The following is a 56650-nucleotide window of genomic DNA, read 5'->3' as shown; positions in this document are numbered from 1 at the left end:
CAGGTTCAGGAACGACAGCAGTTATGTTGGGCGCATTTTTGGTATTGGGCGTTCAGCCGGGTCCGCTTTTGATGACGGATCGACCTGAAATCTTCTGGGGAATTATTGCAAGTATGTACTTAGGGAATATTTTTCTGTTGGTCTTGAACTTGCCTCTTATTCCGTACCTGGCTAAAATTTTGAGCATTCCGAGGCCGCTATTGATTTCACTGGTCATCATGTTCAGTTTGATCGGTGTTTACTCAATCAGCTTTAATGTGTTCGATCTTTATATGCTCCTTGTTTTTGGTGCCTTGGGATTTGCGATGCGGGTCTTTTCTTTCCCGGCTCCGCCATTTATCCTGGCATTCATCCTGGGCGGCATGATGGAGCAGGCATTCAGACAGTCGATGACGATTTCAAATGGCAGTTTAGCGATTTTTGTCAACAGTCCACTGCCTTTGTCTTTGATCCTCGTCGCCTTCTTGTCGCTTGTCATACCGGGTCTTCTTAAGTGGAGAAGCCGACGCAAGCTGGCTAAAATGTAAGGGAGGGAATCAGGTGAGTTTTTCTGGACTTCGGCCATGGCTAAGCCTGTTGCTGTTGGTTCTAGCTGCATTTGGCCTCTTTTATACAGATCTAGGCTCCGCCTATTCACTTCAACAGCAATCAACACTCCTGCTGCTCGGGATTGCCATCTATTTCTGGACACTCAGTCCACTGCCTGTTGCGGCATCAAGTTTAGTATTGATCGGATTGATGCTGCTGTTCGGTATTGTAGATGAGCCGGAAGAAGCCTTCAGAGGATTTCTATCGAATGCTCTCTACTTTATCTTAGTGCTGTCCCTCATTTCTGCCGCTTTAGTGAGGGCGGGAGTGGACCGTGTTTTTGCCCATATCATCATAAAATTCAGCAGAGGCGGAATCCGGGCAATTTTACTCGGTCTGCCTCTGCTGATTGTATTTATGCCTATCCTTCTGCCGTCGGCGGTCGCGCGGTTTCGTATACTCGAACCGATTATCGAGCAGGTGAATGATCGGTTTGGTTTTGGCCAGGAAAGCTTGTTCCGAAAATATTGCATGTATGCAATCGGTATGCTGAATCAGAATGCGACGATGATTGTCTTTACGGGCGGCGGATTTCCGATTTTGGCAGCACAATTGTTGAAGGATTTTGGCGACATCGAAATTTCGTGGCTTGGTTGGTTTTTGCGCATCGCTCCTCCTTTATGGCTGGCCATGCTGCTTGTAAGCTTCGGGGTCTGGTTTTACTTTAAGCGGAATAGCGCTCTTCTAGTTGCTGCTGATTCGAAAATTCCTCAAATGGAAGATGGGGCGCTTCCGCCGAGGTTCTGGTGGATTATGCTGCCTTTTGTCATCATGATCGTCAGTTGGATTGTTTTAGACCATCAGCAGGTGCCGTTGGTTTTGGCGCCGCTGCTATTGGTCGGCTACTATGCGATGCCGGTCAATGGGCTGATAACGAATAAAACAGTAAGGGATTATGATTGGGAAACTTTTTTGCTTCTGGGCTCATCATTTTCCTTAGGCTACATAATTGAAGAGAGCGGGACTGCCTTTGTACTGGCTGAGCAGTTGATGGGTCTGCTGCCGGATGGACTGGGTGACTTCGGGAATACTGTCTACATTGCCTGCTTTATCTTTATCCTGCGCTTCCTGTTTGTTGTTCCTTCCACTTCCATGATCATTATTTTTCCTATTATCATAAACTACGCAGGTATTCTGGATTTGTCTGTCATGTCTTCTGCTTTTTTAGTCATTATGATGATCGGTGGCGTTACCATTTTACCAATTCACTCACCCACGACGTTTCTTGCTTTTCAAAAAAATGCATTCTCCTTAAAGGAACAACTCATTATCGGGGGGTATTCGAGTTTTGTGGTTACTGCCATAGCGATTACTTGGGCAGTATTCTTTTGGCAATGAACCCATTCGCAGAAATCGAACTGCAGGAAGATATCAGAACGGAAAACTGAATGTCTTCAAAAACCTTCATCCGATCACTAGAGGATGAAGGTTTTTTGGTTAAGGCGCCTTCCTCTCGAATGTTTACCTTAAAATATACCGGGTAGGGTACTTATAAGACCAAAAATAAGAGGAGGAATATGAATATGTTTAATTACACAGTAGATACATCTAAAACGGTGAGTGAAGCCGTGCAAGCATTGGAAGAGAATTTAAAGGAAGAGAAATTCGGTGTCTTATGGAATTTCGACTTAACTGCAAAACTGCAGGAAAAAGGAGAAGACTTTGATACCCCCTACACTATTTTGGAAGTCTGCAACCCGAAAGAAGCGAACCGCGTATTATCGGAAAACTTGATGATCGGCTATTTCCTGCCATGTAAAATCGTTGTCTATAAGGAAAGCGATAGCGTGAAAATCGGCATGCCGAAGCCCACCGCTTTAATCAGCATGGTGGAAGACGAGAATATCAAATCGATTGCTGAAGATATTGAAGAGCGATTGATCAAGTGCATCGATCAATCTGCATAACTTGCTGCACGGTCTGCGGACAGTTGCTTTTGCCATGTTTCTTAGATCGATTTTATTGCGAGCCAATAGCTTGACTTAATACCCTTAGGGGTATAGTATGGGGGTTAGTTAAACATCCTTATATTATTTATAGGAGGCATAGTTAAGATGAAATACGACAAACTTGTTGAGAATCGATTGAAAAGAATAGAAGGCCAGCTTCGCGGTGTCATCAAAATGGTTGAAAATGATGGAGAATGCAGAGACGTAGTCATGCAGCTATCCGCGGTAAGAAGCGCAGTTGATCGCGCCATTGGTGTTATTGTCAGCGATAACCTGGAGACATGTGTACGCGAAAGCATCGAAAAAGGCGAAAGCACTGAAGGCATGGTAAAAGAAGCTGTCGACTTGCTAGTGAAAAGCAGATAAAAAAAGTTTTGTTTGACTTTCAGAAAGACATGCTTTATTATACCCTGTAGGGTATTTAAAAGTGCGGCGCCACTATAAAACGTCATTTTTTTTCGAAATAAAATATACCCCCACGGGTAATTAAAAATGGAGGCAATAAAATGGCACAAGAGCAAAAGAAGACGACGATCGTATTATTCAGCGGGGATTATGATAAGGCGATGGCAGCTTACATTATTGCCAATGGTGCTGCGGCATACGATCATGAAGTGACAATCTTCCATACATTTTGGGGATTGAATGCATTACGGAAAGAAAATCCGCCAGCGTTGAAAAAAGGACGCTTAGAAACGATGTTTGCGAAAATGATGCCAAGAGGTGCAGATAAACTTGGTTTATCGAATATGCAGTTCGGCGGAATGGGACCTAAAATGATCAAGCAAGTCATGAAAAAGCACAATGCACTGACCTTGCCCCAATTAATTGAAATGGCAGAAGAACAGGACGTAAAAATGATCGCTTGTACGATGACGATGGACCTTCTTGGTTTGCAGAAAGAAGAACTGTTGGACGGAGTCGAATATGCAGGAGTCGCTGCCTATCTTGGAGATGCCGAAGACGGCAACGTCAACCTATTCATCTAATCGCATTTATAGCAGAAGGGAAAGATGCAGCATGGAATGGATACTATGGGTTCTGATTGGAGTGGCAGCTCTTTGGGTAGCTTACCGGTTCACTTCACCGGCTAAAAGAATCGAATCGATTTCTACAGAAGAAATGAAAACGCAGCTCGGCAAGAAAGATAAGCAGTATATCGATGTTCGAACGCCGGGAGAGTTCAAAGGGAACCACATTAAGGGCTTTAAGAACATCCCATTAAATGAGTTGCCGAAGCGTATGAATGAATTGTCAAAAGAAAAAGAAGTACTGATCATTTGCCAAAGCGGTGTACGCAGCAGCAAAGCCAGCCAATTATTGAAGAAGAACGGATTCACCACCGTCACAAATATTAGAGGCGGTATGAGCAGCTACCGCGCATAAAGGAGAAATTATAATGAAAACAATGACAACTCAGCAAGTTCAGGAATTAGTGGAAAGCAAACAAGCAATCAATTTGATCGATGTTCGGGAAACCAATGAAGTTGCGGCAGGGAAAATTCCCGGCGCCACCAATATTCCTTTGGGCTTACTGGAATTTCGGATGAATGAACTCGATAAATCGAAAGAATATATCATGGTTTGCCGTTCAGGCGGACGAAGCGGACAAGCCACCAATTTCCTTGAAAACCATGGTTATAAAGTGACCAATATGGATGGCGGAATGCTGGATTGGAATGGCGAAACAAACTAAACGCCTGCTGAAGAACAGGCAAATTTCCAAGGAGGAATATAAATGGTACAAACTGACTTAACATTAGATGCAAAAGGGCTGGCATGCCCGATGCCAATCGTGAAAACAAAAAAGATGATGAAAACGATGGATTCAGGAAAAGTATTGGAAATCCTTGCAACAGATAAAGGTTCAACAGCTGATCTGCAGGCATGGGCAAAGAGTTCAGGCCATCAATATATCGGCACTGAAACTGAAGGGGACGTTTTACATCATTTCCTTCGCAAAGATGGAGCTGGAGCTCCTGAAGAAACCATCACCATTCCAGAAATTTCACTGGCTGATTTCACTCAAAAGGTGGAAGCTGACGAGCACATGACGATTCTGGATGTCCGTGAAAAAGATGAGTTTGAAGAAGCCCATATTCCGGGAGCAATCCACATTCCTTTAGGCGAAGTCGAAGCACGAATGGCTGAATTAGCCAAAGAAAATGCAATTTATATCATTTGCCATTCGGGAAGAAGAAGCGGCATTGCAGGAGATATGATGGCCAAAAATGGTTTTGGCACTTTATACAATGTAGTACCTGGCATGAGCAACTGGACAGGGAAGACAGAGTAAAAAAATTTAGAAAAATATATACCCCTGGAGGTAATTTAAGTATGACGGTAAAAGCGATGAAAGCAAGTGAAGTAGCAAAGAAAGTAGTGAACAATCAGCCATTGTTCATCCTGGATGTACGAAATGGAGATGCCTTTGCTGATTGGAAAATCGAAGGCGGGAATATCCAGTATATAAATACCCCTTATTTCGATTTATTGGACGGCGTCGAAGAAGTGGTTTCAGAATTGCCGACAGATAGAGACATCCTGGTAGTCTGTGCAAAAGAAGGCTCTTCCGTCATGGTGGCAGAAATGCTGTCAGAGGAAGGCGTTGACGTGGCCTATCTTGAAGGCGGCATGAAAGCTTGGAGTGAGCACCTGGAACCAGTGAAAGTCGGTGAATTGCAAGGCGGCGGCGAAATGTATCAATTTGTTCGTCTTGGCAAGGGATGCCTGTCGTACATGGCCATCTCTGAAGGGGAAGCCGCTGTTATTGATGCAACACGCATGACAGATATCTTCTTGGACTTCGCGCAAGAAAAAGGCGCAACCATCAAGCATGTATTCGATACGCATTTGCACGCTGACCATATTTCCGGGGGCCGTGCAATTGCAGAAGCAACAGGCGCAACTTATTACTTGCCGCCGGCTGACGCGGAAGAAGTGTTATTTGGCTATACGGCTTTGGAAAACGACTTGGAAGTGGCGATCGGCAACTCGAAAATCGACATTGAAGCTCTTTATTCACCGGGGCACACAATCGGTTCTACCTCATTCATCGTAGACCATAAATACTTGATGACAGGCGATATTCTATTCATCGACTCTATCGGACGGCCGGATCTTGCAGGCTTGGCTGATGACTGGGTTGGCGATTTAAGAGAATCCCTGTACACACGTTACAAGGAATTAGCCAATGAACTTGTGGTTCTGCCGGCTCATTTCATGATCATGGAAGAGTTGAACGAAGATGGCAGTGTCGCTAAAAAATTAGGTGATCTGTTCAAGAAAAACCATGGCCTGAATATTGCAGATGAGCAGGAGTTCCGTGATATGGTCACAAAAAACCTGCCGCCGCAGCCGAACGCTTATCAGGATATCCGCAAAACGAATATGGGCAAGATTACGCCTGATGAAGAAGTTCAGCGTGAAATGGAAATCGGACCAAACCGTTGTGCGGTTCGCTAAGCAACGATTTAGAGAAAAAAGTTAACAGTAAATAAAAACCAAAAGGAGAGATTTTGATGAACGCAGATAAAGTATTGGATGCAAAAGGGCTGGCATGCCCAATGCCGATCGTAAAAACAAGAAAAGAAATGAAAGAAATGGAAAGTGGACAGATTCTTGAAATTCTGGCAACCGATAATGGCGCGAAAGCGGATTTAGTTGCATGGGCAAAATCCGGCGGCCATGAGTTGCTGGATTCGCAAAAAAATGGAGATGTCTTTACATTCTGGATCAAGAAAGGCTAAGAACCGGATTAAAGGGCATCGCCATGATGCCCTTTTCCCTTTTAGAGAGGTGAAAAGAAATGAGTATGGACTTTATCATTGTCATTTTTCTGATCGGCTTTGTAGGTTCCTTCATTTCAGGAATGGTGGGAATCGGTGGTTCGATCATCAAGTATCCGATGCTGCTCTACATACCGGTGATGTTGGGGTACACGGCATTCAGCGCCCATGAAGTCTCGGGCATCAGTGCCATCCAGGTCTTTTTTGCGACGATTGCCGGTGTTTGGGCATACCGTGGCAGCGGCTATTTGAATAAAACCCTAATCGCTTATATGGGGGGCGCCATTTTAGTGGGGAGCTTCATCGGCGGCTACGGATCGACTTTGCTGTCTGAGCAGGCCATCAATATTGTCTACGCGGTACTGGCGACCATCGCGGTTGTCATGATGTTCATGCCGAAAAAAGGCGTGGATGATATCCCGCTGGATCAGGTTACTTTCAACAAATGGCTGGCAGCAGGATTGGCGTTTATCGTCGGGATCGCTGCCGGAATCGTTGGGGCAGCCGGTGCCTTTATCCTGGTGCCGATCATGTTGGTCGTATTGAAGATCCCGACCCGGATGACCATCGCGACTTCGCTTGCGATTACCTTTCTGTCCTCCATCGGTTCGACAGTCGGCAAAATCGTTACCGATCAGATTTTGTATGGCCCGGCAGCTGTTATGATTGTCGCAAGTATACTAGCAGCGCCTCTTGGAGCGAAGCTGGGGCAAAAAATGAATACCAAATACCTGCAATGGATATTGGCTCTACTGATTTTAGCTACAGCGATTAAAATCTGGACAGATATCCTTTAGTGCAAAAAGAGAGGGCGCCTTGTAACAGGCGCCCTCTCTTTTTATCAGTCAGCGCTTTGGGCGCTTATTTTTTCGATTCGGTTTGGTGGGTAAGTGTAGTTGCCAGTGCGCTCGATTTGAGCTACTTCATACATGGCGAGTGCGACATCTCTTGCTTCGACAGGCTTATACTTTTTCATTTTTCCCATCAGCAATTTGCTGATGGCCGGGCTAAGGATGGTGGCTGCTTTTTCACCCAATCGAAATTCCTGGCGATTGCCAAGCAGTAAAGAGGGCTGGAAAATATGAAGTGCCGTCAAGCCTATTTTCTTCAGGCGGACTTGCAGCTGCCCTTTGGTACGGCTGTAGAAGACTTTTGACTCAGCATCAGCACCCAAGGCAGTGATGATCAGAAAGTTCTTTGCCTGCTGCGACTTTGCCAATTCAGCCATCTTTAAGGGATACTCATAATCGACTTTTTTGAATGCATCCTGTGATCCGGCTTTTTTAATGGTGGTGCCGAGACAGCAATAGACATCATCTACATCAAAGTGCTTAGCATAATCGTCCAGTTTGTCGAAATCCGTGATTACTTGTTCCAGTTTTTCATGTGCCATGTCGAGTGGACGGCGCACCAAAATTTTCACCCCTTTGTAATGGGGGCTTTCTAGAAGGATATGGAGCAATTCGTTGCCGACCAGTCCGCTGGCACCTGCCAGTAAAGCGGTTTTGTTGTTCATTTTGAACGACTCCTTTTTCTGTGTCATCTATCTGTTAGAACTTACTATACCCCACTATACAGGGAATTGTCTTTTTTGCTTTGATTCTTTGGCTGAAGGGGTACAATAAGAGAAAGATCGATAGGAAAGGAAGAAGCGCATGAAACCAGTGATAGTCGCTGAAAAACCAAGCCAGGCAAAAGCCTATGCGGAAGCATTCAAGTCCGTGAAACGCGATGGCTATATTGAACTTGCACCCGATGCGATTTTTCCGGAGGGTGCCTATATCACATGGGGAATCGGACATCTTGTGGAACTAAAAGAACCGAAGGCCTATGACCCGAAATGGGGAAAATGGTCGCTGACTGCGCTGCCGATTTTGCCGGATACCTATCAGTTTCAGGTGGCAAGAGGCAAGGCACAGCAATTTGGCATCATCAAAAAATTGATTTTCCAGACCGATACGGTCATCAACGCCTGTGACGTTGACCGGGAAGGCTCCAATATATTCTATAGCATCTATTACCAGACAGGTGCCAAAAACAAGAAGATTCAGCGGTTATGGATCAATTCACTGGAAGCGGATGAAGTGAGGAAAGGCTTTCAGGAACTGCGGGACAATCGGCAGGACCTATTATTGTATCAGGAAGCCAAAGCGCGTCAAATCAGTGATTGGCTCGTCGGGATGAACGGATCCCGCCTATACTCCCTTTTGCTTCAGGAAAAAGGCATTCACGAAGTCTTTGCCATCGGACGTGTGCAGACACCAACCGTGTTCCTGATCTATCAGCGCGAAAAAGAAATTGAAGCGTTTGTACCAGAGCCTTTTTATGAAATTGAAGGTGTTTTTGACGCGGAAAAAGGGCGCTACAAGGGCAAAGCAAAGCTGAGGGCAAAAGAGCGGAAAGAAGCAGAAGAGCTTTTGGCCAAACATGCCATTACTGCCAAGGAAGAAGGCATTGTGACTCAGATGAAGACCACCGAAAAACGCACACCGCCGCCACAGCTTCATTCGTTATCGACCTTGCAGGCTGCAGCGAACCGGAAATGGAAATACAGTCCGGCTAAAGTGTTGTCTGTCATGCAGGGATTGTATGAAAAGAAACTTGTCAGCTATCCAAGGACCGATACCCAGCATATTACACCGGGTGAGTTCAGCTATTTGGCAGGACAAGTCGAAAAATATCAGCAGTTGATCGATGCACCATTCCCGGTTGCCTCCAAATCACCTAAAAAGCGATTTGTGGACAGCTCCAAAGTTCAGGAGCACTATGCCATCATTCCAACGAAAACCATTCCGACCGCAAGAAAACTGGAAGGGTTGGCAAGAGACGAACGAAATCTCTATGAAGAAGTTTTGCGCACAACTCTAGCGATGTTCCATAAAGATTACCGCTACGCCGAAACCAAAGTGACTACGGACGTCAAAGGACTGGCATTTTTCACAACTGGAAAAACCGAGCTTGAAAAAGGCTGGAGAGAGCTGTTTCCACCCGCGAAGGAAACCAAGCAGGAACCCTCTTTGCCGGAATTGCGGGAGCAGGAGCGGGTGAAGAGCAAGGTCGACATAAAAGAAAGTATGACGACACCGCCAAAACCCTATACGGAAGGCCAGTTGATCGCCATGATGAAGACCTGCGGGAAGTTTGTCGAGGATGTGGAAGACACCGAGATCCTAAAAGAAGTCGAAGGACTGGGAACAGAAGCGACAAGAAGCGGAATTATCGAGACGATCAAACGCCATCAATACATTTCAGTAACTAAAAACATCGTTTCAATCACTGATAAAGGACGCATCCTGTGCCAGTCCATCGAAGGGAACTTGCTTTCCAGCCCGTCGATGACCGCGAAATGGGAGACCTATCTGAAGAAAATCGGCAAGGGCGAAGGTTCGGCGGAGGTGTTTCTGGCGACGATCGGCAAATTCATCCAAAAGCTGCTCGATGAAGTACCTGGGCAAATGCAGAAGAACGGATTGCCGGCACAGATGGCGACGCCCAGCGCCAAAGATGAAATCGCTCCTTGTCCGAGATGCAAGACCGGTATGATCGTATCAAGGAGAGGCTCTTACAATTGCACCGAACACGCCAATGGCTGCAAGCAGTCATTTCCGGCAACCTTCCTGAAGAAGCGTTTAACTGCCAAGCAGATTGAATACTTGTGCACAAAAGGGAAGACGCCAGTCATTAAAGGCTTTGTTTCGAAAAACGGCAAGAAATTCAACGCCAAACTGGTGTTGGAAGAGGGCAAATTGAAGATGGAGTTTTAAAGGTTTTAAGTAAGGGCTGAGACTCAAAAGCTTGTTTGGTTGCAATGGCTCCAGTCTTTCTTTGATAATGAATAAAGAAGGCATAACCTAACAATTCACTGGAAAGGGAGTTTCGCATGAAATATAATTTTGATGAAATCGTCAACAGAAGAGGCACTTACTCCATGAAATGGGATGGAGGGGACCTGATCAAACAATTCGGTCTTACTGAACGATACGATGAGGACACGATTCCGCTGTTTACCGCCGATATGGATTTGCCGGTTCCTCAGCCTTTAGTTGAAGCTTTGCACAAAACAGTGGATCACCGGATTTACGGCTATTCCGTTTTTCCGGATGAATACTTTGAGGCCATCCAGTCCTGGATGCAGAAGCGGCATGGCTGGAAAGTCGAAAAAGAGCAGATTGTCTATAGCCCAGGCACGGTTCATGCATTGAATATTGCGGTTAAGGCATTTACGAATTTGGAAGATGGCATCATCATCCAACGTCCAGTTTATCCTCCTTTCACTTCCGTGATTGAAGGAAACGGCAGAAAAGTAGTGAACAACGCGCTGAAACAGGAGGCCGATGGTTATTATTCCATCGATTTCGAGGATTTCGAAGCCAAGGCAAAGGATGACCATACGACAATGTTCATTCTTTGTAATCCACATAACCCGACAGGCAGACTCTTCAATGAAGAAGAGTTGAAAAAGATGTCTGCCATCTGCCATGAACACAATGTCTTGATCGTGGCTGATGAAATCCATGGAGATTTGCTGCGCCGTGGAAAGGAATTTATTCCGATGGCTAAAGTAGCCGACCAAACCGACCATATCATCACCTGTACAGCCATCAACAAAACCTTTAATGTTGCGGGATTGCATTGCACCAATGTCATCATTTCGGATGAAGAGCTGCGCACTAAATTCGCCACTGAAATGGGTATGCAATTGGCCTCTCCATTTGCCATTGCTGCATTGATTGCCGTTTATAACGAAGGTGAGGATTGGCTTGAGCAGTTAAAGGATTACGTTGATGGCACAATGGTGTATATAAAGGAATTCTTAGCTGAAAAAATGCCTGAAGTGAAGGTAGCCATTCCGGAAGGCACATATATTATGTGGCTGGATTTCAGCGGCTACGGCATTTCAGCAAAAGATATCCACGACCGTATCTATAATAAAGCCAATGTCCTGCTGGAAGACGGCAGCATGTTCGGTGAAGAAGGGGAATTCTATCAAAGAATCTGTACACCTTCCCCACGGCCGCTCATTAAAGAAGCTTTAGAACGAATAGCCAAAGAATTCGAAGACATTTCCCATAAAAAGGATTTGAGAAAAGTAGAGGAACAATAAACTGTCTGATTTTACAGGCAATTGAATTTACTGTCACTTTACCTTTACTGCGAAATTTAGTATAATAAAAAGACTTGGAAAACGATAGCGTTTCCGACTTGGTATAAAATTCCATTCGTAATTGTGGCTACTGCCCATCTCACATCTAATTTTATATCTTGGTTAAATATTTCAGACGATAGAGCTGATATAAAAGCCGAAAAGATTGCCTTGAAACAGAGGTGATTCTTTTCGGCTTTTTCTATTTCTGAAAAAGAAAGGAAGCGAATTTCATGCATTACTTTGTGGATCACAAGAAAAAGAAAATCCATCAACGCCAATTTGCGGGAGACCGGTGCGGGTTTGTAGAAACGCCTGTGGAAAAAAGGGAATTTACAGATCGTGCTGATTATATCGAGCAGCTGGAGGAAGAAGATTCGTATGAGTTCTGTCCCCATTGCCAGACAGCCCAGACCATCAGCAGCTAAAAGAGATTTTATAGAAGGCGGAAGGCTCCAAGAAGTTATCAAATTGAAAAAAACCATGGACGAGTAGTTTGTCCATGGTTTCAGAAGTCAGCTAAAGCTGGCTTTTTCTTATTTGGCGTTTTCCAGCAACAACACAATATACCCTTTATCCGAAATGAAGTTCCAGTCGAGGAACACTTCCAAAATAGATTGCTCGAGAATAGCTTCGATGCGTGTCTGCAATAATAATCTTCGCTCCAAAGGACGCTTCACTAATTTCAATTCCTCGACAAAGCCACCACGGATCAACTCTTTTTCGATTTCAACAAAAATTCCGGACCGCTCGATCAATAGTGTCCGGTTGTTTAACCAGTACAGCTCTGTCGATTCAGGTGTTTTTTGTGCTTTTCGGCTGGCTTCATTCACTTCTTCACGGACACTTTCAATCTGAATAGCTGAATCCCATTCAATTTCTTTTGCTCCAGACTTATCCGCCATGATCGCCAATATCATCCCGGTTTGATCGTCTAAATTCCAGTCTGCATATACCTCTTCAACTTCCAGATTTCCAATCTTCCATAAATCCAATTTTATATCTGCTGCCAACTGGTTCATCAATAGGTCCCGCGTTTCCAACACCCTTCGATGCTCCTGCTGTTTCAGCAAAATTCTTTCAGTTGGAGCCAAAAATCCCCGAAGGTGTATAGAAATAAAAGGAGGTTTGACTGTCACGAATACTGAGGTAGGCCCTTTTCCAAAATGGTCACGCAATAAGGTGGAAATATAGCTGCCGACTTCAGTGTGCATTGTTTTTTCTTTGGACATGTTTAGCTCTCCTTTTATTGTGTGGCTGTAAAGTTCCGGCTGTTTGTTATTGCTCAATTGGCTTCATTATACGGGATTAGCACGGGCATTTAAAGAAATCGAAATGAGATATTGGGATTTTGACTTCTTAATTCTGTATTTTGGAAGAAAGGAGCGATTTTGTAAAAAAGTTTAGGATTTTTGAATCAGGAATAAGGTTTTTCATTTGTTTATTTGTTTGGTACCGGTAAAAAAAGGGTATTATTTGGAAAAAGCTGCCCGGGCATTTTTCTGCTCGCTTGACCAAGAAAGGAGGATTCCATGCCTTCATCTACAGTCAAAACCGTTGACTACACAAAAGAGAAAAACCGTAGAGTCCATGCCAAAAGAAACGTCTGGTCAGGACTTTTATTTGGTATCGGCTTAGTGGCGTTTATCGACGAAACTGTATTTCATCAATTGTTGCACTGGCATCATTTCTATGATCGATCCACAACGGATGCAGGACTAGTTTCAGATGGCTTATTTCATGCTTTCAGCTGGTTTGCGACTGTAGCTTCCCTGTTTCTTTTGGCTGATCTCCAACGGCGAAAAGCCTGGTGGCCTAAGAGATGGGCAGGTGGCATATTGGTTGGTGCCGGAGCCTTTCAACTTTACGATGGCATCATTCAACATAAGTTATTAGAGCTTCACCAAATTCGCTACGGCGTGGATTTGTTGCCGTATGATCTGGTTTGGAATATTACAGCGGTGATTTTGCTTTTAGCTGGAATAGTTCTGCTTTGGCAAACCCCGAACACGCCAATAAAGTCCAATGGAAATCGGTAGTGAACCTCGAATTCTCCAGTCTTTTATCAAAGTGTGTGCCTGCAATTATCATCACAAGAAAAATAGTGGCTTTACTTTTCGTACTTTCCTTTTAATGGAACGAATAGGACTTCATTTAAAATTGTGGTATGGGTTTTACCGTCTATATCCTTTTCAATCAAACGGAGTTCCTGGCTGAATGAGTTTCCAACCGGAATAACCATTTTTCCACCCCCATTTAATTGTTCGAGCAGTTCTCTCGGCACTTCGGAAGCCGCAGCGGTGACCATGATCCGGTCGAAGGGTGCGTGTTCTTCCCATCCTTCACTGCCATCACCCAATTTATAATGAATGTTTTGGAAACCCAATTGCTCTAGCCGCTCTTTTGCGCGCTTCTGCAATTCTTCAATTCTCTCGATGGTATAGACGGTTCCAGAAAAAGCGGCCAGCAAAGCGGTTTGAAAACCTGACCCTGTTCCGAGTTCGAGTACTTTCTGTTTTGGCTGAAGGTCAAGTGCTAAGGTCATTTCGAGAACCAAAGATGGTTGAGAGATGGTTTGTTCAAATCCAATCGGCAGGGCTTGGTCGAAAGAGGCCAGGTCCTTGTTGGTGTCCATAAAAAAGCTGCGGTCCATCTGTTTGAAATAGGAGATGATTTCTTTTCGTTGACTGTTCATTACTTCCACCTGCTTTCTTTTATTGGAGCTGCACCAAACGGAGTAGCTGAGCCATGCATTTTCTGAGCAGTCTTGTTACGTTAATTTTAAGGAAATCATTGCGAACTGTATAGTAATTGCTACGGAGATCGGTGTCTTCAAAGAAGGGGTGTTTATGATGGGATTTCAGCAAAAGACCATTAAAAAAATTGAAGAAGGACTCTATCAAAACGGTCGGCCACTGGAACTTGCTACATTCGGGATGGGGTGTTTCTGGGGACCGGAGGCGAGGTTCGGGAGCATCCCTGGAGTCGTCCGAACGCGTGTCGGTTTTGCGGGTGGAACGTTCCCGTCTCCTACTTACCGCAGCATGGGCGATCATACAGAAACAGTCCAAATTGAGTTTGATCCATTGATGATCAGCTATGCAGAGGTGCTTAGGGAATTTTGGCAGAATCATTACCCGAATCGCGATAATTATAAAGGGAGACAGTATATCTCTTTACTGCATTACCACACAGAGCAACAGCGGCGAACGATTGACGTAATCAAAGAAGAAATGGAGCTGCAGTTAGGGGAGCTGATTGAAACGGAAATTTCACCTTTCAGCCAATTCACTCCGGCCGAGGAACGTCATCAAAAATACTACCTGAAGCGTTATCCGAAAGCATTGGAACAGACCGCTGAACTTTACCCGAACCCGGCATTGCTGACGGACTCAACTTTCGCTGCCCGGTTAAACGGATTTGTGAAAGGCTTCGGTACAAAAGCTGGTATGCTGGAAGAAATGGCTCAGTGGAACATTGACGAACAAGAAAAGGCCTATTTGATTGATCTTTTTTCAAAGATGAAATGGTAGACCAAGTAAAAGGAGAAAAAACCGAACGAACGCAGTTTTCGGTTTTTTTTTTTTGCGTTTTTTAAAAAAAGGGAAAGACAGCGAAGGCAGAGAACATAGAACTGTACGGTTTTTTAAAATAATATTAAGAAGAGGTGACACCCAGTGGATCAAACAACTTTGATTTTGGCATTGTTGCCAATCCTCATCATCCAATTGGCTCTGATGATTTTTGCATTGGTAGACTTGATAAAAAACCCAAATCCAAACGGTCCGAAATGGATGTGGGGCATCTTTATTGTTGTCATTAACATTATTGGACCCATTCTATACTTTGTCATTGGGAGGAAAAATTATTGAACATCGTAGAAGTAGAAAGACTGACAAAACGTTATGGACAGGAAAATGCAGCTGAAGAACTCTCTTTTGCATTGGAAGAAGGCACGGCCACGGCTTTGATTGGTCCGAATGGAGCAGGGAAAACGACAACTTTATCGATGTTGGCTGATCTCCTGTCTCCGACCAGTGGGAAAGTCACGATGGCCAAAGGGCTGACAATCGGCTTTCTTCCCCAGTATCCGCAATTTTTTCCTTGGTTGACAGCTCTTGAATTTACAGAAATGGCTGCAAAACTAAGTGGTGTTGAAACAAAGAAAGCGAGATTACAGGCAACGCGCACATTGGAATTTGTAGGACTCGGAACTGCCTTGACTAAAAAAACCGGAGCTTTTTCAGGAGGGATGAAACAGCGTCTGGGTCTTGCGCAGGCCATTGTCCATCAGCCAAAACTGCTTCTTTTGGACGAACCGATTTCAGCTCTGGATCCTACCGGACGTCGGGAAATCATGGATTTGTTGAAATCTCTGCAACAGGATACGACGATCCTGTATTCGACCCACATTTTAAACGACGCGGAAGAAATGACAGACCAGTTGCTGTTTATGAAAGACGGGCGGCTGATTGAGCAAGGCTCGTTGAGTGAAGTCAGAGATCGGCATGCCAATCCCCGTATCCGAATCCGGTTTCAAAACTATGCCCAAGCGGTGGAGTTTGCTGAAGGACAGGCATGGGGTTCTGAAGTTAAAGAGAATTCCATCTTTCTTCCGGTTCAGAAAAGTGGTCCAACCATGCAGCAGGTACTTCAGGTTTTGGCTTCTAAAAAACAAGATGTTCTAGGCGTCGAGTTTCAAACAGCTTCATTGGAAGAAATCTTTTTAAAGGTGGTTGCTGGCAAATGAAGCATTTCGGCATTTTGATGCAAAAAGAGTGGCGGGAAAATATACGGAATTATAAAATTTACTGGATACCTGCTATTTTTATCCTTTTGGGAATTACAGAACCTGCAGTGAATTACTTTCTTCCGCAAATACTGGAAGCATCCGGCGGTTTGCCGGAAGGTGCGGTTTTTGAAATACCGACCCCGACACCGGAACAAATTTTAATGGCGGTCCTTCAACAATTTCAAACCATTGGTATGGCTGTGCTAATTCTCGCGTATATGGCAACCATAGCTGGGGAACGGAAAAGTGGAACTGCAACTTTATTGTATGTGCGCCCACTCTCTTTTTCCGCTTATTTCTTAAGTAAGTGGGTGGTGGCGGCTGCCATTTCCTTGGCCAGCGTTTGGCTCGGTTTCTTTTCGGGCTATTACTATACACGGTTATTTTTCGGAGAGGTAGAAATCATCAAGCTTCTTCAAATGATCGGCTTCTATAGTTTCTGGGTATTGCTCATCCTCACCATTGTTTTAGCTGCAAGTGCCGCTTTGCCAAATGGTGGACTTGCCGCCGCTGCCGCATTTGCTTTATATGTGCTTCTTCAATTAGCCGATGGTCTTTTGGGGGCGAATTGGTCTGTCTCACCAGTCAAAATCCCTCAGTATGCAGCAACTTGGCTGACAGGGAACCCGGATCTTCCCAGCCTCTGGGGAGCCGTCGGAATTACTGTTGTTATCATTTTGGTTTTATTCGGTTTCGGAAGCTGGATATCTCGGAAAAACAAAGCTAAAACAAAAGTCTAATAGGGAAATAAATCGGATAAAAAGCGGCAAGGGCTTTGCTGGGATATGTACTTTGGGGATAAAATCGGAAGTTTGGCGAAAAGGAGCTGGAGCAATTGCTGCATCATGTAGAACTTAATGTTTCAAATTTACCGGAAGCCAAATCGTTTTACAGTGAGCTGTTGCCGCCGCTCGGGTATGCCCTGTTTCAGGAATGGGAAAAAGGCTTCAGCTACAAGTCAGGTCCAACATATATCGTGTTTGTGCAAACGGAGGAGCAATTCATCCAGATTCCATATCACCGGAAACAAACGGGGTTGAACCATTTAGCCTTTCAGGCAGCTTCACGCGTGCAAGTGGACGTGATGACTCAAAAAATGAGACAATGGGGAGCGCAAGTCCTGTATGAAGATCTTCACCCTTATGCAGGTGGTCCAAATTATTATGCGGTTTTCCTTGAGGGGCCTGATCGCTTGAAAATTGAAATCACAGCACCAGGTGAAGGGAACGTCCATGTATAAGGAAAGCTTGGAACGTTTTTGGCTGCGTTGCCAAAAGAAAAGAAGGGGGTATGACAACCCCGTGGACTGAATCAGAATCGAATAGAGGTTAATTTTTATGAAGAAACTGGCAGTATTCTTACTGCTCGCGCTAGTGGTATGGGGTGGAATCTGGAGCAGCAATAAGTGGGTGCAAACCACTGAATATACAATAGCATCGGATAAGATGCCGGAAGCTTTCGATGGAGCAAGAATTGTTCAGGTATCCGATTTACATAACGCGACTTTTGGAAGAAATCAATCGTCGCTGATTGAAAAGGTGGAAGCGGCTGAACCTGATGCCATTTTTTTGACAGGAGATCTTGTGGACAGCAACCGCTATGATCTGGATGCCAGTTTGGTTTTGGTGGATGCCCTCGTAGAAATGAGTGAAGTATATTACGTGACTGGCAATCATGAAGTGGCTTCCAATAAGGTAGACGAAATTATGGAAGCATTGCAGGAACGAGGTGTCACGGTCCTGGCGGATGATTCTGTCGAATGGAGAAAAGATGAGGAAACAATCCAGATTGCAGGAATCGATGATCCGCTCATGGAACCTGATTTCCATGAGGAAGAAGTGACTCAGCATAGCCTCGATCAGGCACAGTTGACGGACGATTTTACATTGTTGCTGGCACATCGACCGGAATATTTTTCTATTTATGCGGGAAGAGGCGTAGATGTCGTCTTCTCTGGCCATGCTCATGGCGGACAAATCCGTATTCCTGGAATTGGTGGGTTGATTGCTCCGGGGCAAGGGTGGTTTCCTAAAGTGACGGAAGGAATCTTCGAAAAAGGTCAATCGAAAATGGTTGTCAGCCGCGGGCTTGGCAACAGTACTTTTCCTGTCCGTATTTTCAATTTGCCGGAAATTGTTGTTGTAACGCTGGAAAAAGGATAAGCGAATGATGGGTCGTGAATTATAGGCTGACTGATGTCTGTCCAACCACCAGCAGCTGATCAGGCTTGCCGGTTTCAAGCCGATCGCTGATTAGTGAATGCAAACAGGGAGGCTGCTAAGTGTGATCAAGAAAAAAGAAGTTTCATTGCACCGTTATTCCTCAAAAGTGTCAATTGACTATGATCTGCCATCAGATCAGCTGGAGTTTACACGATTGCCGAAAGAAATTGTGGAAAAAGATGCCAAAGATCCATTAAAGCATTTCATCATCATCAAAGCACGTGGAGAAGATGCCGGGTTTTTTGAATTGGATGAATCGGAAGACCGCAAGAAATACTCAGACAATCCGAAAGCTTTGTTGTTGAGGGGATTTTCTGTGAATCCGAAATTTCAGGGCAGAGGCATCGCGACCGGTTCAATCTATGCACTACCTGAATTCATGGAAACGGAATTCCCGGATTTTGATGAAGTGGTGCTGGGGGTCAATGCCCGCAATATACCAGCTCAGCGCCTGTATCAAAAGGCAGGATTTACAGACACAGGCAGACGGATTATGCGCTCTAAAGGCGAACAATATGTTATGTCCCTGTATACAAAAAAAGCCAAGTGACAGCAGAAATGCTGCCGCTTGGCTTTTTGCATTTATTCGAAATAAAGGTGCTTATGCAGACTGCAGCCTGGATTGAACGGTGAAGAACAGCTTGGGCAAGTAGATGCACAGGCTAGATATTCATCAACAGACAGGTCGTATCCGCAGGTTCCGCATAAAACCGCCTTTTCATGGAAACGATCCCTTGGCCAAACCTGATGCTTTCCGCAGCCGGCAGCTGCATGGCATTCAAAGCAGGGGAAATATTCCTGGCAGCAAAAGAACTTGATGGCGATGCGGTCGATGGGGGAATGGTAATGGGCGCAACGTGTTTCGGCGTCCACTTGAATGCCTTTCACTCTATGATGGTGGGCCATTTCAAATCTTCCTTTCTGAAAAAGGGATAGGATGTATGAGTGGAATCCGGGAAATCTTCACAGATTGTTTCAAGTACTTGTTTGCAAAGCTCATTGAAAATAATCACTTTGATTTATAGGGTTCAGTTTCTTTCTATGCTACTATGAAAGGGACGAAACTACGAATCTAATTCTTCGGGGCAAGGTGAAATTCCTTACCGGCGGTGAGCAGGAAACTGCAAGTCCGTGACCCGATTGAGCGAATGCGGACATAGGCCACTATGTTTTGAGCGCTCAAGCGGTGGAGCTGGTGAAATTCCAGCACCGACAGTTACAGTCTGGATGGGAGAAGAATTCAGAGATCGGCTTCGTTATGTGCCTCTTCTTTTCAATTAGTTGAAATTGAAAGGAGGAATTTGTATGACCAAAAACTCCTTTCAGGGACCAGTCCCTGAAATCACGATGCGATCATTTTTAATCCCGCTCCTTTCCTTCAAGGAAAATGGGCTTCTTCAAGGTAAGAAAAACTGCCGGAAAACCGGCAATCTTGAAAAAGAAGCAGGGCACATGTACATCTATTTATGGATACAAAACCTTCTGAGCAACCCTTTCCTCACCACCCATAAGCCCCATGGTGGAAAGCACCCAAAAACTCGTACGGCCCCAATTGAATACAGTCTGGCAAACAGAACGGAGGAGTGTGCCTAAATGTTTACAGGTATTGTCGAAGAAGTCGGCCATGTCGCTTCAGTCCGCACTAAACCCCAGGCTATGGAATTAACGATTTCCTGTGCGCTGATCTTAGAGGACATTAAACGCGGAGACAGCATCTCCATTAATGGAGTTTGTTTAACTGTCTCTACATTCAGTTCCAGCACATTCACAGTCGATGTCATCCCGGAAACGGTCAAGTCTTCGACGATGATCGGATTGAAAGCAGGCGGACGCGTGAATTTAGAACGTGCTATGCCAGCTAACGGGCGTTTCGGCGGCCATTTTGTCAGTGGCCATATTGATGGCGTCGGTACGATCCGTTCAGTGAAAAAAGAAGCGAATGCTGTGACGAAGACAATTGAGCTCAATCCACAGTTGATGAAGTACATGATGCTGAAAGGTTCTATTGCAGTAGATGGAACTTCATTGACGATTTTTGCGCTTGGCCATAATACGGTGACCATTTCTTTGATTCCCACAACACAGGAAGATTCACTGTTAGGCGAAAAAGGCATCGGCGACAAGGTCAACATCGAATGTGATCTGTTGGCGAAATACACCGAACGTATCCAGACAGCAGAACCAAAGATCAACAGAGGCTGGCTGGCGGAAAACGGATTTTAAAAGGAGGCGCTGAAGAGATGTTCTACACCGTAGAAGAAGCCGTCGAAGATTTGAAAAATGGCAAAGCCATCATCGTCATCGATGATGAAGATAGAGAAAACGAAGGCGATTTCATCGCATTGGCAGAGTTTGCTTCACCGGAAATCGTCAACTTGATGGCGACTGAAGGAAGAGGGCTGATTTGTGTGCCAATTGCCCAATCCATCGCTCAAAGTTTGCAGATCGGCCTAATGACCGACCATAACACAGATGAATTCGGTACTGCTTTTACCATTAGTATCGATCACAAAGATACAACGACGGGGATTAGTGCTTTTGAACGCTCCCACACGATCACCAGTTTAGTGAAAGCGGATGCGAAAGCAACAGACTTTAAACGTCCTGGGCATATTTTTCCATTGATTGCGAAAGATGGCGGTGTGCTTGACCGCACTGGACATACCGAAGCAGCTGTCGATTTGGCGAAGCTTGCGGGATCACCCCCTGCAGGCGTCATATGCGAAATCATGAATCCGGACGGCACAATGGCGCGTGTGGACGATTTGCTGAAAGTGGCGGAACGGCTCGGCCTTGGTATTCTCACGATTAAAGATCTGGTATCCTACCAGCAAAAAAATCAAAACACGACAGCCTACTAATCTACCAGAGGAGATGGAACTGAATGACTGTACATTTTGAAGGATATTTAAACGGTGAAGGACTGCGGATCGGCATAGTTGTCGGACGTTTTAATGAATTTATCACGAGTAAACTGCTGGGCGGCGCGGAAGATGCTTTGAAGCGCCATGGTGTTGGAGAAGATGATGTCTCCATTGCCTGGGTGCCAGGAGCTTTTGAAATTCCGCTTGTAGCAAAAAAAATGGCGATGAGTGGAAACTATGATGCAGTCATCACTTTAGGGACAGTCATCAGAGGCGCAACTCCTCATTTTGATTTCGTCTGCAGTGAAGTCGCGAAGGGCGTATCAAGAGCCAGTGACCAAGCCAATATTCCAGTCATCTTTGGAGTTTTGACGACGGACTCCATTGAACAGGCAATTGAGCGTGCAGGCACAAAAGCCGGCAACAAAGGCTGGGAATCAGCAGCGGGTGCCATAGAAATGGCAAATCTGATGAAAAAATTATAATACAGCACTCCTGAGCTTTTGCTCAGGAGTTTTTTTGAGGTTAAAAGGCCGAATTTGGGGAATGGAAAGTATAACAGCAATAGGACTGATGAATCACAATGAAGCTGACTACAGAGAAAATAGTGAAATTACTGAAGGATACTTCTGAAGTGTATCTGAATGGGGAAAATTGATTTAGGGGGAGAGTTATGGACAAGATCATCTATTTGATCAGGCATTGCCAGGCGACCGGACAATCTCCGGATGCAGAATTGACTGAAGCGGGAAGAAAACAGGCGCAGGATTTGGCAGAGTTCTTGCGGGAACGGCAGGTGGCCCATTTTATTTCCAGTCCGTTTACACGTGCCATCCAATCCATCGAACCGGCAGCAGACCAGCTGGATTTGCCGATTGAAATCGATGACCGTTTGGCAGAACGCGTGCTAAGCACTGAAGATTTGCCTGACTGGATGGAAAAGTTGGAGGCGTCTTTTGGGGATGCAGATTTGAAATTGGCTGGAGGCGAATCGGGAAAAGAAGCAACGGCCCGAGCAATGGAAGTCTTGAGTGAAATGAAAGACAGAACCGCAGCGGTGACCCACGGAAACTTACTTGGATTGCTGCTGAAGCAAATCGACAAAAGCTATGGGTTTTCGGAGTGGAAAAAACTGACCAATCCGGATGTCTATGAAGTGACTATAAAACAAGGGATGCCTTCTGTGAAGCGTATTTGGAGCTGATTCCATAAAGTGGAATGCACATCCTCCATATCTGAAAGTGGGAGCTTGACTGTCTTTAAAGCAAGGCAAAAGAGCCGGCAGCGCTTAACTTGCTGCCGGCCTGAAACGCGTTCGCTTTTGCTTTACCCTATTATTAAAAAGGCCAATTATTCAAGCGTGTTTCCTTCATTTGGAATGGGATTGTTTTTCAGCATGCCGGCTAAATGATAGGTATTATAGGCAAGCCGCTGGATGGCGGATTTTGTGAATTCGTTGTCTCGGCCAGCATCCATATAGGAGTCTCCGGGACCAGCTTCACCCACCCAGTAGGCATCCACATTCGGCGGAATAACGAAGCCGATATGAGAAAGTCCATAGAGGATGGAAGCAGACGAGTGTTTGGCTCCATCTTCATTTCCAGTTACAATGGCACCGCCGACTTTGTTATAGAAAATAGCTTGTCCTTTGTCATTGGTGACGCTGCTGCTGCCGTATAGGCGCTCAATAGCTTGCGTGGCCAGTGAGCTTTTTTCTCCAAGCCAGATGGGTGTGCCGATAATGACAATGTCTGCAGCTAAAACTTTTTCCAGAATCTGGGGCCATTCATCTCCCTCGCCCATATCTGCTTGGACGCCATAAGCTATGGAATAATCAGCCAAACGAACAATTTCAGATTCTACCCCCAACCGATTATAATGGAATTGAACATCATTGATGAATCCTTCGGTATGGGAAGGCTCCTCTGAACTTTTTAACGAAGCATTAAGAAAAATCGCTTTTAATGTCTGCACGGTATCGCTCCTTTTAGGTGATCAGTCTTTGTAAATTCAACCGAGTCCGCTGTTGGCCAGCGGAATGGCAGTTCAACTTACACAGTCTCCTATTCCCTTTAGGAAGTAATATATGCAACATCCAATTCGAGTATTTGTCTGTAGAAAAGAGGTGGTTCAAATGAAAAGAACAGAGTTGTTGCCATATGGACTCATTTTTCTTTTGTTATTGATTAAAGTGAGTGTTTTTCGTGTGCTTATTTTTGACTCGAAATCGATTTTACAGATCCTCCTGATCGAGTTTCCGATGTGGGCTTTACTGTTGTCAGTTATTTTGATACTCGCTAAAAATCAGTTGTGGCGGACGGTCTGGCTTTTCAACCTGTTGGTTTCCGTCATCTTCTTTACAGTTACACTTTATATCCGCTATTATTCCACCATTCCGTCTTACTATGATTTGCAGCAATTGACGCAGACCGGCTCTGTCAGCAATACCATTACGATGCTGTCGTCTCCATGGGACTTCCTCTTTTTCCTGGACGCTGTCCTATTCTTATTCATAGCGCGGCGTTGGAAAAATCCTGTGAAGTTTACAGGATTGAAATATGTGGCTATCAGTACGGCAGCGATTTGTACGGTGACCGTCGTTTATGCGCTTCAACAGCCAATCATCGACGTTTCTTATTTTGCAAAAGAAAACGGTTTCCTGCAGTCTCAGATAGCCCAGTTGTATAACCGCTCCAATGAAACTGCACATGCTTCCTCAACCAAACTGTCAACAAAAGAGCTGGAAGAGCTTAAAGGCAATAACTATGTGAAGGTCAGTGAGCAGGAAAGCTTTGGAGTTGCCGAAGGCCGCCATCTTTTCGTCATTCAAGTGGAATCCCTGCAGAATTTTGTCATCGGCCGTAGCTTGAATGGCCAAGAGATTACACCGCATCTCAATGAGCTATTGAGTGAAAGTGCTTATTTTTCAACTGTCTTCCAGCAGGTGGGGGCCGGTACCACCTCTGATGCCGAATGGATGGTCAATACAGGTTTGTATCCGGAGGGGATGATTCCCACCGCCAATAGCCTGACAGGTAAAGAAGTACCGTCCTTGGCGCGGAGCTTGAAGGAAAAAGGCTATGGTTCTGCCACTTATCATGCTGACGATGTGTCGTTTTGGAACCGGGACGTCCTTTATCCGGTTCTTGGCTACGAGGAGATTTTTTCAATCGAAGATATTCCGGATATCAAACAGGTCGGTTTCGGCCCAGCCGATGAAGTGCTGTTCGATTTTGCAGCGAATGAGCTGCCTCGGCAGCTTGAAGCTTATGAACGCATCTATGCCAATATCGTAACCGTCACCAGCCATACACCATTCGAAATGCCGGATGATATGCAGTATCTAAATTTGCCAGCTGAGTATGAAGAAATGTACATTGGGAATTACCTGCAATCGATCCGCTACGCAGATGAACAAATTGGTGCATTTATTCAGACACTGAAAGACCAGGGCATTTATGATGAGTCCCTGATCGCTATTTTTGGGGACCATTCGGGTATGCATGGTACACTGGTTACTGATGAAGACCAACGCTTGTTAAGTGGCTTTTTAGGACATGATTATTCATTGAAAGACCAATACACCATTCCACTGATTTTTACAGGCGGGAACTTGTTTGAAGAAACTGAAATGACCCGCCTCGGCGGCCAGGTGGATATCATGCCGACGCTTTTGGCCTTGCTCGGCGTTGAACATGACGAGCCGATGATGGGGCATAACCTGTTCCACTATAAAAAGAATCTATTGGGCATGCGCTATTATTTGCCGGGAGGGTCTTACATCCAATCGGAACAATTGTATAAAGCGCCGGGGGCGAAACTGCCGGAAGTTTTGTATGACCTGAAAACCATGAGTGAACGCGCAAAAAACAGCGAAGCGAAAAAGCATATCGAGGATACGGAAACACTGATGAATTACGCGGATACCTTATTGAAAGGCTATATCGAGGAATGAGTTCCTCAGTAGAGAGTAAGCCGTTATAATAGAATGTAAGTAAGAGATGAGGGGGAACCGGTCTATGGTAAAAGAGTTTGAAAAAGAAGTCATTCAGGCGATGGACAAAATGTTTGAAAACGAAATGAAAAAAGTCAATGACGCACTCGAACAAGAGCTGTTGATTTCGTTGATCGGTGAAGTGAATGCCGGTAAGTCATCCACTGTCAATAAGATCATCGGAGAGGATATCGCCAGCACCAATCCGATGCCAGGAGAAACGGTCAGTGTAGATCCTTACAATATCCGTGGATTGGAAAATATCAAATTCATGGACACACCGGGATTGAATGACCCAAATGACGAAAACCCTAAAAAAACGTTGGAGTTTGTCCAGAAATCCGATGTTGTGCTGTTTTTCCTGAATGCAGCAGGCACGGTGTTTTCTGAAAGTGAAAAAGAGAAATTCCATGAAATCGAAAAACACAATAAAGATATTTTGATTGTCTTAAATAAAATCGATGCTGCCGAAAATATTCCGTCCATCGTCCAGTTTGTCAAAGAGCATACCGCCCATAAATATAAAGTCATTCCGATTTCTTCGAAGACAGAAGAAAATTTGGAAACCTTAAAGAAGGAAATCCTTTTTTTGCTCGAAAAGAAGGGTAAGGACCTGCTCTTCGCCAAAAGCATGAAAGAAAAATCCTCTGCTGCTACACGTTGGATCATCGGCGCCGGCGTTTCGGCAGGGGTCATCGGTGCATCGCCGATTCCGGGTTCTGATGTGCTGCCGCTGACCACATTGCAGGCAGGGTTGATCATCAAATTATCGAATCTATACGATAAGCCGCTGACTAAAAAAGCGGCAAAAGACATGATTGTCGTCACAGCTACGCAGACCATCGGGCACACCATTTATCGCCAGGCGCTGAAATTCATACCTGGAGCAGGATCCATCATCGGTGGGACTGTGGCTTCGTCCATGACATTGGCGCTCGGCTACGGTGTGAAATACGCCTATGAAAATAATATTGCCATTGATTACGATATGATCGGCGATTTGTTTGAAAAGCTGAAAAATCGCGAGAAAAAAGCTTGAAAACTGCTGAACCGCCCTTCGCACCTTGAAGGGCGGTTTTCAAGTTGCTTGCGTCTTTCGGATTTGTCATTTAACTTTAGGAGAAAGATAGTCGGAGGTGCAGGATGAAGATATTGGTAGTGGAAGATAATCCGAGCGTCAGCTCCATGCTTGAGCTGTTCTTCTCAAAAGAAGGCATCCAAGGTGATTTTGCGGCTGATGGGCTGGAAGGTTACCGGAAATACAAAGACAGCAACTATGATTTGCTGATCCTGGACTGGATGCTCCCGGGAATGGACGGCATAGCGCTGTGCCGCAAAATCCGCGAAGAAGGAAACGCCGTTCCCATCATCATGTTGACAGCTAAAGACAGTGAATCCGACCAGGTCATCGGCTTTGAAATGGGGGCGGATGATTACGTGACCAAACCGTTCAGTCCGCTGACCTTAATGGCGCGCATCAAAGCGGTCACGCGGCGTACCCAGAAAACGGAACCTGTATCGGATCTGATCCAAACCGTCCATTTCACCGTCAATAAGGAAACACGGGATATTGTGAAAGACGGCCAGGAAGTCGACAGTCTGACTCCAAAAGAATTTGACCTGCTGATTTTCTTCCTGCAGCATCCGAAACAGGTGTTCAGCCGTGAACAATTGTTGGAACAGGTATGGGGCTATCAGTTTTATGGCGATGAGCGGACGGTGGATGTCCACATTAAACGCCTGCGCAAAAAAATCAACGGCGGGGACAAGCTGTTCCATACGGTATGGGGAGTTGGCTATAAATTTGAAGAACACACGAATTAAGTATTTCTATCAGCTGATCGCCAGCCATATGAGCATTTTGCTGATTGCTTTTTTGATTTTAAGCATTTTATTCGTGCGATATGTGGATGATTTTGCCTATGGTGAGAAAGCCGAAGAACTTGAAAATTATGGGGAGCGGATTATTGCCGAGCTGGAACGGGCGCGTCCTGGCACCAATCTGCAGGCCTATGTCTCGATTCTTGAGGCACAGAATATCAGCTTCATCGTCTTTGACCAGCAAAGCCGGATTTTGTATCCGGTGTCCGGTTCGTTCCCTCCAGTGGAACTGACGCAGGAAGAGTGGAATGTCATTGAACAGGGAGATACCCTTGTCGTCAATCGTGACGTGGACCGATTCGATTTTACAGTGACATTTGTGGCCATGCCTTATTTCGAAAATAACCAGCTAGCAGGAGGAGTCCTGCTCGCCTCGCCCGTCAGCGGCGTCAGTGAAATGATCGCTGAGTTGAATAAAACCTTGATCACGACGGTCCTGGTGGCTTTAGCGATTGCCCTGCTGCTCAGCCTATGGTTATCGAAATTGCATGTCAGCCGGATTCAACGGATGCGAAAAGCAACCTCGATGATCAGCGAAGGCCATTACGATGTTAATCTGCCCGAGTCGAATTTTGATGAGTTTGGAGATCTGGCACATGACTTCAACAAGATGGCCGCCAAACTCCAAAAATCAAATGAGGAAATCGACCGGCTTGAAAATCGCCGTCGCCAATTCATGGCGGATGTCTCGCATGAAATGCGGACGCCTTTAACGACGATTGCTGGCATTATCGAAGGTTTGCGGAACAATATGATTGAAGAAGGCCAACGGGAAAAAGGCATCCGCCTGGCAAGCGATGAGACGAAACGGCTGATGCGCCTGGTCAATGAAAATCTGGATTATGAAAAAATAAGATCCAATCAAGTGGTACTGACGAAAGAGGAAATCGAAGCAGATGAGCTTTTGGAAATTATTCAGGAACAGCTTTATCTGCAGGCGAAAGAAAAAGGCGATTCAATCGTCATCAATACCAATCCTGGCGACGTCATCTACGGGGATATGGACCGGCTGATTCAAATTCTGATGAATATTGTCAAGAACGCGATTCAGTTTACAGAGAATGGAGTTATTTCGCTGACCAGCTATGCGGAAGCCGATCACATGGTGATCACAGTGGAAGATGATGGAGCGGGCATTGATATCGAAGAAATCGACATGATCTGGCGCCGGTTCTATAAAGCGGATTTATCGCGGGGCAGCGGCCAATTCGGACTGGGCTTATCGATCGTCAAACAATTGGTGACGCTGCATGATGGAGAAATTCAGGTGGAAAGTGAAAAAGGGCAGGGAACGAGATTCATCATCCGTCTGCCGCATAAAGAATGACCTGGAAGAACCAATTCCAGGTCTTATTTTTATTTCCTGAACTTTTTATTTTTGTTAAAACTCTGGTCATAGTTTATTCATAACTGCTTGATAAGCTTTGTATATCGACTTAGGAAAAGAGGGAATATACGTGAAAAAACTTTTATATATTGGAATCGGCGTACTGGCGGCCACAGCTATTTTTATGATGGTGGCATTTTCAGGAGATGAAACTGTTGCTGAAGTAGGAGATACAGAAATAACCAAAGAAGCATTGTATGACAAAATGGTGGCTTCCGCTGGAGCGGCCACACTTGATGCGATGATTTCCAACGAAGTGGTCAACCAGGAGGCGGATAAGGCTGACGTCAAGGTGACGCAGGAAGAACTTGATGCGGAAATGGCCGTCTATGAAGAAAGCTATGGCGGAGCGGAGGCGCTTGAACAGGCTCTTGCATCAAGCGGAATGTCGATAGATGATCTCAAAGAGGAAATGGAAATATACTTGAAGGTTGAAAAAATCGTAGGACCGGATATTGAGATAACGGATGAGCAGATCAGCACCTATTTCGAAGAAAACAAAGATTCATTTGAGCAGCCTTCGCAGGTAGAGGCGAGCCATATCTTAGTAGCTACGCAGGAAGAGGCGGATGAAGTTAAAGCTAAGCTGGATGACGGCGGTGACTTTGCCGAGTTGGCAGCAGCATATTCGACAGATACAGCCAATGCTGATAGTGGCGGCGCTCTCGGGGCGTTTGGTGCAGGTGAAATGGCACCGGAATTTGAAGAAGCTGCATTCAGTATGGAAGTTGATGAAATCAGTGATCCAGTACAAACGGATTATGGATTCCACATCATACAGGTAACCAAAAAGACCGATGCAGTGGAAGCCAACTTGGAAGACAGCAAACAACAGATTAAGGAAACCTTATTTGATGAAGCATTAAATACAAAATATGCCGAATGGCTGGCTGAGAAAACCGAGTCATACGATATCGTCAATAAACTGACAGAATAGAGGAGGAAATAAAAATGGGTTATTATAATTCATCTGAACCGAAAAGAAATAAGAAAGGGTATTTCGCTTCCAGCTTTACAGGATTGATGGCAGGAGCATTATTGGTGGGGGTAATTCTGCCCGGAGTAACGGATACAGAGCCCGGAAACACTGAATCGGCGTCAACAACGGAAGCGGTCAGCGGATTGCAGACAAACTCAACGATTGTCACTTCAGATGTGACGGAAATCGTTGAAGAAACCAGCGATGCAGTAGTCGGGGTATCGAATTTGCAGGCAGCGCAGCAAAATCCATTTGCTTCACAGACAAGCAAAGATGCGGAATCACAAGAAGCGGGTGTAGGATCCGGTGTCATCTATAAAAAAGATGGGGACACGGCTTACATTGTCACCAATAACCACGTGGTAGAAGGTGCAGAAGAAGTAATGGTCACCTTGTCGGATGGTACGGAACTCGACGCTAAAGTGCTCGGTACAGATATTTGGACCGACCTCGCCGTGTTGGAAGTTCCAGGAGACAGCATTTCAACAGTGGCTGAGTTCGGAGATTCATCTGTATTGCAAGCGGGCGAACCGGTTATTGCCATAGGTAATCCTCTAGGTCTTCAATTCTCGGGATCTGTGACCACGGGTGTCATTTCAGGGACGGAGCGCTTGGTACCGATTGACGTAAACCAGGATGGCACCGAAGACTGGCAGTCAGAAGTTCTTCAAACCGACGCTGCTATCAGCCCAGGGAATAGCGGGGGTGCATTGATCAATGCTGAAGGACAATTGATCGGCATCAATTCCATGAAAATTGCCCAGGATGCTGTGGAAGGAATTGGACTGGCGATACCCGTCAACACCGCCATACCGATTATTTCTGACCTGGAAACAGAAGGAGCTGTAGATCGTCCGTCAATGGGCGTCGCGATTTTGGATCTGGCTGAAGTGCCAGCCCAATACCGCAGTTCTCAATTGAACTTGCCGGCAGAAGTGGAAGGCGGCATCGTCGTCGAATCAGTAGTTGAAGGCTCAGGAGCGGCAGCTGCGGGAATGAAAGACTTTGACGTGATCGTTGAAATGGATGGAAAACCAGTGAACTCCGTATTGGAGCTTCGCCAATATCTCTACAACGAAACCGAAGTCGGCGATACCCTGAAAGTCAAAGCCTACCGAAATGGAGAACTCCAGAGCTTCGAGTTGAAACTGACGGAGAGCATTTGATGGAGAAAAGCGGAAGCGGCCGCTTAGCCCTGACAAGCGCTGGAAGCCTTACCGGTAATGGTGTTCTTTTAAGACGCTAAAATAAAACTGCTGGAGAAAAATCAATGATTTTTCTCCAGCAGTTTTGCGTTGTACGCGGTTTTCCCTAGGCAACAGCGACTTTCAGGAGATTGTGGCAAGTCTTTTGGATTTTTTTAAAAAGAAGAATGCTTTTATTCCATTAATAGAGCTTACAGTCCAAACCTGGCACAATACAGTCCGCCAGCTAAAATGCTGTCGGAATGAGGAGCGGCATTCACGGGCGATTGCATCGGCTGCTTTATCCGATACCGCCAGATGATGTGGAAACACAATCGAACCGCATAAGAAAAAAGCTTCCCGATAAACGGGAGGCTTTTTTTGGGGAACTTCTTAAGTTACACAGGTGCAGAAGTGTTAATCGAAAATGCCGAACCAATCTGTTCCGATTCCGAAGCCAACAATGATGAGAACCAGGACGACAAAGATGATGATGCCCAGCTGCAAAGGCTTGTAGCCTGTAGTCCTTGGCTCTTGCAGTCCTTCTTTCTCTTCAGGTGGACGGCGTTTAGCCTCTTCTTCAGTCTCTTTCATGTAATCGTCTTTATCGCTATTACTCATTTGAATGCCTCCTTGAACTTACTGTTAGTCATCTTTACCCGATAAAGCAAAGGTTCAATCCACGAACTTTTCTTCCGCCTGCAATTCGCGCTGAGTCAACTTCTGAGCCAACTCCCGGCCGAAAAGCTCTGAAGATTGCGGATCCCGGCCTGTAAGTATTTGTTTGCTGCCCCAGACAACATAAGCATCCTGGTCTTTCTCTTCATGGTAATCCGCGATTTTTTTCAATTCATCTTCGAGGCTGAACGGCAACAGATCCACCACTTCTTCCGGTTCCATATCGTTCGGATAACCGGTAACTTTCAGACCTTCAAGGATTCCGCGGCCTTCTTTGGTTTTTGTGAAAATCAGCGGAGCCGGTCCGTGGCAGACAGCTGAGACGATACCGCCCAGTTCATAGACAATGTTGATCACTGCATGCAAATCTTCGTTTTTCGCCAAATCAAACATGGCTCCGTGTCCGCCGACAATCATGATGGCATCATATTCACTGGCCTTAACATCGACGATCGGAGTTGTTTTATCCGCCATGCCCGATTCGTATTGTTTTTTATAAATTCCATCCGGGTCATAGTCTTTGCTGAGGCTCAGTGGATCGACCACTGGCTTGCCCCCGTCAATAGAAGCCAATCCCACAATGTGCCCTTCTTTTTCGAGCTCTAATGCAGGTGCGAACAATTCTTCCGCCCACCAACCGGTCACGTAATTATTTTCTTCGTCCGTGTAGCCATTGGATAAAACCGCTAATACTTTTGCCATCATATCTTCCTCCTACTTTTAGAAAGTCCTTGTTTCTTCATTTACCCTATAGGGAAATCCTGAAACGTGGCAACGGGGGAGTTCATGGATTCAGTTGCAGAGATATGCTACGATTATTCCATGATACGAAAGATGAGGTGGACCGCTTGAAAGAGTTAACCCAGAAAACCCAGGTGACCTTACTTGAAGCCATGCTTGATGGCAGTAAAGTGGGTACTATTGTGACCGATCCGTCGCAGCACGACAATCCGATTATTTATACCAATAAAACCTTTATCGAAATGACAGGATATACACAAGAAGAAGTGATTGGACGCAATTGCCGATTCTTGCAGGGACCGGGAACCGCAAAAGAAGATATTCAAAAAATGAAAGAAGCCATTGCGGACGAAAAAAAGGTCATCTTGACGTTGCAGAATTACCGCAAAGACGGTTCGCCATTTTGGAATCGCCTTGCCATCGAACCTGTCCGTATAGAGGACAAGCTGTATTTCATCGGTACTCAAACAGACATTACACTTGAACGTTCTCAGCAACAGGCAATCATGGCCAACGAAGACGAAATTGAAAAGTTGATGCTGCCGATTTTATCCGTACAGGAAAATGTGGCGACCGTCGCACTTGTAGGGACGATGAATCTGCAACGCTTTGAAACCTTGAAAGTGAAAATATGTGAATATGTGCAGGAGCATCGCATTGAACATGCCATCATCGATATCACCGGCTTGTCATGGAATGAAAAATCGCCCCTTTATTGGTTCACACAGATTTACGAAGCGTTGCGAATTATGGGAAGCAATCTTTATGTAACAGGTATCTCCCCAGCAGCTGCCCAGCAATTTGCAAACGACTTGGATCGGGACAGCCGCTTAATCACTTTTTCTACCATTGAGAGAGCCTTAAATTTCATTACACAAAAAACCGCAAGTGAAAACCATATCAGTTGACTCTGTATTGGAATTAGAGGTAAGTTTTAACTGTTCTCAAATACTAATCAGGAAAGAGGTTGGAAAAATGTCAGCATTATTCACAACATCTGTCACAGCCACTGGTGGCCGTGAAGGAAGAGTCGTTTCCGAAGACAATGTATTGGATCTTCAATTGGTCTCGCCGAAAGAATTGGGCGGTCCCGGAGGAGAAGGCACGAATCCTGAACAATTATTTGCAGCAGGCTATTCAGCTTGTTTTGACGGAGCCTTGAACCTAATCATCAAAAGAGAAAAAGCGGATGTTTCAAGCACTTCCATCAAAGCCGATGTGCATTTCCTAAAAGATGAAGGCAACGATGGTTTTAAAATCGGTGTCACACTGAATGCCCATTTGGAAGGTGTCGATGAAGCGACAGCGAAAGACCTTGTAGAAAAAGCACATGCGTTCTGCCCTTACTCCAAAGCAACAAGAGGCAATGTGGACGTAGAATTGAAAATAGTATAAGAATTCCAAAAAAGCCGGAAAGCTAACGTTTCCGGCTTTTTTTATTTTAATAAGTGGTAACAGCAGTTTACAGTGACGTTGAAAAAATACAGAATATGGTTTTAAAAAATCGGAGCAGGGTAGAAATATAATGCAGAGTCATACTGAAATTAAAGGAGGATGGAGGGAATGGACAAAGAGCAGAAGAAGCAACGGACTTCAAAAAATACAGAATCTACAGGTCAGAATTCAGTTGAAGAAAAGAAAAATTTCAATGCTGGAGGAAATGACTCTGATTATGACGGCGGACATCCGGAAGATGCTTTGAGTAAACAGCAAAAAGAAAAGCAGCAGAAACAACAAACCGGCGATTCTTATAATGCAGGCGGAAATGACTCTGATTACGATGGTGGACATCCAGAAGATGTTAAGCCTGACAGTAAAGGGCGCATAGGCTCCGAAGACGAAAACTAAAATCAAACAGGAGGTTTTATTTATGTTTTTTCATACAGGAGAACTTCAATACCACGCTAAACCGGACGCTCCAGATCCGGTGTTCGCTAAACAAGTACAGGAATTGATCGGCGGGCAATTCGGCGAAATGTCAGTTGCCATGCAATACTTATTCCAAGGGTGGAGCACAAGAGGAAACGAAAAGTACAGAGATTTGCTGATGGATACAGGAACGCAGGAGTTGGGGCATATTGAAATGCTGGCAACTATGGTGGCAAGGCTCCTTGAAGGGGCACCTGTTTACGAACAGGAAAAAGCTGCCAGCGATCCGATTGTCGGAGCAATCATGGGCGGCATGAATCCGCAGCATGCCATCGTCCATGGATTAGGTGCTTCCCCAAAAGACAGCAATGGGGTTCCTTGGAACGCGGGATATATCGTAGCGAGCGGTAATTTATTGGCGGATTTCCGTGCCAATGTCAATGCAGAATCACAGGGGCGCCTGCAGGTAGCCCGTCTCTACAGCATGACAGACGACAAAGGTGTGAAAGACCTGTTTTCTTTCCTCTTGGCACGTGATACGATGCACCAAAACCAATGGCTTGCTGCTATAAAAGAATTGGAAGCGAAAGAAGGTCCGATTGTGCCTGGAACACTTCCGCCAGAATGGGAAGCAACTGAATACTCCCATACTCTTTACACGAACTCTGAAAGCAGCAAAGAGCTCAAGTGGATGCATGAGCCTGCACCGGATGGCCACGAATTTAAATTCGGCAAACCAGAGCCCTTCAGCACTAAACCTGAACTGAAGCCAGCTCCACCGGAAGCCCATAATTCATTGCCGGAAGATAAACTGAAATAACCCTTTTGAGGCTGTCCTAAAGTCATATGCAATGGCTTAGGGGCAGCCTCTTTTGTTCTTCCGTACAATTTCTTCAAAAGAAAGGGTGGAGGGATCGTGTCAAAAAGAGCCTGGATCATGAAGCAGAAGTGGAAAGATGTGGTTTTTTTGCACTGGCCGGTCGAAGTGAGTTGGCTGAGTCGTTTTGTGCCGGCAGAGTTGGAAATCGATTTATACGATAATCGAGCTTGGATTGGTGTCGTGCTGTTCCGTGCAAAAGCTACACGTCTTCGATTGCTTCCGCCAGTTCCAAGTACACGTTCCTATCTGGAGCTGAACGTCAGGACGTATGTGAAATACAAAAATAAGCAAGGCGTGTATTTCTTCAGCTTGGATGCGGACAGCCGGCTTGCCGTACTAGCTGCTTCTCTCGGCGGTTTTCTGCCATATCGGCATGCTGATATGAGCATGTCAAAGAAAGCGGGACACCGGACATTCACCAGCAAAAGAATCGAAAAAGATCACTTTCCGGAATCTTTTAGAATGACCTTTAAAGAAGATGCAAAGCCCATTGCACCAAGCTCCATCGAGCAGTGGCTGACGGAACGTTATTGTTTGTGGACAAAACCGAAAGAGCAGCTGTATCGAGTGGATATTACACATCCACCCTGGACGCTCCATTATTTAAAAGGCCAGATCCATCAAAACACAATGGCTTCGTATCTTCCTGTTTCGCTCCATCATCATCTTCCGATGGCCCATTATTCAAAAGGGCAAAAAACAAGGTTTTATACGCCAGTGAGGGAGGCGTGAAAGCAGATGGTCTGCGTCATACAAGGGGCTTGTGAGAAGTTTCCCTCTTTTCCCCGACGCGTTTCGTCAAGTAAAAAAGGATTTAAAAACTGACCCGGCAAATGCCAGGTCAGTGATATTCAGGAACTGATATAATCTCCGCCATTTACATGAATGGCCTGGCCAGTCACGTAGGTGGAGTCCTTGGAAGCCAGATAGACATAGGCAGGAGCCAGTTCTGACGGCTGTCCACGCCGTTCCATCGGTGTGTCTCCACCATGTTCTCCAACTTTTTCTGCACCGAAAGTCGCTGGAATCAGTGGTGTCCAAATCGGACCCGGCGCGACTGAATTCACCCGGATGCCTTGCTCCGCGATATTGGCGGACAAGGAGCGGGTAAAGCTCGTGATTGCTCCTTTGGTTGATGAATAATCAATCAGTTCTGGAGAGCCGCGATAAGCTGTGACGGATGATGTATTGATGATGCTGTCGCCTTTTTGAAGATGCGGCAAGGCAGCCTGCGTCAAATAGAACATACTGAAAATATTGGTTGAAAAAGTCTCCATTAACTGGTCTGGACTAATGGCAAGGAAATCATCCTGTGGAAACTGTTTTCCGGCATTATTGACCAAAATGTTCAATTGGCCGAATTCAGAAATGACGTCCACTATAAGCTGATTGCAATTTTCAACATCACTGACATCTGTCGCAAATTTAGCGCCTTTAGCCCCGTAAGCTTCAATCGCTTTAATCGTTTGATCAGCGTCTTCATCCTCATTAAGATAGGCGATGGCAACGTTGGCGCCTTCTTTTGCATATGCGACAGCGACAGCGCGTCCAATTCCACTATCTCCTCCTGTAATGAGGGCGACTTTGCCTTCCAGTTTCCCGGAGCCTTTATAGTCTTTGTCATCGTAAATCGGTTCAGGATCCATTTGCTCTTCTAAACCGGGTTGCTTTGATTGTTCCTGCGGATCCACCTGTTCATCAATTTCTTCGAATTTGTCTTTAGCCATAACGAATCCTCCTTAAAATTAACTAGCGTCATGTTCCTTATTCCCGCTGTTGTTTCACTTAAACACAAAAGCAATTATCTGGAAAACCACTGTTCATAAGGAAAGAAAAACGGAAACACCCAATTGTAGAGGTGTTTCCGTTCGGACTTGAAGCTGGTTCAGTAAAATTTTCATGACTCTCCAGTAACTACTCCGCAGGCAATTCTATCGCCGGAGTCACCGGATGGGTCCGTCATTTGATCATCTTCTCCTGCATGGATGACAAGCGCCGTTCCGCCTTCTTTAAGCAGAGAGTTTTCCTCGCCGATTGCGAGTGTCACATTTTCAGCTGTAAACTCCTGCGAAGCCGTGCCATCATCGCTTACTTCAATATTCGGCAAATCTCCAGCATGCGGTCCATCCGGATTATCTATGCCATGCATAGCGTCGGTCGGATTAAAATGGCCGCCAGCTGATTCGAAATCAGGAGCTTCACACATGCCGGTTTCATGGAAATGAATGCCGTGCATGCCTTCCTCCAAGCCTTCCACTTCAAGTGCTACCATCACACCAGCCTCTTCTCCAGATAATTCTGCGGTGCCAATTGCATTTCCATCACTGTCCATCATTTCAACAGTCAGCATTAGAATTTCTTCACTGCTTTCCTCGTCTGTCTCGTCTCCGAGCTGCGGCAAGTCATCTCCATCGTCTTCAGGTTCCTGTTCTGTTGCGCCGTCAGATTCTGTTGGTGGGTCTTCTGCGCTTTCGTTGCCACAGGCTGTCAAAAATAATAAAAAAGCCAGTGCTAAAATAAGCATAAGCCAACGCTTCATCTGAACTCCTCCCTCGTAATCATGTTATTCTACCTTACACATATTCACGGGGAAATAAACGCAATTTTCTGAAATGGATTCTTTTGTAGGATAAAGAAGTTTCATCTTATTCTTTTGCGGAAAACAATTAACAACCCAATAAGTGTCGATAGGACACTTATTGCAGCGGCCGGCTTAAAGAATGGTGGCCGATAAGTGAAGGAGATGGTGTTTTCGCCTGTTTCCAAGGGAACTGCAACAAAAGCATAATCTGCTTTCAGCACTTTCACTTCTTCTCCATTAACGGATGCATGCCATCCGCGTTCGTAAGGAATGGACAATTTTAAGTAATCGTCATTTTCTGCATTGGAATAATCAAGGCTGACATGGCTGCCTTCGATTATTAAGTTGCTGGAAAGGTCAGGCTGATCGGCTTGCTCCCGCAAGATCTCATAAGTCTCCGAATACAATTGGATATCCGTCAATTCATATGTTCCTTCCGGGAGGCGGAGCTCAACTTGTTGAGCAGCCGGGATTCGGATTGTGAGATCGTCTACAAAGGTTTTGTAGACCGACTGATTGGATTTTCTGGTGGTGCGATAGCCATTGACCTGGAGTGGAAAGCCTTGATCCGCTGCCGTATTTTCCAAATGGAAGGAGACAAACAAATCACCGTCGGATTCCGGCGGGTTCTCCAAACGTAAATTTAAACCACCGGTGCCTTCAGTTACTTCTAATAGCCCATCATCGTAAGTTCCACCGATTGCTGTAGTCCCAAAGCCGACAGAATTGCCGTCTGATGGCAGCCGTTCAGCGTCTGAATCCTGATCAAGCACAATGCCTGTCAGCATGGCCTGCTCACGCATCAGTGGAGACATTCCGGCTAATTGCTGCTCCTGATAAACTTTGGAAGTGGATCGGGCAAAAGGCAGTACATAACTGTTTTCATAGACAGCAAAATTTTCACTGGATTGGATTTCAGTGAAGCCGTATGGAATGTTTTCGTCTCCGTGTGGACGGATGACGTATTTACCCTGCAGCAGACTGTACAGATTCGCCCGATTGCCAAGTGTTGCATAGCGGCTGACGCTTTCACGTCCCATATCAATTTCAAGATCGTATAAGTAAAAATACAATAAGTTTTTATTTAAAATGCTGGAATACGTACTCAATCCCTGGAAATCCTGAACAATGGGCGTATTGTTGCGCACGCCTTCCATCCACTCAGTACGGTAAGGCCCATCTGATTCTTTGGCATGAATGTAATCCAGCAGTTCATTTATTTCCGGATCATCATAGTCAGCCCCAGTCATCAGCTCTTCGTTGACCTGGGAAATATCACCATCTTCCAGGAGCTTTTCTGTCTGGTAGAGGTTGGAAAAGATCAAAACCCAAGCAAACAGCGAAGTCATCAACAGGATTTTAAACAATGGCTTTTTGAATTGGATGTAAAAAAACAACAGCAGCAGCGTAAGCAGCAGGCTGCCAAAAGCTACTAGGGAAGTCGGTGAATCGATGATAAAATATTCATCTGCTGAAGCGTAAAGCGCAAAACAGAAAATCGCAAAAACAGCGGCAATGGCAAAACGCTGCAGCGTGAATTTATGCAATTGATCGAATGCAACGGCAACGGCACCTCCTGCAACCAGGGATAAAAAATATTCCCAACGGTATTGGGGGGCGGAGAAACCGTTGAAGGCGCTGCCGATTAATGGGCTGTGGTGCATAAGGATGCCTGCTATGCCAAGAAGCGCAAACAAGCGAAACGTTTTATGGCGATAAAGAAAGCCGCAAAACAACAGCAGGATGAAAAACGCCGGCAGGACGATAAAACGACTGCTGAAAAGAATATTATCCGTTAAATCGATCCATGGAATCTCCTGCTGAAAAGGCGGCCTATGGTTGTTTAGGTACGCATAGACAGCGGGAACGAAAGAAACGGCACTGATGCCAGCGCCCACCAGGCCGGCAACAGCAAAATGCATCACTGCTTTTTTCTTGTCCTCGCCACCTTCACTTAGTGGGATGAACAAGCGGAAAAGGATATAGAGGCCGGTCAACAAAAGGTTGATGTAGGCAAAATAGAAATTGTCGATCATTGAAACTGCGACCGCGGCCAAAAACCAGCCGGGCTTTTGTTCACGGAAGATTTTTTCGACACCAAACAGGAGGATCGGCAACCATAGGAAAGCGTCCGCGAAAAACTCCCAGTAGGTGGCGTGGCGGAAATACATGCCCGAGATGCCATAGAGGGAAGCCCCCAAAAGAGCTGCCGGCTTTGACAGCTTCATGTACATGAACAGGCGTGTAGTGATGAACAATACAGCTGCCAGACGGACGATACTGATAAAGACGGCAGCATTTGCCCAGAACAGTACGTCTGTCGTCTGGATGATGTTGCTTATCTCGAATAGGAAAACGATCACCACCGAAATCAGAAAAACGATGGATGTGGAGAAATAATAAGACAGCTCACTGAACGTGCCTGCCCCCAAGCCGAAATCAAATGAATAGAAAAACTCTCCTCGGGTATATTGTTCGTATAACAGATGCTTGAAAGGCATCATTTGTGAAAGCCCATCATTGACTCCCACCATGAAATGGCTGCGTGTCCACTGATGAAGAAAAACAAAGTGGCCAATCGCCGACAGCAGGAAACTGAAGAATAACAGAAGAAGAGCAGGGCGTAGCTTTTGCATAGAGTCACCGTCTTTTTGCTTATTTTGGCTGAGCCGTATCTTTCAGGATTTTACCGGATACAGCAAAAGTGATGGGAATTGTGAATAATACCGCCGCGAAAGGCGCGATATTGCTGTTGAGGTGAAGAAACTCAACGAAAATGTAAATCAACGCTGTGGAAACAGCCATATTGACCACCTGTGTTAAAGGGAAATACAAGTATTTTTTTAAGGTTGGCTTAATGCGATACGTCACATAGCAGTTCAAAAAAAAGGAAATGTTCAAGCTGATCAGAAAGCCGACAATATGCGCCAGCAGATAAGGCAGAGAGAAAACATTATGAAGTACAAGGTAAATGGTGTAATAGCTCAAGGTATTCAGGCCGCCGACAAAGAGAAAGCGGGTAAATTCAGTATTCACCGAGTTAAATCTCATCATATTCATCCGCATTGCTGATATCCACAAGAAAATGCGGGCGCTGTTTGGTTTCATTATAGATGCGTCCGATGTATTCGCCGATGACCCCGAGGCTGATCAATTGAATGCCGCCCAGTAAGAGAATGGCGGTAATTGTTGTAAAGTAGCCGGGAGCGCCGATGCCTTCGCGCAAAATATTGTACAGCGTAAAGAAAATGTAGATAATCGATAGGAACAGAACCAGGAAGCCTGTGTAAAAGCAAATGCGTAAAGGCTTCATATTGAATGAAACGATTCCGTCGATTCCGTAATTGACCAGGCTATTGAACGACCATTTTGAATCGCCATCAGTCCGCAGTACATTTTCATAATTGATGGTTTTTTTGCTGAGGCCGATCCAGGAGAACAGCCCTTTGGAAAAACGGTTGCTTTCACTCAATGCCAGAATCGCATTGACGGCTTTACGGCTCAACAGCCGGAAGTCGCCTTCACCATCCTGCAAGTCGACATCGGTGATGGAGTTGATCAGTTTATAGTAAAGGGAAGAGAGCATGGACCTGACTTTGGTGTCTCCGGTGCGTGATCGTTTGGCTACGACCTGGTTAAAGCCTTCCTCATAACCCTGGACCATCTCTCCAATCAGGGTGGGCGGATGCTGCAGGTCGCTGTCCATTACGATGGCGGCGTCTCCTTTGATGCGTTTCAAGCCAGCGAGCATCGCCGACTCTTTTCCAAAATTCCGTGTCAGTGAAATATATTTTACAGTGTCATGTGCTTCTGCCAGTTTTAAAATTTCCTGGAGTGTGCCATCACTGCTGCCATCATTGATGAACATGATTTCATAACGATATGGAAGGGCCTCAAGTTCCTGCGCCAATTTCGCATACATCGAAGCGATATTGGCTTCCTCGTTATAAGCTGGAACTACAATGGAGATAAGCTTCATGTTTATTTCCCCTTTCGATCTGTTCGTGAAAATGCATCTTTAGCTTACATTACCCGCGTCAATTAAGAAGTATGCCACAGGAAAATGAAACTTCCTGGCCTTAGATACGTATTAGTATACGTCAGGTGTTTCAAGAAAACATTTGACTGAAAATTCAGCGCAGGTTTACTGTCTCTAAAACTGAAGGCGGGAGGATCTGACTTCAAGCGGCTTGAATGGTTGAAAGTGCTGTCAGGCTTTATTCGTTGAATTTTACATGTTGGACCGATACCATTAAAATAGAATACATACTGATGAATGGAGAGTGTTACGAATGGCGATTAATCTTGTAAAAGGTCAGAAGATCGATTTAACAAAAGGACGTTCATCTCTTTCAAGCATTATGGTCGGCTTGGGCTGGGACCCAGTCGCTAAAAAGAAAAGTGGAGGATTCCTGAGTGGCCTATTGGGCGGCGGCGGTGGAGCCGAGGTTGACTGTGACGCTTCTGTCCTATTGCTGGACGAAAACGGCAAACTGACGGCTAAGGAAAACCTGATCTATTTCGGCAATAAGAAAAGCAAAGACGGCAGCGTGGTCCATTCGGGTGATAACCTGACTGGCGAAGGCGAAGGCGATGATGAAACGATCAATATCGACTTGAAACGTATTTCACCTTCCGTTCATCGCTTGGTCTTTGTCGTAAACATCTATAATGCCAAACAAAAGAAACAAGACTTCGGCATGATCGAAAACGCCTTTATCCGTTTAGTCGATAATCAATCGAAAGAAGAATTGGTTCATTATAACCTAACCGATAATTATGCGGGCCAAATGTCGTTGATTACAGGTGAACTTTACCGCCAAGGTGCAGAGTGGAAGTTTTCTGCCATCGGCGAAGGTGCATCAGAACCTGATATTGGATCAATCGCTAACAAATATTCTTAAGGAGTGATGGAATAATGGCAATCAATTTATCAAAAGGCCAAAAAGTGGATTTAACGAAAAGCAATCCGGGCTTATCCAAAGTAATCGTAGGTTTAGGCTGGGATACCAATAAGTATGACGGCGGGCAGGATTTCGACTTGGATTCTTCGGTCTTCCTTCTGAATGCTGAAGGCAAAACGGCTTCTGAAGCTGATTTCATCTTCTATAACAATACGACAGGCGCTGCTGGTGCAGTAGAGCATACAGGCGATAACAAAACAGGCGAAGGCGAAGGCGATGACGAACAGGTGAATGTCAACCTGTCTGCTATTCCAGCATCCATCGAGAAGGCGACTTTTGCCATCACCATCCATGATGCGGAAGCACGCGGCCAAAACTTCGGCCAAGTAAGTAATTCATACGTCCGTATTGTTAATGGGGACACAAATGAAGAATTGATCCGCTACGACCTGGGTGAAGATTTTTCAATTGAAACTGCAGTTGTTGTCGGTGAACTTTACCGTCATGGAGGAGAATGGAAATTTAATGCCATTGGCAGCGGTTATCAAGGCGGCTTAGAGTCTCTTGTTAAGGACTTTGGCTTAAACAGCTGAGTAAACGATGGAAAAGCAAGGAGACTTTCTCCTTGCTTTTTCTCCATTCATAGTTGAAATGATAATTTGAACGGGCTGTAGCTAGCAGCATGCCGGGAGGGATCACGCATGAGACATTTTAACGGATTAACCGATTCTGATTTAAAGACTTTTTTTAAATATTCCCCGGCAGAATTCAACCGTGATACGGAACGGGAAACTTTAAGCCTGGCCTTGGGTGCAGCACTTTATACACCGGGATCCAGAGTGGATTTCGCTCAAAGGATTTTAAGTGGGGATTACAATAACGGCCCATTTACCGGCCTGACGACATTGATTGTCTGTTTGGAAGATGCAGTAGCTGATACAGAATTGAAGTCGGCGGAAGAAAATGTTGTGGGTGAGTTGAAAAAACTGGAACAGGCGACTGCGGATCAGTTGGCAGCAGGTCCGGCTTTGTTTTTGCGGATTCGGACGCCGAATCAATTGGATAAATTGATCAAAATGGCAGGAACTGCATTAGGCGTATTGACCGGAGTCGTTTTTCCAAAATGTTTGCCGGCTACATTGCCGTTATTTTTCGATGCGTTGGATCGAGCGAGCGAAGCGGCAGGCAGAAGACTCTACGCATTGCCTCTTCTTGAAACAAAGGAAGTTCTGTACAGTGAATCCCGTGAACGGACGCTGGCTGATTTACACAGTATTATGCAAGCTGAAGCTGAGCGGATTTTGACCGTCCGGGTAGGAGCAACCGATTTTTCGAGTCTTTACGGTTTGCGGCGACCTGCAGAACGGACGATCTACGATGTCCACATCATCCGGGATTGCCTGATTTCCATCCTAAACCGCTTTGGCCGTTCAGAAGATGGCTTTACGGTATCTGGACCTGTATATGAACATTTTTCGAGTGGAGAACGTTTATGGCTTTCCTCGAAACCGGAACAGACATTGTGGGAAGAAGTCCAACTGGACGTCCTGAACGGTTTCAAAGGAAAAACCTGCATTCATCCATCACAGATCTCCATCGTCAATGCAGGCCATATCGTCACGCTTGAAGCCTACGAAGACGCTCGACTGATTCTTAATGAAAGCAGTAAGCGAAATGGGGTTCTGCAAAGTCCCAAACGCAATAAAATGAACGAAGTAAAACCGCATTTGAGTTGGGCAAGGAAAATTGCCGCTCAAGCGGAAGTCTACGGGGTGCTGAATGAAAACTATCAACCAATCGACGTCCTCAACCATATCCGGGCAAACCAACTATCAAATCAACACTAAACTCTGGGAGAATCTGGATATTAATATTTCTGTCGCAGAAGCCTATCCTGGCCTCTCGCCGGAATCGCTTTTTTCTGTCGCGCTGCGCGTCAATAAAAAGCGCCAATTTCTCTTTGTCAGCAAGTTGATTGCCAAGCATTTGGCTGTCCATCCTGCTTTGGCTCTCGGTACAGGAACATTGCTTGCTTCCCTGCTGATGGAAGAAGTGGGCCTTGAAGGATATCCAGATACGCGTTCTCTTGTGAAAATGATCGAATCTGGAACAGCGGATCGTCATGTAAGTTTCCAGGCACTTCAATTTAAAAAAGCGATGCCTGAAAAAACGGTTTTCATCGGTATGGCGGAAACAGCCACCGGACTTGGCCATTCGGTTTTTCAGCATTTTGAAGAAGCTGCCTATATCCATACAACGCGTGAAGAAATTATCGGCATTACCCCATCTTTTGTCTTTGAAGAAGAACATTCCCACGCAACGTCCCATAAAGTATATGCGCCTTCGGGTATGCTTGAAGAAGCGAAAACCATCGTTTTGATCGATGATGAAATTTCTACAGGCAATACGTTGTTGAATCTGGTTTGTGCATTGGATGATCAATTTCCTGGAAAAAATTATGCGTCTCTTTCCATTCTGGATTGGCGAAATGAAAGCCAAAAAGAAAAGTTGGAAGAAATGGCATATGGACGGGATATCAGTCTGAAAGTGCTGTCTTTAATGGCTGGCCAATTCGACCTGTTGCACAGCTCAGCACCTGAGGAGCCGGAATTGGTTTCATTGGATGGAACGGTTTTCAAACTTCCGGATGTCGAATTGCCGGGCAGGAAATTAGCTGTCGGCTCAAAAACCGGTCAACAGTATATCTCCTATACTGGACGTTTCGGCATCACCAGCAAGCAACAGGATGAAATAGCGGTCTGGGCAGAATCGGCAGCCCGTCAGGTCGTAGGCACAAGCGATAAGGCATTGGTCATTGGTGTAGGTGAAAATATGTACCTGCCTTTGCGTTTTGCTTTGGCATTGGGCGGCAACCCCCTTGTGCAGACGACGACGCGCAGCCCGATCTTCGCCTCCCAGACAACCGGCTATCCGATTAAGGAAAAAGCCAGTTTTGCGTTGCCGGATGCAGAAGGAGTCAGCCAATTCATCTATAATCTGAATGAACTGGATATTGACCGGATCTACCTGTTGGCTGAATCTGTCATCGACAAATCCGAATGGCAGCCACTGATCGCATACCTGGAGAAAAAGGCGCCAGTGGAGTGGATATCCCTGACAACCACTAAAAGGAGTGAAGAAATCGAATGATAGCAACCGGTCTAGTGAAAACGAGTTATCCGAAAGAAGACATCACTTTCCTATTGAAGGATGTAAGCGAAGAGTTTGTGGAAAGTACATTGGAGGAACGAGAAAAGGCGGTTCAGACAGGTGCTCATTATGCAGAACGGCTGCCGATGGAATATCGGCCTTCTGAGGAATACACCAATCTTTATCATGAAACAGTGCTGAAAACCAAAGAACAATTAAGCTATCTTGTAGGCTTGGTGACACGCCGGATTTTCATGAATGCCGGAACGGATGATATTGTTCTTGTGTCGTTGGCGCGTGCAGGCAGCCCGATCGGTGTTTTGATCCGCCGCTACGCCGAACAAGTGATGAATATGGACTGGCCACATTACAGCGTATCCATTTTGCGCGATAAAGGGATTGATGAAAAAGCGATCGACTCAATCCGGACTGCGCATCCGACCAGCCGCATCCAATTTGTGGATGGCTGGACTGGAAAAGGGGCTATACAAAAAGAGTTGACCAAAGCGGTCAAGGGCCTCAATGCAGAAAAAGGAATGGAATTGTTTGATGATATGGCCGTCTTGGCCGATCCGGGAGCCTGTGCGGTACTGTTCGGTACGCGTGAAGACTTCCTTATTCCAAGTGCATGTTTGAATGCTACTGTTTCAGGTTTGGTGAGCCGAACGATCCTCAACAAATTGTATATTGGTGAGGATGATTTCCACGGCGCGAAATTTTATGGAGAGCTGCTCAAAGAGGATTTATCCAATGATTTTGTCGACCAGATTACGGAATGCTTTGCGTTGACGCGTGAAAGAGTCGAAAAGGACGCCGTCTCTACGCCGGTGACGGCGGAAAGAACCTGGCAGGGCATGAAGGAAGTCGAGGCGATCGGCCAACAGATGTACAGTGAAACCGATTACCATCTGATTAAACCAGGTGTTGGAGAAACGACGCGCGTCCTGCTTCGCAGAAGTCCGTGGAAGGTTCTGGTCAACAGCCTGGATAATCCGGATGTCCATCATATTTTGATGTTGGCAAAAGAAAAAGAGGTGCCGGTGGAAGTCGTTCCCGATTTGTTCTATCGTGCAATCGGCTTGATCCGGTCAGGTAAAGAAATATGACAGTATTATTCGCCAGTGATTTGGATCAAACCTTGATCTATTCGCGTAATTCGATGGGAATGGACGTGGCAGAAGACGAATTGGTGGAAGTGGAGCGATACGAAGGCAAACCTTTGTCCTTCATGACGCAAAGCAGCCAGTCGGCGTTGTGGGCAATCAACGAGAAGGCATTCTTTTTACCGGTTACTACGCGGACACAGGCTCAATATGAGCGGGTGACAGGCATTTTCAAAGGGCAGCAAGCACCGCGTTTTGCGGTTATTTCCAATGGAGCCGTCATTTTGGAGAATGGTGAACCGATCAAGGAGTGGTCAGAAGAAATTCGCCGGCAATGCGTCAGCCGAAAAACCATCATTACGGAGTTACTGCCGGAAATTGAGCGCCATTTTTCGGAAGACTGGGTACTGAAAGTCCGGGAAGCGGACGAGTGGTTCGTCTATCTGATTGTCGACCGCGCGCGGTTCCCTGAAGATAAGCTTGATTTTTATACGACATCTTTTAAGAAGCTCGGGTGGGGAATGTCGCTCCAAGGAAGAAAACTTTATTTCATGCCGGAAAGCATCACGAAAGCAGGTGCCATGGAGTATGTCAAAGAACGTCTGGGCGCAACTTATGTAGTTGCAGCAGGTGATTCGCTGTTGGATCTGGACCTATTGGAAAGTGCTGATTACAGTATGCTGGCCTCCCATGGAGAAGCAGTAAAAAGCGCGGTTCCGGTATCTGGGCACATCCACAGGACTGCTGGACATGGCATTAAAGTAGGAGAAGAAATCTTGGCCCGTGTCGTCGAGGTTTCATTGCAGCGTAAGTAAGCAACAAAGCAAGGAGAGATTCCGATGGTTCAATTGCATCCGATCCCCGCCAAAACCTGGGATCCGGAAAAGATCGGGGAATGGCTGAAAAAACCGATAGTGGATCACAGCGAAACTAAAATTGAAGAAGATCAGATTACGTATCCGCAGCTGCTTGGACAGGTGATGGGCATGACACTTGATGCCGACGAATATTTCGCCTCCATCTATGACGTCATCGAAGCAGCAGAAGGGCGGCTAATCCGTCTATCGGATAAAATGAATAAGCATATTGAGCAGGATCGGCTCCGGACATTGCAGGATCTGTTTGAAATGAATAAAAAGGAAAAAGGCCTGTCCCCGAATCGCATGGTAGCGTTCCTTGACGGTAAAGGCCTTCTTCCCAGATTAAAAGATCCCGGACTGAACAGACGCCTCCGCGTTGTACTGATCGACATCCTGAAAGCATTTCAGGAGCAATCTGGCGGGAGCACGACCCATTCTTCTTTCCGTCGTGTAACGACTGATCTAGTCAAATGGATGTTCAACCATATCGACCCTGAAATAGAAAAGTTGGATCTTGAAAAAGGGCTGCCGGGCTTTTTGTGGTATGGCAGCGCTTCGGAAAGTGAAACCTGGTTTTTGAAATTGGCAGCTGATTTCGGCTTCCACGTAATCGTCTATGATCCGAAAGGCGAAGGCTGGTTCGAACAGGCAATTGGAAAAGAAGGCCTTCACAGCCACAGCTTCCAAGTGAACACCGAGTCGCTTCTGCCTTTTCCGGAAGAAAAGCCGAAACGTGTCGGAACGGTCGCTTACCGGGCAACCCAGGAAGTGGATCGGCTGTTGCATCATGATGATTCCGGGCTTTACAAGCCGTTCCAATTCAAATCCTACCGGACACATTCGGTGCGATTGAAAACGACGATGGATGAAGCTTTCATGCTCGCCAAAGAACGAGCGATGGTCCGCCCCTCGTTTTCAGTAGCAAGTGGAAGCGTCAACATTCCTGTTGTTTTCTCTAAGCTCATGGGCATCGAAAAAGACCGTAAACGCTTTTGGGATAATGTCCATAACTTAACGGAGCGTGAAGATACAAAATTGGTACGCAGTTTTCCTTTTATGGAAGAACGAAAAGGCAATCAACAATTTCATTACCGCGCCGCTCTTGGAAAAGACGGACAGCTCGACCCGGAAAAAATGAAAGCCGCACATTGGTGGAAGTACAATAAGTTGCCGGACGGCGTCCAGACTGCCATTGCAGCAGCGATAGCGCGGCATGTTGAAAAGCCGATCCTGCTGCCGCTAAGCGGTGAATCGTTTGAAGACCTGCAGCTCTATGCTTTTTCCCAGTCCATGTCGCTGCCGGATTCGGTGGTTCAATTGATCCAATTGTTCGATTATCCGCAATTCGTACCGACGATGTTGTTTTACAACGAAGAAAAAGATGGCGAATTGAGCCGGGCGGATGCCAACGCAATCGCCTTGATCCATGTCTTCGGACTCGATGTCATCATCATCAATCCGCAAGGGCATCAAGACATTGAACGCTGGGTGGATCCCGAATCGTTCGATACACATTGGCTGGATGAGCGGAGCTTCAACGAGCCGTACCGGGAGCCTTCCGTAGTGAAAAAGATATTCAGAAAATGGCTGTAGCCACAAAGGAGTGAAATCGGATGACGAATATGCCAGATCAAATCGAACAGCAAGAATTGGTGATGAAAGATGAAACCCAACTCAAAGTTCAATTGAAGAAAGACCCTGAAGTCCTTCAATTGGCTTCAAAGATCGATCCGAAAAACCAAATCGCTTTATTGGAATTCGGCCGCGAGCCAGCCAATGAGATTTCCGCTTTTACAGGGAAGGTCCTGAATTCCGTCCAGGCAAACAGCATGGAAGAATCCAGTGAATTGCTGAAGCAACTCGGCAAAATCATGGATAAATTCGACAAGAAGGATTTTGTTGAAAAGAAAGGTTTCCTCAATAAAATCTTCAATAAAGGCAATAAAGTGATTGAGCAGCTCTTCAATAAATACCAGACCATGGGTACTGAAATCGACAAAGTATATGTTGAAATCACCAAGTACGAAGGCGAAATGAAAAAATCAACGACTACGTTGGAAGAATTATATAATCAAAATTTCAATTATTTCATGGAATTGGAGAAATACATCGCGGCCGGCGATATCAAAGTCGAGGAACTGAAAGCCCAGGAACCAGCCGTCCGTGCAAAAGCGGAGTCCGGTGACCAAATGGCCTTGATGGAACTGAATTCCCTGCAGAATGCTATCGAGCTTCTGGAACAGCGGGTTTATGATCTTGAAATGGCTAAACAGGTATCTTATCAGTCAGCACCTCAAATCCGCATGCTGCAACGCGGGAATACAAAATTAATCGGTAAAATCAACTCGGCTTTTGTGACGACCATCCCGATCTTCAAAACAGGCTTGATCAATGCCATTGCGGCAAAACGGCAGAACCTGGTGGCTGAATCCATGAGCGAATTGGACCGGCGCACCAATGAGATGCTATTGAACAATGCCAACGACATTTCACGCCAAAGTGTTGATATCGCTAGAATGTCCGGCCAACCGAGCATCAAGATTGAAACGATTGAACAAACATGGGAGACTATTATGCAGGGGATGAATGACACGCGTGAGATTGAACAGGAAAATCGCAAAATGCGTGAAGAAGGCCGTCTCCGCATCGAAGAGTTGCAGAAAAAATACGAAGACACGCAACGCAAAGCTAATTAATCGGAGGAGGAAATCAATATGTCAACTATCAATCTTTCAAAAGGACAGAAGATCGACTTAACGAAAACAAATCCGGGCCTAACAAAAGTGGTCGTCGGTTTAGGCTGGGATACCAATAAATACAGCGGTGGCGGAGATTTCGATTTGGATGCTTCAGTCTTCCTTGTGGGGGAAAATGGTAAATCACGTGGGCCGGAAGATTTTATCTTCTATAACAACTTGGTTGGTGCGGGTGGCGCGGTTACCCATACAGGCGATAATTTAACAGGAGAAGGAGAAGGCGATGATGAGCAAGTGATTGTCGACTTGCCGAATGTTCCTGCTGATGTCCATAAAATCAGTTTCACTGTAACCATCCATGAAGCGGACAGCCGCGGACAAAACTTCGGCCAGGTGTCGAATGCCTTTATCCGCATTGTGAACGAAAATTCAAACGAAGAATTGATCCGTTACGACCTTGGGGAAGATTTCTCAATTGAAACGGCTCTAGTGGTCGGCGAATTGTATCGCCATGGCAATGAATGGAAGTTCAACGCAATCGGCAGCGGCTATCAGGGCGGCCTTGCGGCATTAGTGAATGATTATGGCTTAGGCTAATTAATTAAAAACCGTTTATCAGTTTTGAACTGATAAACGGTTTATTTTTTTGCTGAAAATACAGAAAGCAGAGTTTTAAAGAGCCTGATCTGCTTTCATTAAAGCGTTCAGCAGGACATTGGCACTCTTTTCGATGTCTTCCGGAAGACTCAATTCCTGCGGGCTATGGCTGATGCCGTTTATGCTTTTGACGAAGACCATGACGGACTTGGTCATTGCCGCCAGATTCATGGCATCGTGTCCGGCCATACTTGGCAGAACGGTGTAACGAATACCGGATTCGGCAGCCGCCTCTTCCATGAAACCGATTAGCTGCCTGTTGAAATCGCATTCCTGTGTGTTGTAGTTATTGGCAATCGCCATTTTAACGCCATGTCTTTCTTCAATCATACGAAACGAATTATGGATGCACTGAACCAGGTTTCTGCGTTCCTGTCCGTCAGCAGAACGTACTTCAAGCGTAAACTCGACACGGCCCGGGATGATATTGGCGGCATTTGGAAACACTTCGAATTTGCCGACAGTGGCGACGGTATCGCTGTCGAGGGCAATCGCCAACTTCTGCACTTCTGCCACCATTTCACCGGCAGCCACGAGTGCATCTTTCCGGTTCTTCATGATGGTGGTACCGGAATGGTTTTGCTGGCCATCAATCGTAATCAGATCCCGGTAGATTCCGACAATACTGTCGACGATCCCGACGGATAAGTTTTCGTTCTCCAGCTTGCTTCCTTGCTCGATGTGCAATTCGAAATAGGCGGCCATTGTTTTCTTGTTGCCGGTGCCGACCTTTGAAAGGTCGCCGCCGGCTTTTTCAACTGCTGCAGCCAGGGTTCTTCCAGAGCGGTCTTCTGCCGCCAGCAATTCCTCTGAGCTGAGCTTTCCGCTCAAAGCCCGGCTACCCATGGTCGAAAAATTAAATTCATTGGCTTCTTCAGCAGTGAAGGAGACAATTTGCAGAGGATGGGCCAGTGTGACTTGATGTTCTTTTAAAGTCTCTACAATTTCCTTGGCAACCAAAACGCCTAAAGCACCGTCATACTTGCCTCCATTTGGAACGGTGTCAAGGTGAGACCCTATCACCAGTGGAGGACTCATCTCGTCAGACCCCGGTAAAGTTCCCCAAATATTGGCGATGGCATCGACGGATACAGTCATGCCGAGAGCCTCCAGCTCCTGTCTGAAAAGCTCCCGTACCTGGTAATCGGCAGTAGAAAAACTGGGCCGAGTTACCCCGCCGCCTTCGACTTGTCCATACTTAGCATAAGCCTCGATAGCCGACATCAATCGGTTTATATTAATTTTCATTTTCATCCATGTTCATCCCTTCCCATGAAATTGTCCTTCAATAGTAGCATAATTACTACTGAATTCAGAATTTTGTACACAGCTTTTTTCAACTGTGCTATTCTCGAAGTGAGTCAGTAAAACAGAGAGGATGAAAAGCGATGGCAGTAATCGACCAAGTAAAGGAAATCAGAAGAGCTCTGCATCAAAATCCGGAACTGGGCGGAGAAGAATGGGAAACTTCTAAACGGATTCAGGAAGAGCTGCAAAAGGCCGGCATCCCCTTTAAAACAGGTTTTGCGAAAACGGGTGTACTGGGCATTATCGAAGGCAAAGGAGAGGGCGGAACGGTAGCGCTCCGGGCTGATATTGATGCTCTTCCGATTCTGGAGAAGACCGCTGTCGAATTTAAATCCAAAGTGGACGGCAAGATGCATGCCTGTGGCCATGACGCACATACATCAATGCTCTTGGGAACAGCCTTTAAACTGCAGGAAATGAAAGAGCAGCTGTCTGGTCGTGTGTTGCTCGTTTTTCAGCCAAATGAAGAAGCTTCGCCCATCGGTGGAGCGAGACCGATGATGGAAGATGGCGTCTTCGATGAATTCCAGCCGGATGTCATTTTCGGACAGCATGTATGGCCCGATTTGCCAGTCGGACAGATTGGTGTACGCGACAAAGAAATGATGGGCGCATCAGATAAACTGTCTTTCACAATCAAAGGAGCAGGCGGACATGCCAGTATGCCCCACCAAGGAAAAGACGCCATTGTCGTGACGGCTGAATTCATCTCATCTCTGCAGTCAATTGTCAGCCGGAACGTAAATCCCTTGGAATCCGCCGTGATAACCATCGGTACGATCGAAGGCGGCTATCGTTACAATGTCATAGCGGATCAGGTCGTGTTGAACGGAACGGTCCGCACCTATAGCAAAAAAGCCAAAGCAACTGTGAAACGGCGTCTGGAAAACTTAGTGAAAGGTTTTGAGATTGCTTATGAGGTGAAAATTGATTTCGACTATGCAGAAGGTTATGGAGCCACCATCAACACTCCAGAATGGTCAGAGTTAGTGCGCGAAAGTGCCAGCGGTCTACTGGGGGAAGAAGCTTTGCCGGAAGTCGACCCATCTATGGCGGGGGAGGATTTTTCCAGATTCCTGGAGAAAATTCCCGGCGCATTCTATTGGCTGGGATGTTCGAAAGCAGGAGAAGAATCACCCAAACCCCTGCACGATCCGGAGTTCTTTTTTGACGAAGACGCTTTGGAAATTGGAATTGAAACGATGACTAAAGTGACAGTGGATGCTCTGAATAAGCTAAAAGGATAATGTTGTAAAACACGTACAATATAAAACAAAAATTCATTAATTGTCGGAATCAATTGATTATTCGCTGTTTATTTGACTATACTATTAAAAAAGTTAAGATTTCAGGAATTTGAGGAGGCGTATTATGAAAAAACCGGAACAGAATGGGGAAAAAAAGGGAATCTTTATCCGTTTTCTAAATACCATTGAAAAGCTGGGAAATAAATTGCCCGATCCATTCATGATTTTTGTGTATTTAGCAATTGGTGTAATCATTGCATCATTCATTTTCAGCTTATTCGGTGCTTCTGTTGTCCATCCCGGGACAGGAGAGACGTTGGCGATTGAAAATCTGTTATCCTGGGGTGGTCTGCAGTATATCGTCACTTCAATGCTGACCAACTTTACCGGCTTTGCTCCGTTAGGGACCGTATTAGCCATTATGCTGGGAATTGGATTGGCCGAGAAAGTGGGATTGCTGGAAATCGCCATTCGAAAGACGATCATGAAAGCTCCAGCTTCAATCGTAACGTATGCCATCGCTTTTGTGGGGATCATGGGGAACATCGCTTCCGATGCGGCTCAAATCCTCATCCCGCCTTTGGCAGCCATGGTATTTTACAAACTGGGCCGCCATCCGCTTGCCGGACTGGCAGTAGGATTTGCCAGCGCCGGTGCTGGATTTACTGCAAACCTGCTGATTGTTGGAACAGACGCATTGCTTTCCGGGATTTCAACGGAAGCGGCCGCCATTTTGGATGATACGCTGATCGTAACTCCTGCGGATAACTGGTACTTCAATATCGTTTCGGTTTTTGTCATGACCATTGTAGCAGGATTAGTGACTGAAAAAATTATCGAACCGAAACTTGGAAAATACGAAGGAAAAGCTGTTATCGATGTCAGTGCTGAAGAACACCCGAAAGCCAACAAAGGCTTGCGCAATGCGGGGCTAGCGGCTCTTGCCTATATTGCTGTCATAGTGGTGCTAATTGTTTGGCCGGGTTCTTCTCTCCGCAATGAAGATGGCGGGATGATCCCTTCGCCATTCCTGTCGGGAATTGTCCCGATTATTCTTGGATTTTTCCTGGTTCTCGGCATTGCCTACGGAAAAACAGTCGGAGCCATCAAAGATTCAGGGGATGCTGTAGGCTTTATGGCTGAATCCATTAAAGATATGTCTGGATTCATTGTGCTTATTTTCGCTGCATCACAGTTTATCGCCTACTTTACGTGGACCAATATCGGAACTTGGATTGCCGTCAACGGGGCAGAATTTTTGACGCAAATCAACTTTACCGGCATCTATCTGATTGTCGGATATATCTTATTCACAGCCTCCTTGAACTTCCTGATCACTTCAGGATCAGCGAAATGGGCATTGGAAGCACCGGTATTTATTCCGCTGTTTATGCAATTGGGCTATCATCCGGCATTTACTCAGATGGCTTATCGTTTGGGGGATTCCTCAACGAATATCGTGACACCGCTGAATCCATATTTTATCGTCGTGCTTTCTTTCTTGAAAGAGTATGACAAAAAGGCTGGTATGGGTACCTTGATTTCATTGATGATTCCATATACGTTATCCTTCCTGGTGGTCTGGATCATCCTGTTCCTGATTTTCTTCTTTACAGGATTGCAATATGGACCGGGAATCACCCCTTATCTATAAAAAGAAGCATCATATTGAGGAGGACAACAAGTGACAGAGAAATTAATCGACGAACTGCTGCAGGAGGAGATGGTCAGTTGGCGGCGGGATTTGCATAAGCATGCGGAATCCGGATTCTTGGAAATGCGTACCGCTTCACTTGTCGCCAGCCGCCTAGCTGAACTTGGCTACCCGCTGCAGATGGCTGGGGAAGTGATGAAAGCCGATCAGCGGATGGGTGTTCCCAGCCAAGAAGTTCTGGAGGCGCATTATAACTGGGCACAAGAGAACGGCGCTGATCCAAAATGGCTGCCGAACTTCAAGGATGGCATGACGGGGATTGTCGCTGTGCTTGAAACCGGAAGACCGGGTCCGGTGCTGGCTTACCGCTTTGATATGGATGCTCTTGATATCCAAGAGGAATTGGCGGAAGGGCATATTCCATTCGATCATGGCTTCCAGTCGGTCAACGCAGATAAGATGCACGCTTGTGCGCATGATGGGCATACTTCGATTGGGCTTGGATTTGCGAAAATACTCATCGACAACAAAGATAAACTGGCCGGAACGATCAAGCTGATTTTTCAGCCGGCAGAAGAAGGTACGCGTGGAGCGAAATCAATGGTAGCGGCAGGCGTTGTTGACGATGTCGATGTCTTCATCGCCATGCACCTTGGAACCGGTGTTCCAACAGGTGAATTTGTAGCCGGCAATGCCGGTTTCCTGGCAACCACCAAGATGGATGTGGTATTCAAAGGCGTGGCTTCTCATGCGGGAGGCAAGCCGGAAGAAGGGCGCAATGCGTTGATGGCCGCGTCTTCTGCTGTGCTTGGACTGCACGGGATTCCCCGCCACTCGGCTGGAGCTTCGCGTGTCAATGTCGGCGTGTTGAACGCAGGTTCTGGACGCAACATTATTCCGGCAGCTGCTCATATGAAAATTGAAACCCGCGGAGAAACTTCTGAAATCAATGATTACATCCGGACACAGGCTTTTGCAGTTCTTGAAGGAGCTGCAGCCATGTATGGCGTCGAAGTCTCTACAGAAGTGGTGGGCGAAGCCAAAAGCAGCATTCCGAGCAAAGAGCTGGTTGAAAGCTTGCATGAAGTTGCCCAAAGCTCACCTTACTTCACCAACACCATTGACTGGTCCACTGATTCGGCAGGGTCCGAAGATGCGACCTATTATATGGAACAGGTAAAAGCGCATGGTGGATTGGCCACCTATTGCATCGTCGGCAGTGACTTAGCAGCCGGCCACCACAACGAAAGGTTCGATTTTGATGAAGCATCAATGTTGGCAGCTGTCGACTTACTGTACCGCTCCGCATTGAAACTAAGCAAAGCATGAAAAAGACGGCAGGTATTTCCTGCCGTCTGAGCTTGTAGACAAAAGAATATTGATGTCATTTAAAGAATGAATACACATTTGATCCTGTTTATACCGGATCCTGCGCTTCAGGCGGACGCTTTCCGCGAACTCGCCGCCTGGCGCTCCGGATCCTTGAGTGAAGGATTTTCTAGATTTGTTGGGACTATTTTTTCTAGAACAGACTAGCAAGCTTCTCTCTTT

At 45.8% G+C, this 56650-nt stretch carries 62 protein-coding genes, 1 pseudogene and 1 riboswitch (1 of these 64 cut by a window edge); of the genes and pseudogenes, 50 read left to right on the top strand and 13 right to left on the bottom strand.

All coding sequences use genetic code 11. From position 1 onward, the window contains the following. The 11 genes from K8U60_RS13580 to K8U60_RS13530 all read left to right on the top strand — a co-directional run. Positions 1-527, top strand: partial view of a tripartite tricarboxylate transporter permease gene (locus K8U60_RS13580; RefSeq protein WP_223640615.1) — the final stretch only. Its footprint begins 973 nt before the window's first position; only the last 527 of its 1500 coding nucleotides appear in the window; its start codon lies beyond the left edge, outside the window; the stop codon is at positions 525-527. A 13-nt stretch (positions 528-540) separates the two neighbouring features. Next, positions 541-1926, top strand: a complete 1386-nt coding sequence (locus tag K8U60_RS13575) for an SLC13 family permease (RefSeq protein ID WP_223640610.1) — start codon at positions 541-543, stop codon at positions 1924-1926. A gap of 185 nt (positions 1927-2111) precedes the next feature. After that, positions 2112-2495 (top strand): DUF302 domain-containing protein, encoded by a 384-nt coding sequence (locus K8U60_RS13570; RefSeq protein ID WP_223640606.1) that lies wholly within the window; start codon positions 2112-2114, stop codon positions 2493-2495. A gap of 147 nt (positions 2496-2642) precedes the next feature. Next, entirely contained in the window at positions 2643-2903 is a 261-nt protein-coding gene (locus K8U60_RS13565; RefSeq protein ID WP_191714934.1) for a metal-sensitive transcriptional regulator, read from the top strand. Positions 2904-3043: 140 nt separating this feature from the next. Beyond that, complete coding sequence (locus K8U60_RS13560) at positions 3044-3526, top strand: DsrE/DsrF/DrsH-like family protein (protein ID WP_191714935.1); 483 nt, start codon at positions 3044-3046, stop codon at positions 3524-3526. Between the two features lie 31 nt (positions 3527-3557). Next, entirely contained in the window at positions 3558-3923 is a 366-nt protein-coding gene (locus K8U60_RS13555) for a rhodanese-like domain-containing protein (RefSeq protein ID WP_223640589.1), read from the top strand. 13 nt (positions 3924-3936) lie between these two features. After that, entirely contained in the window at positions 3937-4233 is a 297-nt protein-coding gene (locus K8U60_RS13550; protein WP_223640586.1) for a rhodanese-like domain-containing protein, read from the top strand. Positions 4234-4275: 42 nt separating this feature from the next. Further along, positions 4276-4833 carry a sulfurtransferase TusA family protein gene (locus tag K8U60_RS13545; protein WP_223640582.1) on the top strand — a complete coding sequence of 186 codons (558 nt, stop codon included), beginning with the start codon at positions 4276-4278 and terminating at the stop codon, positions 4831-4833. A gap of 41 nt (positions 4834-4874) precedes the next feature. Next, on the top strand, positions 4875-6002 hold the full coding sequence (locus K8U60_RS13540; protein ID WP_223640579.1) for an MBL fold metallo-hydrolase: 1128 nt from the start codon (positions 4875-4877) through the stop codon (positions 6000-6002). Between the two features lie 56 nt (positions 6003-6058). Continuing rightward, a complete protein-coding gene (locus K8U60_RS13535) occupies positions 6059-6286 on the top strand; it encodes a sulfurtransferase TusA family protein (protein ID WP_223640562.1) in 228 nt (75 codons plus the stop codon). Between the two features lie 59 nt (positions 6287-6345). Continuing rightward, on the top strand, positions 6346-7122 hold the full coding sequence (locus tag K8U60_RS13530) for a sulfite exporter TauE/SafE family protein (protein ID WP_223640559.1): 777 nt from the start codon (positions 6346-6348) through the stop codon (positions 7120-7122). A gap of 44 nt (positions 7123-7166) precedes the next feature. Here the strand turns inward: K8U60_RS13530 and K8U60_RS13525 are convergent, their stop codons facing one another. Further along, positions 7167-7841, bottom strand: a complete 675-nt coding sequence (locus K8U60_RS13525; RefSeq protein ID WP_223640556.1) for an oxidoreductase — start codon at positions 7839-7841, stop codon at positions 7167-7169. A 139-nt stretch (positions 7842-7980) separates the two neighbouring features. On the opposite strand from K8U60_RS13525, the gene K8U60_RS13520 reads away from it, so the two are divergent. The 3 genes from K8U60_RS13520 to K8U60_RS13510 all read left to right on the top strand — a co-directional run bounded on the left by K8U60_RS13520 (position 7981) and on the right by K8U60_RS13510 (position 11896). Continuing rightward, positions 7981-10089, top strand: coding sequence for a type IA DNA topoisomerase (locus K8U60_RS13520; RefSeq protein WP_223640553.1), 2109 nt, complete (start codon positions 7981-7983; stop codon positions 10087-10089). A gap of 116 nt (positions 10090-10205) precedes the next feature. Then, positions 10206-11429 carry a MalY/PatB family protein gene (locus K8U60_RS13515; RefSeq protein WP_223640550.1) on the top strand — a complete coding sequence of 408 codons (1224 nt, stop codon included), beginning with the start codon at positions 10206-10208 and terminating at the stop codon, positions 11427-11429. 272 nt (positions 11430-11701) lie between these two features. Continuing rightward, entirely contained in the window at positions 11702-11896 is a 195-nt protein-coding gene (locus K8U60_RS13510; RefSeq protein ID WP_223640547.1) for a hypothetical protein, read from the top strand. A gap of 108 nt (positions 11897-12004) precedes the next feature. On the opposite strand, the gene K8U60_RS13505 is transcribed toward K8U60_RS13510, so the two are convergent. Further along, entirely contained in the window at positions 12005-12700 is a 696-nt protein-coding gene (locus tag K8U60_RS13505; RefSeq protein ID WP_223640544.1) for a Na-translocating system protein MpsC family protein, read from the bottom strand. Between the two features lie 300 nt (positions 12701-13000). On the opposite strand from K8U60_RS13505, the gene K8U60_RS13500 reads away from it, so the two are divergent. Further along, entirely contained in the window at positions 13001-13507 is a 507-nt protein-coding gene (locus tag K8U60_RS13500) for a DUF2243 domain-containing protein (RefSeq protein WP_223640541.1), read from the top strand. Between the two features lie 71 nt (positions 13508-13578). On the opposite strand, the gene K8U60_RS13495 is transcribed toward K8U60_RS13500, so the two are convergent. Continuing rightward, the gene (locus K8U60_RS13495) at positions 13579-14163 is read right to left on the bottom strand and encodes a protein-L-isoaspartate(D-aspartate) O-methyltransferase (RefSeq protein ID WP_223640524.1); all 585 of its coding nucleotides are present in this window, start codon (positions 14161-14163) and stop codon (positions 13579-13581) included. A gap of 241 nt (positions 14164-14404) precedes the next feature. Here K8U60_RS13495 and K8U60_RS13490 point away from each other — a divergent pair, with 241 nt between their 5' ends. The 7 genes from K8U60_RS13490 (at position 14405) to K8U60_RS13460 (ending at position 19032) form a co-directional block, all read left to right on the top strand. Continuing rightward, on the top strand, positions 14405-15001 hold the full coding sequence (locus K8U60_RS13490; protein WP_411730370.1) for a peptide-methionine (S)-S-oxide reductase MsrA: 597 nt from the start codon (positions 14405-14407) through the stop codon (positions 14999-15001). Positions 15002-15145: 144 nt separating this feature from the next. Then, entirely contained in the window at positions 15146-15340 is a 195-nt protein-coding gene (locus K8U60_RS13485) for a PLD nuclease N-terminal domain-containing protein (RefSeq protein WP_223640516.1), read from the top strand. Further along, positions 15337-16218, top strand: coding sequence for an ABC transporter ATP-binding protein (locus tag K8U60_RS13480; protein ID WP_223640513.1), 882 nt, complete (start codon positions 15337-15339; stop codon positions 16216-16218). Before K8U60_RS13485 ends, K8U60_RS13480 begins: the two co-directional genes overlap by 4 nt. Then, positions 16215-17000 carry an ABC transporter permease gene (locus K8U60_RS13475; protein WP_223640510.1) on the top strand — a complete coding sequence of 262 codons (786 nt, stop codon included), beginning with the start codon at positions 16215-16217 and terminating at the stop codon, positions 16998-17000. The genes K8U60_RS13480 and K8U60_RS13475 overlap by 4 nt, the downstream gene beginning before the upstream one ends. Before the next feature lie 95 nt (positions 17001-17095). Next, on the top strand, positions 17096-17500 hold the full coding sequence (locus K8U60_RS13470; RefSeq protein WP_223640507.1) for a VOC family protein: 405 nt from the start codon (positions 17096-17098) through the stop codon (positions 17498-17500). Between the two features lie 97 nt (positions 17501-17597). Further along, positions 17598-18422 (top strand): metallophosphoesterase, encoded by an 825-nt coding sequence (locus K8U60_RS13465; protein ID WP_223640491.1) that lies wholly within the window; start codon positions 17598-17600, stop codon positions 18420-18422. Positions 18423-18543: 121 nt separating this feature from the next. Beyond that, entirely contained in the window at positions 18544-19032 is a 489-nt protein-coding gene (locus tag K8U60_RS13460) for a GNAT family N-acetyltransferase (protein WP_223640488.1), read from the top strand. A gap of 32 nt (positions 19033-19064) precedes the next feature. Here the strand turns inward: K8U60_RS13460 and K8U60_RS13455 are convergent, their stop codons facing one another. Continuing rightward, positions 19065-19388, bottom strand: a complete 324-nt coding sequence (locus tag K8U60_RS13455; RefSeq protein WP_223640485.1) for a CHY zinc finger protein — start codon at positions 19386-19388, stop codon at positions 19065-19067. A 166-nt stretch (positions 19389-19554) separates the two neighbouring features. Then, a riboswitch (FMN riboswitch) is annotated at positions 19555-19725 on the top strand. 62 nt (positions 19726-19787) lie between these two features. On the opposite strand from K8U60_RS13455, the gene K8U60_RS13450 reads away from it, so the two are divergent. From K8U60_RS13450 to K8U60_RS13430, 5 genes and pseudogenes are all read left to right on the top strand, one after another. Then, complete coding sequence (locus K8U60_RS13450) at positions 19788-20075, top strand: hypothetical protein (protein WP_223640482.1); 288 nt, start codon at positions 19788-19790, stop codon at positions 20073-20075. Then, on the top strand, positions 20076-20705 hold the full coding sequence (ribE, locus tag K8U60_RS13445) for a riboflavin synthase (protein WP_223640479.1): 630 nt from the start codon (positions 20076-20078) through the stop codon (positions 20703-20705). It abuts the gene before it with no gap. Positions 20706-20722: 17 nt separating this feature from the next. Then, a pseudogene (ribB, locus tag K8U60_RS13440) lies at positions 20723-21325 on the top strand (3,4-dihydroxy-2-butanone-4-phosphate synthase); the annotation flags it as partial. Positions 21326-21366: 41 nt separating this feature from the next. Beyond that, the gene (ribH, locus tag K8U60_RS13435; RefSeq protein WP_223640475.1) at positions 21367-21831 is read left to right on the top strand and encodes a 6,7-dimethyl-8-ribityllumazine synthase; all 465 of its coding nucleotides are present in this window, start codon (positions 21367-21369) and stop codon (positions 21829-21831) included. A gap of 188 nt (positions 21832-22019) precedes the next feature. Then, entirely contained in the window at positions 22020-22550 is a 531-nt protein-coding gene (locus K8U60_RS13430; protein ID WP_223640472.1) for a histidine phosphatase family protein, read from the top strand. A gap of 146 nt (positions 22551-22696) precedes the next feature. On the opposite strand, the gene K8U60_RS13425 is transcribed toward K8U60_RS13430, so the two are convergent. Then, positions 22697-23320, bottom strand: coding sequence for a flavodoxin family protein (locus K8U60_RS13425; RefSeq protein ID WP_223640469.1), 624 nt, complete (start codon positions 23318-23320; stop codon positions 22697-22699). Positions 23321-23480: 160 nt separating this feature from the next. On the opposite strand from K8U60_RS13425, the gene K8U60_RS13420 reads away from it, so the two are divergent. The 6 genes from K8U60_RS13420 (at position 23481) to K8U60_RS13395 (ending at position 30753) form a co-directional block, all read left to right on the top strand. Then, a complete protein-coding gene (locus K8U60_RS13420; RefSeq protein WP_223640467.1) occupies positions 23481-25301 on the top strand; it encodes an LTA synthase family protein in 1821 nt (606 codons plus the stop codon). A 64-nt stretch (positions 25302-25365) separates the two neighbouring features. Further along, positions 25366-26379: a YcjF family protein gene (locus K8U60_RS13415; protein ID WP_223640464.1), complete on the top strand. Its 1014-nt coding sequence runs from the start codon at positions 25366-25368 to the stop codon at positions 26377-26379. Between the two features lie 104 nt (positions 26380-26483). Then, entirely contained in the window at positions 26484-27164 is a 681-nt protein-coding gene (locus tag K8U60_RS13410) for a response regulator transcription factor (protein ID WP_223640461.1), read from the top strand. Next, on the top strand, positions 27145-28548 hold the full coding sequence (locus K8U60_RS13405; protein ID WP_223640458.1) for a sensor histidine kinase: 1404 nt from the start codon (positions 27145-27147) through the stop codon (positions 28546-28548). The genes K8U60_RS13410 and K8U60_RS13405 overlap by 20 nt, the downstream gene beginning before the upstream one ends. Positions 28549-28678: 130 nt before the next feature. Continuing rightward, on the top strand, positions 28679-29545 hold the full coding sequence (locus K8U60_RS13400; RefSeq protein ID WP_223640455.1) for a peptidylprolyl isomerase: 867 nt from the start codon (positions 28679-28681) through the stop codon (positions 29543-29545). 14 nt (positions 29546-29559) lie between these two features. Beyond that, positions 29560-30753: a S1C family serine protease gene (locus tag K8U60_RS13395; RefSeq protein WP_223640452.1), complete on the top strand. Its 1194-nt coding sequence runs from the start codon at positions 29560-29562 to the stop codon at positions 30751-30753. 435 nt (positions 30754-31188) lie between these two features. Here K8U60_RS13395 and K8U60_RS13390 read toward each other — a convergent pair whose 3' ends face one another. Next, complete coding sequence (locus K8U60_RS13390) at positions 31189-31392, bottom strand: hypothetical protein (RefSeq protein ID WP_223640448.1); 204 nt, start codon at positions 31390-31392, stop codon at positions 31189-31191. Positions 31393-31446: 54 nt separating this feature from the next. Further along, the gene (locus K8U60_RS13385) at positions 31447-32151 is read right to left on the bottom strand and encodes a type 1 glutamine amidotransferase domain-containing protein (protein ID WP_223640445.1); all 705 of its coding nucleotides are present in this window, start codon (positions 32149-32151) and stop codon (positions 31447-31449) included. A gap of 137 nt (positions 32152-32288) precedes the next feature. Here K8U60_RS13385 and ytvA point away from each other — a divergent pair, with 137 nt between their 5' ends. The 5 genes from ytvA (at position 32289) to K8U60_RS13360 (ending at position 35671) form a co-directional block, all read left to right on the top strand. Continuing rightward, positions 32289-33098 carry a YtvA family blue-light photoreceptor gene (gene ytvA / locus K8U60_RS13380; protein ID WP_223641345.1) on the top strand — a complete coding sequence of 270 codons (810 nt, stop codon included), beginning with the start codon at positions 32289-32291 and terminating at the stop codon, positions 33096-33098. 67 nt (positions 33099-33165) lie between these two features. Further along, entirely contained in the window at positions 33166-33585 is a 420-nt protein-coding gene (locus K8U60_RS13375) for an organic hydroperoxide resistance protein (protein WP_223640442.1), read from the top strand. A gap of 168 nt (positions 33586-33753) precedes the next feature. Then, on the top strand, positions 33754-34038 hold the full coding sequence (locus K8U60_RS13370) for a hypothetical protein (protein ID WP_223640439.1): 285 nt from the start codon (positions 33754-33756) through the stop codon (positions 34036-34038). Positions 34039-34060: 22 nt separating this feature from the next. Further along, the gene (locus tag K8U60_RS13365) at positions 34061-34879 is read left to right on the top strand and encodes a manganese catalase (protein ID WP_223640437.1); all 819 of its coding nucleotides are present in this window, start codon (positions 34061-34063) and stop codon (positions 34877-34879) included. 117 nt (positions 34880-34996) lie between these two features. Further along, positions 34997-35671, top strand: a complete 675-nt coding sequence (locus tag K8U60_RS13360) for a YqjF family protein (RefSeq protein ID WP_223640434.1) — start codon at positions 34997-34999, stop codon at positions 35669-35671. A gap of 119 nt (positions 35672-35790) precedes the next feature. Here K8U60_RS13360 and K8U60_RS13355 read toward each other — a convergent pair whose 3' ends face one another. From K8U60_RS13355 to K8U60_RS13335, 5 genes are all read right to left on the bottom strand, one after another. Further along, complete coding sequence (locus K8U60_RS13355) at positions 35791-36666, bottom strand: SDR family oxidoreductase (protein WP_223640431.1); 876 nt, start codon at positions 36664-36666, stop codon at positions 35791-35793. A gap of 170 nt (positions 36667-36836) precedes the next feature. Beyond that, a complete protein-coding gene (locus K8U60_RS13350) occupies positions 36837-37478 on the bottom strand; it encodes a superoxide dismutase family protein (protein ID WP_223640416.1) in 642 nt (213 codons plus the stop codon). A 101-nt stretch (positions 37479-37579) separates the two neighbouring features. Further along, positions 37580-40156: a YfhO family protein gene (locus K8U60_RS13345; RefSeq protein WP_223640413.1), complete on the bottom strand. Its 2577-nt coding sequence runs from the start codon at positions 40154-40156 to the stop codon at positions 37580-37582. 19 nt (positions 40157-40175) lie between these two features. Then, entirely contained in the window at positions 40176-40571 is a 396-nt protein-coding gene (locus K8U60_RS13340) for a GtrA family protein (protein ID WP_223641341.1), read from the bottom strand. Next, the gene (locus K8U60_RS13335) at positions 40561-41505 is read right to left on the bottom strand and encodes a glycosyltransferase family 2 protein (protein WP_317851932.1); all 945 of its coding nucleotides are present in this window, start codon (positions 41503-41505) and stop codon (positions 40561-40563) included. Before K8U60_RS13335 ends, K8U60_RS13340 begins: the two co-directional genes overlap by 11 nt. Positions 41506-41812: 307 nt before the next feature. Here K8U60_RS13335 and K8U60_RS13330 point away from each other — a divergent pair, with 307 nt between their 5' ends. The 9 genes from K8U60_RS13330 (at position 41813) to K8U60_RS13290 (ending at position 50830) form a co-directional block, all read left to right on the top strand. Further along, on the top strand, positions 41813-42424 hold the full coding sequence (locus K8U60_RS13330; RefSeq protein ID WP_223640406.1) for a TerD family protein: 612 nt from the start codon (positions 41813-41815) through the stop codon (positions 42422-42424). 14 nt (positions 42425-42438) lie between these two features. Continuing rightward, positions 42439-43017, top strand: a complete 579-nt coding sequence (locus tag K8U60_RS13325) for a TerD family protein (protein WP_223640403.1) — start codon at positions 42439-42441, stop codon at positions 43015-43017. A gap of 108 nt (positions 43018-43125) precedes the next feature. Continuing rightward, positions 43126-44271: an HpcH/HpaI aldolase/citrate lyase family protein gene (locus K8U60_RS13320; RefSeq protein WP_223640400.1), complete on the top strand. Its 1146-nt coding sequence runs from the start codon at positions 43126-43128 to the stop codon at positions 44269-44271. After that, entirely contained in the window at positions 44204-45574 is a 1371-nt protein-coding gene (locus K8U60_RS13315; RefSeq protein WP_223640397.1) for a phosphoribosyltransferase family protein, read from the top strand. Before K8U60_RS13320 ends, K8U60_RS13315 begins: the two co-directional genes overlap by 68 nt. Next, on the top strand, positions 45571-46680 hold the full coding sequence (locus K8U60_RS13310; RefSeq protein ID WP_223640394.1) for a cysteine protease StiP family protein: 1110 nt from the start codon (positions 45571-45573) through the stop codon (positions 46678-46680). The genes K8U60_RS13315 and K8U60_RS13310 overlap by 4 nt, the downstream gene beginning before the upstream one ends. Further along, complete coding sequence (locus K8U60_RS13305; protein ID WP_223640391.1) at positions 46677-47492, top strand: hypothetical protein; 816 nt, start codon at positions 46677-46679, stop codon at positions 47490-47492. Before K8U60_RS13310 ends, K8U60_RS13305 begins: the two co-directional genes overlap by 4 nt. Positions 47493-47516: 24 nt before the next feature. Further along, positions 47517-49130, top strand: coding sequence for a YceG family protein (locus K8U60_RS13300; protein ID WP_223640388.1), 1614 nt, complete (start codon positions 47517-47519; stop codon positions 49128-49130). A 20-nt stretch (positions 49131-49150) separates the two neighbouring features. After that, positions 49151-50233 (top strand): toxic anion resistance protein, encoded by a 1083-nt coding sequence (locus tag K8U60_RS13295; RefSeq protein ID WP_223640385.1) that lies wholly within the window; start codon positions 49151-49153, stop codon positions 50231-50233. Between the two features lie 18 nt (positions 50234-50251). Then, entirely contained in the window at positions 50252-50830 is a 579-nt protein-coding gene (locus K8U60_RS13290; RefSeq protein WP_223640382.1) for a TerD family protein, read from the top strand. A 75-nt stretch (positions 50831-50905) separates the two neighbouring features. On the opposite strand, the gene K8U60_RS13285 is transcribed toward K8U60_RS13290, so the two are convergent. Continuing rightward, entirely contained in the window at positions 50906-52144 is a 1239-nt protein-coding gene (locus K8U60_RS13285; protein WP_223640379.1) for a Zn-dependent hydrolase, read from the bottom strand. A 134-nt stretch (positions 52145-52278) separates the two neighbouring features. Between K8U60_RS13285 and K8U60_RS13280 the strand changes: the two genes are divergently transcribed. The 3 genes from K8U60_RS13280 (at position 52279) to K8U60_RS13270 (ending at position 56428) form a co-directional block, all read left to right on the top strand. Continuing rightward, complete coding sequence (locus K8U60_RS13280; RefSeq protein ID WP_223640376.1) at positions 52279-53445, top strand: M20 metallopeptidase family protein; 1167 nt, start codon at positions 52279-52281, stop codon at positions 53443-53445. Between the two features lie 124 nt (positions 53446-53569). Next, positions 53570-55099 carry an AbgT family transporter gene (locus K8U60_RS13275; RefSeq protein WP_223640373.1) on the top strand — a complete coding sequence of 510 codons (1530 nt, stop codon included), beginning with the start codon at positions 53570-53572 and terminating at the stop codon, positions 55097-55099. A 30-nt stretch (positions 55100-55129) separates the two neighbouring features. Beyond that, the gene (locus K8U60_RS13270; RefSeq protein ID WP_317851929.1) at positions 55130-56428 is read left to right on the top strand and encodes an amidohydrolase; all 1299 of its coding nucleotides are present in this window, start codon (positions 55130-55132) and stop codon (positions 56426-56428) included. The last annotated feature ends 222 nt before the right edge of the window (positions 56429-56650 follow it).

Origin of the sequence: Planococcus circulans (assembly GCF_020023385.1) — a bacterium.
Classification (GTDB): Bacteria; Bacillota; Bacilli; order Bacillales_A; family Planococcaceae; genus Planococcus.
The sequence above is the reverse complement of the archived record's forward strand: the minus strand, read 5'-3'. Positions and strand labels throughout refer to the sequence as shown.

Excerpts from the sequence above, each read along its gene's own strand:
- K8U60_RS13570 (WP_223640606.1), top strand. The coding sequence starts at position 2,112 with ATGTTTAATTACACAGTAGATACATCTAAAACGGTGAGTGAAGCCGTG.
- K8U60_RS13565 (WP_191714934.1), top strand. The coding sequence starts at position 2,643 with ATGAAATACGACAAACTTGTTGAGAATCGATTGAAAAGAATAGAAGGC.
- K8U60_RS13560 (WP_191714935.1), top strand. The coding sequence starts at position 3,044 with ATGGCACAAGAGCAAAAGAAGACGACGATCGTATTATTCAGCGGGGAT.
- K8U60_RS13555 (WP_223640589.1), top strand. The coding sequence starts at position 3,558 with ATGGAATGGATACTATGGGTTCTGATTGGAGTGGCAGCTCTTTGGGTA.
- K8U60_RS13550 (WP_223640586.1), top strand. The coding sequence starts at position 3,937 with ATGAAAACAATGACAACTCAGCAAGTTCAGGAATTAGTGGAAAGCAAA.
- K8U60_RS13545 (WP_223640582.1), top strand. The coding sequence starts at position 4,276 with ATGGTACAAACTGACTTAACATTAGATGCAAAAGGGCTGGCATGCCCG.
- K8U60_RS13540 (WP_223640579.1), top strand. The coding sequence starts at position 4,875 with ATGACGGTAAAAGCGATGAAAGCAAGTGAAGTAGCAAAGAAAGTAGTG.
- K8U60_RS13535 (WP_223640562.1), top strand. The coding sequence starts at position 6,059 with ATGAACGCAGATAAAGTATTGGATGCAAAAGGGCTGGCATGCCCAATG.
- K8U60_RS13530 (WP_223640559.1), top strand. The coding sequence starts at position 6,346 with ATGAGTATGGACTTTATCATTGTCATTTTTCTGATCGGCTTTGTAGGT.
- K8U60_RS13525 (WP_223640556.1), bottom strand. The coding sequence starts at position 7,841 with ATGAACAACAAAACCGCTTTACTGGCAGGTGCCAGCGGACTGGTCGGC.
- K8U60_RS13520 (WP_223640553.1), top strand. The coding sequence starts at position 7,981 with ATGAAACCAGTGATAGTCGCTGAAAAACCAAGCCAGGCAAAAGCCTAT.
- K8U60_RS13515 (WP_223640550.1), top strand. The coding sequence starts at position 10,206 with ATGAAATATAATTTTGATGAAATCGTCAACAGAAGAGGCACTTACTCC.
- K8U60_RS13510 (WP_223640547.1), top strand. The coding sequence starts at position 11,702 with ATGCATTACTTTGTGGATCACAAGAAAAAGAAAATCCATCAACGCCAA.
- K8U60_RS13505 (WP_223640544.1), bottom strand. The coding sequence starts at position 12,700 with ATGTCCAAAGAAAAAACAATGCACACTGAAGTCGGCAGCTATATTTCC.
- K8U60_RS13500 (WP_223640541.1), top strand. The coding sequence starts at position 13,001 with ATGCCTTCATCTACAGTCAAAACCGTTGACTACACAAAAGAGAAAAAC.
- K8U60_RS13495 (WP_223640524.1), bottom strand. The coding sequence starts at position 14,163 with ATGAACAGTCAACGAAAAGAAATCATCTCCTATTTCAAACAGATGGAC.
- K8U60_RS13490 (WP_411730370.1), top strand. The coding sequence starts at position 14,405 with ATGGGGTGTTTCTGGGGACCGGAGGCGAGGTTCGGGAGCATCCCTGGA.
- K8U60_RS13475 (WP_223640510.1), top strand. The coding sequence starts at position 16,215 with ATGAAGCATTTCGGCATTTTGATGCAAAAAGAGTGGCGGGAAAATATA.
- K8U60_RS13465 (WP_223640491.1), top strand. The coding sequence starts at position 17,598 with ATGAAGAAACTGGCAGTATTCTTACTGCTCGCGCTAGTGGTATGGGGT.
- K8U60_RS13455 (WP_223640485.1), bottom strand. The coding sequence starts at position 19,388 with ATGGCCCACCATCATAGAGTGAAAGGCATTCAAGTGGACGCCGAAACA.
- K8U60_RS13450 (WP_223640482.1), top strand. The coding sequence starts at position 19,788 with ATGACCAAAAACTCCTTTCAGGGACCAGTCCCTGAAATCACGATGCGA.
- ribE (WP_223640479.1), top strand. The coding sequence starts at position 20,076 with ATGTTTACAGGTATTGTCGAAGAAGTCGGCCATGTCGCTTCAGTCCGC.
- ribH (WP_223640475.1), top strand. The coding sequence starts at position 21,367 with ATGACTGTACATTTTGAAGGATATTTAAACGGTGAAGGACTGCGGATC.
- K8U60_RS13430 (WP_223640472.1), top strand. The coding sequence starts at position 22,020 with ATGGACAAGATCATCTATTTGATCAGGCATTGCCAGGCGACCGGACAA.
- K8U60_RS13420 (WP_223640467.1), top strand. The coding sequence starts at position 23,481 with ATGAAAAGAACAGAGTTGTTGCCATATGGACTCATTTTTCTTTTGTTA.
- K8U60_RS13415 (WP_223640464.1), top strand. The coding sequence starts at position 25,366 with ATGGTAAAAGAGTTTGAAAAAGAAGTCATTCAGGCGATGGACAAAATG.
- K8U60_RS13410 (WP_223640461.1), top strand. The coding sequence starts at position 26,484 with ATGAAGATATTGGTAGTGGAAGATAATCCGAGCGTCAGCTCCATGCTT.
- K8U60_RS13395 (WP_223640452.1), top strand. The coding sequence starts at position 29,560 with ATGGGTTATTATAATTCATCTGAACCGAAAAGAAATAAGAAAGGGTAT.
- K8U60_RS13390 (WP_223640448.1), bottom strand. The coding sequence starts at position 31,392 with ATGAGTAATAGCGATAAAGACGATTACATGAAAGAGACTGAAGAAGAG.
- K8U60_RS13385 (WP_223640445.1), bottom strand. The coding sequence starts at position 32,151 with ATGGCAAAAGTATTAGCGGTTTTATCCAATGGCTACACGGACGAAGAA.
- K8U60_RS13375 (WP_223640442.1), top strand. The coding sequence starts at position 33,166 with ATGTCAGCATTATTCACAACATCTGTCACAGCCACTGGTGGCCGTGAA.
- K8U60_RS13370 (WP_223640439.1), top strand. The coding sequence starts at position 33,754 with ATGGACAAAGAGCAGAAGAAGCAACGGACTTCAAAAAATACAGAATCT.
- K8U60_RS13365 (WP_223640437.1), top strand. The coding sequence starts at position 34,061 with ATGTTTTTTCATACAGGAGAACTTCAATACCACGCTAAACCGGACGCT.
- K8U60_RS13360 (WP_223640434.1), top strand. The coding sequence starts at position 34,997 with ATGAAGCAGAAGTGGAAAGATGTGGTTTTTTTGCACTGGCCGGTCGAA.
- K8U60_RS13355 (WP_223640431.1), bottom strand. The coding sequence starts at position 36,666 with ATGGCTAAAGACAAATTCGAAGAAATTGATGAACAGGTGGATCCGCAG.
- K8U60_RS13350 (WP_223640416.1), bottom strand. The coding sequence starts at position 37,478 with ATGAAGCGTTGGCTTATGCTTATTTTAGCACTGGCTTTTTTATTATTT.
- K8U60_RS13345 (WP_223640413.1), bottom strand. The coding sequence starts at position 40,156 with ATGCAAAAGCTACGCCCTGCTCTTCTTCTGTTATTCTTCAGTTTCCTG.
- K8U60_RS13340 (WP_223641341.1), bottom strand. The coding sequence starts at position 40,571 with ATGAGATTTAACTCGGTGAATACTGAATTTACCCGCTTTCTCTTTGTC.
- K8U60_RS13330 (WP_223640406.1), top strand. The coding sequence starts at position 41,813 with ATGGCGATTAATCTTGTAAAAGGTCAGAAGATCGATTTAACAAAAGGA.
- K8U60_RS13325 (WP_223640403.1), top strand. The coding sequence starts at position 42,439 with ATGGCAATCAATTTATCAAAAGGCCAAAAAGTGGATTTAACGAAAAGC.
- K8U60_RS13320 (WP_223640400.1), top strand. The coding sequence starts at position 43,126 with ATGAGACATTTTAACGGATTAACCGATTCTGATTTAAAGACTTTTTTT.
- K8U60_RS13315 (WP_223640397.1), top strand. The coding sequence starts at position 44,204 with ATGAAAACTATCAACCAATCGACGTCCTCAACCATATCCGGGCAAACC.
- K8U60_RS13310 (WP_223640394.1), top strand. The coding sequence starts at position 45,571 with ATGATAGCAACCGGTCTAGTGAAAACGAGTTATCCGAAAGAAGACATC.
- K8U60_RS13305 (WP_223640391.1), top strand. The coding sequence starts at position 46,677 with ATGACAGTATTATTCGCCAGTGATTTGGATCAAACCTTGATCTATTCG.
- K8U60_RS13300 (WP_223640388.1), top strand. The coding sequence starts at position 47,517 with ATGGTTCAATTGCATCCGATCCCCGCCAAAACCTGGGATCCGGAAAAG.
- K8U60_RS13295 (WP_223640385.1), top strand. The coding sequence starts at position 49,151 with ATGACGAATATGCCAGATCAAATCGAACAGCAAGAATTGGTGATGAAA.
- K8U60_RS13290 (WP_223640382.1), top strand. The coding sequence starts at position 50,252 with ATGTCAACTATCAATCTTTCAAAAGGACAGAAGATCGACTTAACGAAA.
- K8U60_RS13285 (WP_223640379.1), bottom strand. The coding sequence starts at position 52,144 with ATGAAAATGAAAATTAATATAAACCGATTGATGTCGGCTATCGAGGCT.
- K8U60_RS13280 (WP_223640376.1), top strand. The coding sequence starts at position 52,279 with ATGGCAGTAATCGACCAAGTAAAGGAAATCAGAAGAGCTCTGCATCAA.
- K8U60_RS13275 (WP_223640373.1), top strand. The coding sequence starts at position 53,570 with ATGAAAAAACCGGAACAGAATGGGGAAAAAAAGGGAATCTTTATCCGT.